The sequence below is a fragment of the Amycolatopsis sp. NPDC000009 genome (genome assembly GCF_055563465.1).
In genome coordinates this window covers 94,237-149,278 of the sequence record NZ_JBVHDI010000004.1, presented here as the reverse complement: position 1 = coordinate 149,278, position 55,042 = coordinate 94,237, and the positions used below count along the sequence as shown (strand labels likewise).

General features: G+C 68.6%; 56 protein-coding genes (1 of these 56 cut by a window edge). 33 read left to right on the top strand and 23 right to left on the bottom strand.

The features are described from left to right. On the bottom strand, positions 1-369 hold the 5' portion of the coding sequence (locus tag ACZ3HL_RS14155) for a SigE family RNA polymerase sigma factor (RefSeq protein WP_007032484.1). 207 nt of this gene lie to the left of the window's left edge; 369 of the gene's 576 nt are visible here — the first part of the coding sequence; its start codon is at positions 367-369; the stop codon falls past the left edge of the window. A 141-nt stretch (positions 370-510) separates the two neighbouring features. On the opposite strand from ACZ3HL_RS14155, the gene ACZ3HL_RS14150 reads away from it, so the two are divergent. After that, on the top strand, positions 511-795 hold the full coding sequence (locus tag ACZ3HL_RS14150) for a YciI family protein (RefSeq protein WP_126736292.1): 285 nt from the start codon (positions 511-513) through the stop codon (positions 793-795). Between the two features lie 4 nt (positions 796-799). Here the strand turns inward: ACZ3HL_RS14150 and ACZ3HL_RS14145 are convergent, their stop codons facing one another. The 6 genes from ACZ3HL_RS14145 to ACZ3HL_RS14120 form a co-directional block, all read right to left on the bottom strand. Continuing rightward, on the bottom strand, positions 800-1,801 hold the full coding sequence (locus ACZ3HL_RS14145; RefSeq protein ID WP_465531231.1) for a PDR/VanB family oxidoreductase: 1,002 nt from the start codon (positions 1,799-1,801) through the stop codon (positions 800-802). Then, positions 1,801-2,667, bottom strand: a complete 867-nt coding sequence (locus ACZ3HL_RS14140; protein ID WP_465531229.1) for a metal-dependent hydrolase — start codon at positions 2,665-2,667, stop codon at positions 1,801-1,803. The genes ACZ3HL_RS14145 and ACZ3HL_RS14140 overlap by 1 nt, the downstream gene beginning before the upstream one ends. Next, the gene (locus ACZ3HL_RS14135; protein WP_465421575.1) at positions 2,664-4,133 is read right to left on the bottom strand and encodes a flavin-containing monooxygenase; all 1,470 of its coding nucleotides are present in this window, start codon (positions 4,131-4,133) and stop codon (positions 2,664-2,666) included. Before ACZ3HL_RS14135 ends, ACZ3HL_RS14140 begins: the two co-directional genes overlap by 4 nt. 81 nt (positions 4,134-4,214) lie before the next feature. Beyond that, positions 4,215-4,688, bottom strand: a complete 474-nt coding sequence (locus ACZ3HL_RS14130) for a pyridoxamine 5'-phosphate oxidase family protein (RefSeq protein WP_465531227.1) — start codon at positions 4,686-4,688, stop codon at positions 4,215-4,217. A 3-nt stretch (positions 4,689-4,691) separates the two neighbouring features. Beyond that, positions 4,692-5,582: an SDR family oxidoreductase gene (locus ACZ3HL_RS14125; protein ID WP_037334573.1), complete on the bottom strand. Its 891-nt coding sequence runs from the start codon at positions 5,580-5,582 to the stop codon at positions 4,692-4,694. Between the two features lie 150 nt (positions 5,583-5,732). Continuing rightward, positions 5,733-6,644, bottom strand: coding sequence for an aldo/keto reductase (locus ACZ3HL_RS14120; RefSeq protein WP_465531225.1), 912 nt, complete (start codon positions 6,642-6,644; stop codon positions 5,733-5,735). 50 nt (positions 6,645-6,694) lie between these two features. Between ACZ3HL_RS14120 and ACZ3HL_RS14115 the strand changes: the two genes are divergently transcribed. Beyond that, positions 6,695-7,516, top strand: a complete 822-nt coding sequence (locus ACZ3HL_RS14115; RefSeq protein WP_465531223.1) for an LLM class F420-dependent oxidoreductase — start codon at positions 6,695-6,697, stop codon at positions 7,514-7,516. 83 nt (positions 7,517-7,599) lie between these two features. Beyond that, on the top strand, positions 7,600-8,628 hold the full coding sequence (fbaA, locus tag ACZ3HL_RS14110; RefSeq protein WP_219147184.1) for a class II fructose-bisphosphate aldolase: 1,029 nt from the start codon (positions 7,600-7,602) through the stop codon (positions 8,626-8,628). A 95-nt stretch (positions 8,629-8,723) separates the two neighbouring features. Here the strand turns inward: fbaA and ACZ3HL_RS14105 are convergent, their stop codons facing one another. Then, positions 8,724-9,941, bottom strand: coding sequence for a hypothetical protein (locus ACZ3HL_RS14105; protein WP_465531221.1), 1,218 nt, complete (start codon positions 9,939-9,941; stop codon positions 8,724-8,726). 363 nt (positions 9,942-10,304) lie between these two features. On the opposite strand from ACZ3HL_RS14105, the gene ACZ3HL_RS14100 reads away from it, so the two are divergent. Continuing rightward, entirely contained in the window at positions 10,305-10,712 is a 408-nt protein-coding gene (locus ACZ3HL_RS14100) for a DUF3151 domain-containing protein (protein WP_007032496.1), read from the top strand. 49 nt (positions 10,713-10,761) lie between these two features. Here ACZ3HL_RS14100 and ACZ3HL_RS14095 read toward each other — a convergent pair whose 3' ends face one another. Beyond that, positions 10,762-11,988: a lipase family protein gene (locus ACZ3HL_RS14095; RefSeq protein WP_465531219.1), complete on the bottom strand. Its 1,227-nt coding sequence runs from the start codon at positions 11,986-11,988 to the stop codon at positions 10,762-10,764. Between the two features lie 134 nt (positions 11,989-12,122). Between ACZ3HL_RS14095 and ACZ3HL_RS14090 the strand changes: the two genes are divergently transcribed. Next, on the top strand, positions 12,123-12,704 hold the full coding sequence (locus ACZ3HL_RS14090; RefSeq protein WP_192742638.1) for a TetR/AcrR family transcriptional regulator: 582 nt from the start codon (positions 12,123-12,125) through the stop codon (positions 12,702-12,704). Here ACZ3HL_RS14090 and ACZ3HL_RS14085 read toward each other — a convergent pair. The 3 genes from ACZ3HL_RS14085 to ACZ3HL_RS14075 all read right to left on the bottom strand — a co-directional run bounded on the left by ACZ3HL_RS14085 (position 12,701) and on the right by ACZ3HL_RS14075 (position 17,024). Continuing rightward, positions 12,701-14,011, bottom strand: coding sequence for a GGDEF domain-containing protein (locus tag ACZ3HL_RS14085; RefSeq protein ID WP_465421587.1), 1,311 nt, complete (start codon positions 14,009-14,011; stop codon positions 12,701-12,703). The two genes, ACZ3HL_RS14090 and ACZ3HL_RS14085, sit on opposite strands and share 4 nt — an antisense overlap. Before the next feature lie 202 nt (positions 14,012-14,213). Beyond that, positions 14,214-15,467, bottom strand: coding sequence for an MFS transporter (locus ACZ3HL_RS14080; RefSeq protein WP_465421589.1), 1,254 nt, complete (start codon positions 15,465-15,467; stop codon positions 14,214-14,216). Positions 15,468-15,902: 435 nt separating this feature from the next. Further along, positions 15,903-17,024, bottom strand: coding sequence for an LLM class flavin-dependent oxidoreductase (locus tag ACZ3HL_RS14075; protein ID WP_465531217.1), 1,122 nt, complete (start codon positions 17,022-17,024; stop codon positions 15,903-15,905). Positions 17,025-17,146: 122 nt separating this feature from the next. Between ACZ3HL_RS14075 and ACZ3HL_RS14070 the strand changes: the two genes are divergently transcribed. After that, on the top strand, positions 17,147-19,045 hold the full coding sequence (locus ACZ3HL_RS14070) for an FAD/NAD(P)-binding protein (RefSeq protein ID WP_465531215.1): 1,899 nt from the start codon (positions 17,147-17,149) through the stop codon (positions 19,043-19,045). A gap of 104 nt (positions 19,046-19,149) precedes the next feature. Here the strand turns inward: ACZ3HL_RS14070 and ACZ3HL_RS14065 are convergent, their stop codons facing one another. From ACZ3HL_RS14065 to ACZ3HL_RS14055, 3 genes are all read right to left on the bottom strand, one after another. Further along, a complete protein-coding gene (locus tag ACZ3HL_RS14065) occupies positions 19,150-20,256 on the bottom strand; it encodes a glycosyltransferase (RefSeq protein WP_465531213.1) in 1,107 nt (368 codons plus the stop codon). A gap of 214 nt (positions 20,257-20,470) precedes the next feature. Further along, complete coding sequence (locus ACZ3HL_RS14060; RefSeq protein ID WP_465421596.1) at positions 20,471-21,109, bottom strand: GmrSD restriction endonuclease domain-containing protein; 639 nt, start codon at positions 21,107-21,109, stop codon at positions 20,471-20,473. Between the two features lie 185 nt (positions 21,110-21,294). Further along, entirely contained in the window at positions 21,295-21,975 is a 681-nt protein-coding gene (locus ACZ3HL_RS14055; protein WP_465421598.1) for a hypothetical protein, read from the bottom strand. A 54-nt stretch (positions 21,976-22,029) separates the two neighbouring features. Here ACZ3HL_RS14055 and ACZ3HL_RS14050 point away from each other — a divergent pair, with 54 nt between their 5' ends. From ACZ3HL_RS14050 to ACZ3HL_RS14040, 3 genes are all read left to right on the top strand, one after another. Next, positions 22,030-23,316, top strand: a complete 1,287-nt coding sequence (locus tag ACZ3HL_RS14050; RefSeq protein ID WP_126736271.1) for an adenylosuccinate synthase — start codon at positions 22,030-22,032, stop codon at positions 23,314-23,316. A 127-nt stretch (positions 23,317-23,443) separates the two neighbouring features. Then, a complete protein-coding gene (locus ACZ3HL_RS14045) occupies positions 23,444-24,379 on the top strand; it encodes a TIGR03564 family F420-dependent LLM class oxidoreductase (RefSeq protein WP_465531211.1) in 936 nt (311 codons plus the stop codon). Between the two features lie 140 nt (positions 24,380-24,519). Beyond that, positions 24,520-25,740 (top strand): MFS transporter, encoded by a 1,221-nt coding sequence (locus ACZ3HL_RS14040; RefSeq protein WP_465531209.1) that lies wholly within the window; start codon positions 24,520-24,522, stop codon positions 25,738-25,740. Here ACZ3HL_RS14040 and ACZ3HL_RS14035 read toward each other — a convergent pair. Then, positions 25,724-27,262 carry an amino acid permease gene (locus tag ACZ3HL_RS14035; RefSeq protein WP_465421605.1) on the bottom strand — a complete coding sequence of 513 codons (1,539 nt, stop codon included), beginning with the start codon at positions 27,260-27,262 and terminating at the stop codon, positions 25,724-25,726. The two genes, ACZ3HL_RS14040 and ACZ3HL_RS14035, sit on opposite strands and share 17 nt — an antisense overlap. 364 nt (positions 27,263-27,626) lie before the next feature. After that, on the bottom strand, positions 27,627-28,745 hold the full coding sequence (locus tag ACZ3HL_RS14030; protein WP_465531207.1) for a glycerophosphodiester phosphodiesterase: 1,119 nt from the start codon (positions 28,743-28,745) through the stop codon (positions 27,627-27,629). Between the two features lie 319 nt (positions 28,746-29,064). Here ACZ3HL_RS14030 and purD point away from each other — a divergent pair, with 319 nt between their 5' ends. The 7 genes from purD to ACZ3HL_RS13995 all read left to right on the top strand — a co-directional run bounded on the left by purD (position 29,065) and on the right by ACZ3HL_RS13995 (position 35,508). Beyond that, positions 29,065-30,327: a phosphoribosylamine--glycine ligase gene (gene purD / locus ACZ3HL_RS14025; RefSeq protein WP_465531205.1), complete on the top strand. Its 1,263-nt coding sequence runs from the start codon at positions 29,065-29,067 to the stop codon at positions 30,325-30,327. 136 nt (positions 30,328-30,463) lie between these two features. Then, on the top strand, positions 30,464-30,850 hold the full coding sequence (locus ACZ3HL_RS14020; RefSeq protein WP_465421612.1) for a hypothetical protein: 387 nt from the start codon (positions 30,464-30,466) through the stop codon (positions 30,848-30,850). Next, positions 30,801-31,442 (top strand): DUF3558 domain-containing protein, encoded by a 642-nt coding sequence (locus tag ACZ3HL_RS14015; RefSeq protein ID WP_457959200.1) that lies wholly within the window; start codon positions 30,801-30,803, stop codon positions 31,440-31,442. Before ACZ3HL_RS14020 ends, ACZ3HL_RS14015 begins: the two co-directional genes overlap by 50 nt. Before the next feature lie 10 nt (positions 31,443-31,452). Further along, the gene (locus tag ACZ3HL_RS14010) at positions 31,453-33,111 is read left to right on the top strand and encodes a hypothetical protein (protein WP_465531203.1); all 1,659 of its coding nucleotides are present in this window, start codon (positions 31,453-31,455) and stop codon (positions 33,109-33,111) included. A gap of 4 nt (positions 33,112-33,115) precedes the next feature. Then, entirely contained in the window at positions 33,116-33,886 is a 771-nt protein-coding gene (locus ACZ3HL_RS14005) for an ESX secretion-associated protein EspG (protein WP_465531201.1), read from the top strand. Between the two features lie 147 nt (positions 33,887-34,033). Beyond that, complete coding sequence (locus ACZ3HL_RS14000; protein WP_185927309.1) at positions 34,034-34,345, top strand: hypothetical protein; 312 nt, start codon at positions 34,034-34,036, stop codon at positions 34,343-34,345. A 44-nt stretch (positions 34,346-34,389) separates the two neighbouring features. Further along, positions 34,390-35,508 (top strand): transglycosylase SLT domain-containing protein, encoded by a 1,119-nt coding sequence (locus ACZ3HL_RS13995; protein WP_465531199.1) that lies wholly within the window; start codon positions 34,390-34,392, stop codon positions 35,506-35,508. A gap of 229 nt (positions 35,509-35,737) precedes the next feature. Here the strand turns inward: ACZ3HL_RS13995 and ACZ3HL_RS13990 are convergent, their stop codons facing one another. Next, positions 35,738-36,700 (bottom strand): FAD-dependent monooxygenase, encoded by a 963-nt coding sequence (locus tag ACZ3HL_RS13990; RefSeq protein ID WP_465531197.1) that lies wholly within the window; start codon positions 36,698-36,700, stop codon positions 35,738-35,740. 26 nt (positions 36,701-36,726) lie between these two features. Beyond that, positions 36,727-36,921: an NAD(P)-binding protein gene (locus ACZ3HL_RS13985; protein WP_465531195.1), complete on the bottom strand. Its 195-nt coding sequence runs from the start codon at positions 36,919-36,921 to the stop codon at positions 36,727-36,729. Positions 36,922-37,081: 160 nt separating this feature from the next. Between ACZ3HL_RS13985 and ACZ3HL_RS13980 the strand changes: the two genes are divergently transcribed. The 3 genes from ACZ3HL_RS13980 to ACZ3HL_RS13970 all read left to right on the top strand — a co-directional run bounded on the left by ACZ3HL_RS13980 (position 37,082) and on the right by ACZ3HL_RS13970 (position 39,453). Beyond that, positions 37,082-37,984: a TetR/AcrR family transcriptional regulator C-terminal domain-containing protein gene (locus ACZ3HL_RS13980; protein WP_465410267.1), complete on the top strand. Its 903-nt coding sequence runs from the start codon at positions 37,082-37,084 to the stop codon at positions 37,982-37,984. A gap of 10 nt (positions 37,985-37,994) precedes the next feature. Continuing rightward, the gene (locus ACZ3HL_RS13975; protein WP_465531193.1) at positions 37,995-39,182 is read left to right on the top strand and encodes a pyridoxal phosphate-dependent aminotransferase; all 1,188 of its coding nucleotides are present in this window, start codon (positions 37,995-37,997) and stop codon (positions 39,180-39,182) included. A gap of 85 nt (positions 39,183-39,267) precedes the next feature. Further along, positions 39,268-39,453 (top strand): hypothetical protein, encoded by a 186-nt coding sequence (locus tag ACZ3HL_RS13970; RefSeq protein WP_007032516.1) that lies wholly within the window; start codon positions 39,268-39,270, stop codon positions 39,451-39,453. Here the strand turns inward: ACZ3HL_RS13970 and ACZ3HL_RS13965 are convergent. The 3 genes from ACZ3HL_RS13965 to ACZ3HL_RS13955 all read right to left on the bottom strand — a co-directional run bounded on the left by ACZ3HL_RS13965 (position 39,450) and on the right by ACZ3HL_RS13955 (position 41,982). Continuing rightward, on the bottom strand, positions 39,450-40,271 hold the full coding sequence (locus ACZ3HL_RS13965; protein WP_465531191.1) for an SAM-dependent methyltransferase: 822 nt from the start codon (positions 40,269-40,271) through the stop codon (positions 39,450-39,452). The genes ACZ3HL_RS13970 and ACZ3HL_RS13965 overlap by 4 nt on opposite strands. Before the next feature lie 89 nt (positions 40,272-40,360). Beyond that, entirely contained in the window at positions 40,361-40,951 is a 591-nt protein-coding gene (locus ACZ3HL_RS13960; RefSeq protein WP_465531189.1) for an HAD family hydrolase, read from the bottom strand. A gap of 2 nt (positions 40,952-40,953) precedes the next feature. Next, positions 40,954-41,982: a threonine aldolase family protein gene (locus tag ACZ3HL_RS13955; protein WP_465531187.1), complete on the bottom strand. Its 1,029-nt coding sequence runs from the start codon at positions 41,980-41,982 to the stop codon at positions 40,954-40,956. Between the two features lie 135 nt (positions 41,983-42,117). Here ACZ3HL_RS13955 and ACZ3HL_RS13950 point away from each other — a divergent pair, with 135 nt between their 5' ends. From ACZ3HL_RS13950 to ACZ3HL_RS13905, 10 genes are all read left to right on the top strand, one after another. After that, positions 42,118-42,636 carry a SigE family RNA polymerase sigma factor gene (locus ACZ3HL_RS13950; RefSeq protein ID WP_257483359.1) on the top strand — a complete coding sequence of 173 codons (519 nt, stop codon included), beginning with the start codon at positions 42,118-42,120 and terminating at the stop codon, positions 42,634-42,636. After that, a complete protein-coding gene (locus ACZ3HL_RS13945; protein ID WP_465531186.1) occupies positions 42,623-43,327 on the top strand; it encodes a hypothetical protein in 705 nt (234 codons plus the stop codon). The genes ACZ3HL_RS13950 and ACZ3HL_RS13945 overlap by 14 nt, the downstream gene beginning before the upstream one ends. A gap of 23 nt (positions 43,328-43,350) precedes the next feature. After that, positions 43,351-43,944 carry a TetR/AcrR family transcriptional regulator gene (locus tag ACZ3HL_RS13940; RefSeq protein WP_465410273.1) on the top strand — a complete coding sequence of 198 codons (594 nt, stop codon included), beginning with the start codon at positions 43,351-43,353 and terminating at the stop codon, positions 43,942-43,944. A gap of 90 nt (positions 43,945-44,034) precedes the next feature. Then, the gene (gene purB / locus ACZ3HL_RS13935; protein ID WP_465410274.1) at positions 44,035-45,465 is read left to right on the top strand and encodes an adenylosuccinate lyase; all 1,431 of its coding nucleotides are present in this window, start codon (positions 44,035-44,037) and stop codon (positions 45,463-45,465) included. Positions 45,466-45,685: 220 nt separating this feature from the next. After that, on the top strand, positions 45,686-46,513 hold the full coding sequence (locus ACZ3HL_RS13930; RefSeq protein WP_465410275.1) for a substrate-binding periplasmic protein: 828 nt from the start codon (positions 45,686-45,688) through the stop codon (positions 46,511-46,513). Positions 46,514-46,518: 5 nt separating this feature from the next. Next, on the top strand, positions 46,519-47,292 hold the full coding sequence (locus ACZ3HL_RS13925; RefSeq protein ID WP_465531184.1) for an ABC transporter substrate-binding protein: 774 nt from the start codon (positions 46,519-46,521) through the stop codon (positions 47,290-47,292). 8 nt (positions 47,293-47,300) lie between these two features. Further along, the gene (locus ACZ3HL_RS13920; RefSeq protein ID WP_465531182.1) at positions 47,301-48,083 is read left to right on the top strand and encodes an ABC transporter substrate-binding protein; all 783 of its coding nucleotides are present in this window, start codon (positions 47,301-47,303) and stop codon (positions 48,081-48,083) included. After that, positions 48,084-48,842 carry an amino acid ABC transporter permease gene (locus tag ACZ3HL_RS13915; protein WP_465531180.1) on the top strand — a complete coding sequence of 253 codons (759 nt, stop codon included), beginning with the start codon at positions 48,084-48,086 and terminating at the stop codon, positions 48,840-48,842. It abuts the gene before it with no gap. Further along, positions 48,839-49,579: an amino acid ABC transporter ATP-binding protein gene (locus tag ACZ3HL_RS13910; protein ID WP_465531178.1), complete on the top strand. Its 741-nt coding sequence runs from the start codon at positions 48,839-48,841 to the stop codon at positions 49,577-49,579. Before ACZ3HL_RS13915 ends, ACZ3HL_RS13910 begins: the two co-directional genes overlap by 4 nt. Positions 49,580-49,690: 111 nt before the next feature. Then, positions 49,691-50,578 (top strand): MOSC domain-containing protein, encoded by an 888-nt coding sequence (locus tag ACZ3HL_RS13905; protein WP_465531177.1) that lies wholly within the window; start codon positions 49,691-49,693, stop codon positions 50,576-50,578. Here ACZ3HL_RS13905 and ACZ3HL_RS13900 read toward each other — a convergent pair. Next, positions 50,461-51,267: an SAM hydrolase/SAM-dependent halogenase family protein gene (locus tag ACZ3HL_RS13900; protein WP_465531175.1), complete on the bottom strand. Its 807-nt coding sequence runs from the start codon at positions 51,265-51,267 to the stop codon at positions 50,461-50,463. The two genes, ACZ3HL_RS13905 and ACZ3HL_RS13900, sit on opposite strands and share 118 nt — an antisense overlap. A gap of 35 nt (positions 51,268-51,302) precedes the next feature. Here ACZ3HL_RS13900 and ACZ3HL_RS13895 point away from each other — a divergent pair, with 35 nt between their 5' ends. From ACZ3HL_RS13895 to ACZ3HL_RS13880, 4 genes are all read left to right on the top strand, one after another. Continuing rightward, positions 51,303-52,184 carry a phosphoribosylaminoimidazolesuccinocarboxamide synthase gene (locus tag ACZ3HL_RS13895; RefSeq protein ID WP_465410284.1) on the top strand — a complete coding sequence of 294 codons (882 nt, stop codon included), beginning with the start codon at positions 51,303-51,305 and terminating at the stop codon, positions 52,182-52,184. 58 nt (positions 52,185-52,242) lie between these two features. Beyond that, a complete protein-coding gene (locus ACZ3HL_RS13890) occupies positions 52,243-52,950 on the top strand; it encodes a DUF2334 domain-containing protein (RefSeq protein ID WP_465531173.1) in 708 nt (235 codons plus the stop codon). After that, complete coding sequence (locus ACZ3HL_RS13885) at positions 52,947-53,678, top strand: TetR/AcrR family transcriptional regulator (protein ID WP_465531171.1); 732 nt, start codon at positions 52,947-52,949, stop codon at positions 53,676-53,678. Before ACZ3HL_RS13890 ends, ACZ3HL_RS13885 begins: the two co-directional genes overlap by 4 nt. Before the next feature lie 70 nt (positions 53,679-53,748). Then, positions 53,749-54,924, top strand: a complete 1,176-nt coding sequence (locus tag ACZ3HL_RS13880) for a DUF418 domain-containing protein (protein ID WP_465531169.1) — start codon at positions 53,749-53,751, stop codon at positions 54,922-54,924. Positions 54,925-55,042 lie beyond the last annotated feature (118 nt).

Sequence of the window (55,042 nt, the reverse complement as noted above, 5' to 3'; positions counted from 1 at the left end):
GAGGCTTTCGGCCGAACGCGCGTTGACAGCGTGCGGTGCGACGTACTCGCGAGCGGTCTTGCGGCGGCGCAACACACTGCGTGATCCGTTGACCACGGCGGTGCGCAGGTATCCGACGGCCGCGGCGGCGTCGCGCAGGCGTCCCCAGTTGCGGTGCAGGCCGGTGAAGGCCTCCTGGACGACGTCCTCGGCGGTCGCGGGTTCGTCCACGAGCAGGATGGCCAGCCGGACGAGCCGCATCCGGTGCTGGCGATAGAGATCCTCAAGGGTCAACGGTGCCGCAGGCGGCGGTGGCGTGACCGGTCCGTCCATGGTGCGCAGATGGCCGAGGGTCGCCTCGACACTGCGTTCCGCATTGCCCTCGAGCATGTACCCCTACCTGTTCATTTACCCCTTTGAAGCACAACCTGTGCATGGCGCTCGATCAGCGTATCGGGTGGGGCGGGAGTCCTGCCTGATCGGATCCTGAGAAGCTGGGGGGCGTCCGTTGGAGCGACCTTGGAGATGTCGATGGCCTGGTTCCTGGTGGAGATCACCTACGTGCAGGAGAAGCTGGCGGATGTGCGCCCCCGGCACCGGGAATTCCTGTCCGCCCTCGCCGACCAGGGCGTCGTCGCGCTCGGCGGCCCGCTGGGCGACGGCTCCGGCGGCATCTCGATGTACCAGGCGGCGGACGAGGCGGCGCTGCTGGAGATCATCGACAAGGATCCGTACCACCTCGAAGGTGTCGTCGCGAAGCGGACCGTGCGCGAGTTCAAGCCGGTCATCGGCTCCTGGATCCCCAAGGAAGCCTGACGACTCAGAGATCGAGGGTGACCGGCTCGCGTTCGACGCAGACCCGGACGCGGTCGCCGGTCACCGTCGGCAGTTCGCAAGTCCCGCAGAACCCCTGACGGCACGAATACGCGATACCGGGCACGGTTTCGCGCAGGACGTCGAGCGTCGTCCGGTCGGCGGGGACGTCCAAGGTGACGCCGCTGCGGGCCAGTTCGACACGGAACGGCTTGCCGCCGACGATAGGCGGCGTCGAGAACCGTTCGAAGAACACCGGCCCCGAACCCCGCAGCGCGGCGTCGGTCCGGACGCCGACGATCATCGGAACCGGGCCGCAGCAATAGATCGGCGCGCCTTCCGGGGCCCCTTCGAGGAGTTCCGCGCCGGAGGCGGGGATTCCGTAGTCCGTGTCCGGACGAATCCAGACGCGGTCGGAGAATCCGGACAATTCCTCCAAGAACGGCATCGAACCCTCGTCGCGGCCGGTGTAGACCAGTCGCCAGTCCGCGCCCGCCGCGGCGGCCTGCCGCACCATCGGCAGGATCGGCGTGATCCCGATACCGCCCGCGACGAACAGGTACGCCGGGCTCACGACGAACGGGAACGCGTTGCGCGGGCCGCGCCCCGTGATCCGGGCGCCCTTCTTCAACGCGTGCACCGCCGTCGATCCCTCGCCGAGCAGGCGGACACCGACGCGGTAGGCCGAGCGGTCGTCCGGATCGCCGCACAAGGAGTACTGACGGACCAGTCCCGGCCGGGGCGAAAGGTCGATGTGCGCGCCGGGCCGCCATCGCGGCAGCGCTTCGCCGCGTTCGTGCACCAGCCGCAGGCCGGCGACGCCGTCGGCTTCGCGACGGACATCGTCGACGACCAGCGGGAGGTCACGGTCGACGTCGGCCACCGGCGGGCGACGGCGGCCGCTCACGCCGCTGAGCCTGCGATACAGCGCGACGACACCGGTCAGCGAAGCCATCGCGCGGTCGGTGCGCCCGCTGCCGTCGAGCCGCAGGGGCCGAGGCGCTGTCATCACCGGGGTTCGTCGGCGGCCAGCGCGGCCGGCGAACTCGCGAGGTACGCGACGGCCTGATCGGTGTCGCCGGTTTCGGTCGGGTGGTAGGACTTCCGGAAGTACGGCCGGATCTCGCGCCGCAGCTGCTTGCCTGAGGGCAGGAGCCCGAGCTTCGCCACGCGCAGATAGGTCCGGAAACTCGTCCTGCCCGGCCTCGTCGGATCGTTCTTCATGAGGAACCTGGTACCCCGCAGGAAAACCCAGGCCAGTACCGGCGTCACCACGAGCATGCTGCGCACGCGGCGGGTGTAGCGGCCGTCGAGGTGCATGAACAGATCGAAGGCGACAGAGCGGTGCTCGACCTCTTCGGCGCCGTGCCAGCGCAGGAGATCCAGCATCGTCGGGTCGGCGCCCGCCTTGTCGAGCGCTTCGGCGTCGAGGATCCACTGGCCGAGGAACGCGGTGTAGTGCTCGATGGCGGCGACGATGGCGAGCCGTTCGATCAGCCACTCCTCGCGCCGTTTGGCGGAAAGGTCGCGGTCGCCGAGCAGACGGCGGAACATCCACTCCATCTGCGCGATGTACGGCCGCACGTGGACGCCCGCCGCTTCGAGGTGTTCCGCGGCGCCGTCGTGCGCCTCGGCGTGCATGGCCTCCTGGCCGATGAAGCCGAGGACGTCCTCCTTGAGCCGCTCGTCGCGGATCAGCGGCACGGCCTGCTTGAACACCTCGACGAACCAGCGTTCGCCCTCCGGCAGCGCCAGATGCAGCACGTTGATCGTGTGCGTCGCCTGCGGCTCGCCCGGAATCCAGTGCATCGGCAACGACGCCCAGTCGAACTCGACGTCGCGCGCGTGCAGGACGATCTGCTCGTGGTCCGTCACGACGACCTCCCGCTGAGTTCGTAGTCGCTCGGGTCGACCTTGCGGGTTTCGAGCCAGTAGCGCCAGGTGAAGCCCGGCCAGATCGTCCGGTTGACACCCTTCGCGTCGAGATACCAGCTCTTGCAGCCGCCCTGCGTCCACACGCCCTTGACGAGTTTGTCCTGGATCTCGCGCTGGAACTTCTCCTGCACACCGGCGCGGACGTCGAGCGCGGCGGCGCCACGCGAGTCGGCGAGCTTGATCGCGTCGACGACGTACCGCGACTGCGACTCGATCATGAAGACGACGGAGTTGTGGCCCAGCGCGGTGTTCGGGCCGAGCAGGAAGAACAGGTTGGGGAAACCGGAAACGGTGATGCCCTTGTGCGTGTGCATCCCCTCGGCCGCCCATTCCTTGGCGAGGTCGCGGCCGTCGATCCCGGTGATGTCCAGGTATTCCAAGGCGTCCGTGACCTTGAAGCCGGTGCCGTAGATGATCGCGTCGACCTCGTGCTCGACGCCGTTCCCGTCGACGACGCCATGCGCCTTGACCTCGCGCACGCCTTCGGTGTTGACGTCCACATTGGACCGGTTGATCGCCGGGTAGTAGTCGTTGGAGATCAGCACCCGCTTGCAGCCCATGGTGTAGTCCGGGGTGACCTTCTTGCGCAGCTTCGGATCCTTGATCGCCTTGCCGATGTGGCGCTTCGCGATCACCTCGCCGGCCTTCATGATCGCGGGGTGGCCGTTGAAGCCGACGGCGCGCACTTCGAGGAACCAGTACAGCGCGTTGCGGTAAAGCCGTTGCACACCGGGGATCCGGCGGAACGCGGTCTTGGCCCAGCCCGGCATGGCGTGGTCGGGCTTCGGCATGATCCACGGCGGCGTGCGCTGGAACAGCGTCAGCTCGTCGACCTCGGGGGCGATCCGCGGGACGAACTGGACCGCGCTCGCGCCGGTGCCGACCACGGCGACCTTCTTGCCGCGCAGGTCGTACTCGTGGTTCCACTGAGCGGAATGCCAGGTCTGGCCCTTGAACTTCTCGATCCCGGGCAGCGCGGGCACCTGCGGGATGTGCAGGCCGCCGACGCCCGAGATCAGGAACTGGGCCTCGAACTCACCCGATTTGGTGTGCACGTGCCAGCGGCGCCCGGTCTCGTCCCAGGTCGCGCCGGTGAGCTCGACGCCGAAGCGGATCTTGCGGCGAAGCCGGTACTTGTCGGTGACGTCCTTGAGGTACTGGAAGATCTCGGGGGCCGGCGAGAACGACCGCGACCAGTCCGGGTTCTGCTCGTACGAGAACGAGTACATGTGGGACTGCACGTCGCAGGCGCAGCCGGGGTACGAGTTGTCGCGCCACGTACCGCCGACTTCGTCCGCCTTCTCCAGGATCACGTAGTCGGAGATCCCGGCTTTTTCGAGCTGGATGGCCTGGCCGAGCCCGGAGAACCCGGTGCCCACGATCACGACCTTGAATCGCTCGGTCATCTGGCAATCCTCCACTTCGAGGCGTTCGTGCCCAGATGACGTTACCTCAAGTAACAGTTACTTGCTAGTACTACCTACCCGTCAGTACGTGCCGCCGAGCTTCGTGTGGTCCCAGCTCACGATCTTGGTCGGGCGGAAGATCAGCCCAATCCGCTTCGGGGCCTGCTTGCCGATGAATCCCGACAGCTCGTCGGGCACCGGGTCCCCGGGCTTGGCGCCCGCGTACCGCTGCATGAGGTTGATACCCATCTGGGTGACCGCGGCCGTATCGGTGATGACCTCGACGTCGGCTTCGAGCGAGACCCCGCGCAGCTTCTCGTAGCTTTCGCCGTCCTCGATGAGCACGGTGGCGCGGGGGTCTCGCTCCAGGTTCTTCGCCTTCTGGGACGTGCCGTAGGTCCAGGTCGCGACGCCGGACTCGTGCGGGTAGTACCAGAGGGGCGCCAGATGCGGGCGGCCGCCTCTGCCGATCGTCGCGACGTTGATGACCTTCTGCTCGTCGAGGTAGGCGGCGAGTTCGTCAGGTGACATGCGGATCTGGTCGCGACGGGACATGCGTCAGCCCTTTCGTGTGGCGGCCCGGCCTGCCTGGCCGGTCACTGAAGATTCGTACGCGCCGCGCTCCTTGATGTCCATGAGCGCCGCGGCGTCGGCCTTCTTGATCCGGCCCTTCGCGCCGATCTCGATGATCGGCGGCAGGAACGCGCGGATCAGCTTCAGTCCGCCGACCCAGCGGGGCACGTGCACGGTGCGGGCGCGTTTGTTGACCCCGGCCTGGAGGTGGTCGAGCGCGACGGAAAGCGGGTACGTCTTGCCGAGCAGGCCGGGCATGCCGGCGCGGAGCTTGCCGAAGACGGGGTGCTGGTCGGCGCTCTCGACGAGGTCGGTGCGGATCCAGGTCGGGTGCGCGACGCCGACCTTCACGCCGAGGTGAGCGACTTCGGCGCGGAAGCTGTTGCAGAACGCCTCGACGCCCGCCTTCGCGGCGGCGTAGTTGGCCATGCCGGGCGCATGGGTGATCGCGGCCAGCGAGGAGATCGCGAGCAGGTAGCCCTTGCGGTCGATGACATGCGGAAGGGTGACGCGGAAGGTGCGCCAAACGCCGAGCAGGTCGACCTCGATGACCTTCTCGAAGGCGGCCGGATCCACCGACCGGACGAAACCGGAGGTCGCGATGCCGGCGTTCGCGATGACGATGTCGATCCCGCCGAAGTGCTCGACGACGCCCGCGGTGGCCCGTTCGAGGTCGTCCCAGCTGGTGACGTCGGCTTCCCAGGCGTGCGCGCTGGGGCCGATCTTGTCGGCGACGGCCTGCTGTTCCTTGGCTTCGATGCCGACCAATGCGACCTTCGCGCCCTGCGCGGCCAGGCGCTCGGCGAGCCCCGCGCCGATGCCCCTCGCGGCGCCGGTGATCAGGACGACCTTGCCGTTCACGCTGTTCTTGGCCACGTTGCCTCCTCGTCCGAGCCCTAAGGCTTTCGGACGGTACCCCAACCTACCCGGAGTAAGCTACCCGCAAGTAAGTCCGCGTTTCGTCCTCTGGATGCGGTAGTTCGTGGTGCCAACTACCGCATCCAGAGGACGAAACGCGGGGGGTGGTCAGCGCGAGGCGGCGCTGAGGGCGTCGATCTCCTCGGAGGTGAGCGAGAGGTCGGCGGCGGGCAGGAGGTCGTTCAGCTGCTCGACCGAGCGGGCGCTCGCGATGGGCGCGGTGACGGTCGGCTGCGCGAACAGCCAGGCGAGGGAAACGGCGGCGACCGGGACGCCGCGGGAGACCGCGACCTCGTCGAGCGCCGCGAGCACCCGCTCGCCCCGTACGTCCAAATAGGACGATGCGCGGGCGGCACGCGGGCTGTCGCCGAGCTTGTCCTTCGAGCGGTACTTCCCGGCGAGGAAACCCTTGGCCAGCGAGAAATACGGCAGGACGGTCAGGCCTTCGCGCTCGACCGTCGGAGCCAGGTCCTGTTCGTAGTCCCGCTCGACGAGGTTGTAGTGCGGTTGCAGCGCGACGAACTTCGCCAGCCCCTCGCGGTCCGAAATGGACAGTGCTTCGCTCAGTCGTTCGGCCGAGTAGTTCGATGCCGCGATGTACCGCACCTTGCCCGCGCGCACGAGCGCGTCGAAGGCCCGCAGCGTCTCCTCGATCGGGGTCTCCGGATCGTCGATGTGCGCGTAATAGAGGTCGATGTGATCGGTCCGGAGCCGCCGGAGCGAGTCTTCGGCCGCCGCCGCGATGTTCGCCGCCGACAGCCCCTTCCGCTCTTCCCACATACCGGTCTTGGTCGCGATGACGACGTCGTCGCGGTGGCCGCGTTTGCCCAGCCATTCGCCGATGATCGTCTCGGAACCGCCTGCCGAATAGAGGTCGGCCGTGTCGATGAAGTTGCCGCCCGCCGCCGTATAGGCGTCGAGGACGGCGAAGGACTGCTCCTGGTCCGCGGTCCAGCCGAAGACGTTGCCGCCGAGGTTGATCCCACGGACGTCGAGGTCGGTGTTCCCGAGTTTCGCCATACCCCGAACATAAGGGAAGACATCGCCCGTCCGCGGTGTTGCGTCGGTACATGGGAATCGAACTCGGCAGGATCGGCATCTGGCAGCACGAATCCGTCTTCACCCCGGACCTCGCCCGTGAGCTGGAGGAACTCGGCTACGGCGCGATCTGGCTCGGTGGCTCACCGGACGGCGACCTCGTGAAGGCGGAGGAGCTGCTCGACGCGACGAAGACGATCAAGGTGGCCACCGGCATCGTCAACATCTGGAAGGACGACGCGGCCACGGTCGCCGAGTCGTACAAGCGCATCGAGGCGAAGCACCCGGGCCGCTTCCTGCTCGGTATCGGCGCCGGGCACCGTGAGCACACCGCGGAGTTCAAGAAGCCGTACGCGGCGCTGGTCGAGTACCTCGACGCTCTCGACGCCGCCGGAGTGCCCGTCGAAGGCCGCGTGCTCGCCGCGCTCGGCCCGAAGGTGATCAAACTCGCAGGAGACCGCACAGCGGGAGCCCACCCGTACCTGATGACGCCCGAGCACACCCGCCAGGCGCGCGAGATCCTCGGCGAAGGACCGCTGCTCGCGCCCGAGCAGAAGGTCGTCCTCGAGGCCGATCCGGCGAAGGCCCGTGAGATCGGACGGCCGAGCGTCAAGTTCTACCTCGGCCTCGTCAACTACACGAACTCCCTGCGGAAACTCGGTTTCACCGACGAAGACCTGGCAGGCGAGGGCAGCGACAAGCTGATCGACGCGCTGGCCGTCCACGGCGACGCCGAGACGGTCGCCCGCGGCGTCACCGCGCATATCGAGGCCGGGGCGGACCACGTCAACGTCCAGGTACTGAACCAGGACCCTCTGCCGGTCTACCGGGCGCTCGCCGCGGTCCTCCTCTGACGCGACGGCTGTAGGCACCTCCCGGCCGACCTCGTACGATGCGGCCGAGAGGTGCACCAGCCTGCTTCGAGGAGGAGTAAACGATGCCCATCGCCACCCCCGAGGTCTACGCGGAGATGCTCGACCGGGCGAAGGCGAACGAATTCGCCTACCCGGCCATCAACGTGACCTCGTCGGAGACCCTGAACGCCGCCATCCGCGGGTTCGCCGAGGCGGAGAGCGACGGGATCATCCAGTTCTCCACCGGCGGCGCGGAGTTCGCGTCCGGCCAGAAGGTCAAGGACATGGTGACCGGTTCGGTCGCGCTCGCCGAGTTCGCCCAGGTCGTGGCCGCCAAGTATGACGTGAACGTCGCGCTGCACACCGACCACTGCCCGAAGGACAAGCTCGACGGCTTCGTCCGCCCGCTGATCGAGATCTCGGCGGAGCGCGTCAAGAACGGTCAGCACCCGCTGTTCCAGAGCCACATGTGGGACGGCTCCGCGATCGACCTCGACGAGAACCTCGAGATCGCGCAGGAGCTGCTCGCCAAGGCCGCGGCCGCGAACATCATCCTCGAGGTCGAGATCGGCGTCGTCGGCGGCGAGGAAGACGGCGTCGAAGCCGAGATCAACGAGAAGCTGTACACCGCCGAGGGCGATTTCCTGAAGACGATCGACGCGCTCGGCTCCGGCGAGAACGGCCGCTACCTGCTGGCCGCGACCTTCGGCAACGTGCACGGCGTCTACAAGCCCGGCAACGTGAAGCTGCGCCCGGACGTGCTCAAGGGCGGCCAGGAGGCGGCGGCGAAGAAGCTCGGCCTCGCGGCCGGTTCGAAGCCGTTCGAGCTCGTCTTCCACGGCGGTTCCGGCTCGCTGCCGGAGGAGATCCGCGAGGCGGTGTCGTACGGCGTCGTGAAGATGAACGTCGACACCGACACGCAGTACGCCTTCACCCGGCCCATCGCGGACCACTTCTTCAAGAACTACGACGGTGTCCTGAAGATCGACGGCGAGGTCGGCAACAAGAAGGTCTACGACCCGCGTAGCTACCTGAAGGCCGCTGAGGCCGGCATGGCCACGCGCGTCGTCGAGGCCGCTCAGTCGCTGGGCTCGGCCGGCAAGAAGCTTTGACCCGTACGCATTTAGTCCTCTGAATGCGGGAGGTACGTGAAGGCCCCCTTTCTTGCGTCCAGCGCAAGGAAGGGGGCCTTCACGTACTCGGAGCCTCAGGCGGCCGGCAGCGTCGTCTTCTCGCGGGGCTTCTCCAGCAGCGAGTTCATCGCTCGCGTCCCCGGTCCGGCGGCGGCCCACAGCACGCCGACCCCGGCCAGACAGACCACGGCCGTCCAGTAGGCGACCGGCGGCGCCGACTCCGTCTGCGCGTCGCCGAGGATCCACGGCCGGAACTGCGACTGCACCCACAGCATCCCGTAGCCGAACGCCGTCACCAGCAGCGCGCCCGCGCCCGCCGTCAGCAGCGGATGGCCCCGGCCGATGCGGAACGCCAGGTCGACGGCGAGGCCGACGGCGAGCAGGTAGAACGGCACGACCGAGACCGGGAAACCCATCCCGAGCAGCAGCGGCCACATCACCAGCCGGTACGCGAGGTAGGCGGCGGCGACCGTCGTCCCGGCCCAGCGGAAGCCGGTGGTGTGCCGCGCCAGCGCGAAGATCAGCGCCATCACGCCGATACCCCACAGCGGGTAGACCCAGTCGTCGATCGGCATCGTGAAGTACTCGACGGCCACCCGGTCGACCGGATGCCCGATCTGGTCGGCGGCGAAGTTCAGCAGCTCGGGCTCGGCCTCGGGTGCGCCGCGCTCCCAGGCGCGCAGGCCGAGGATGCCGTATTCCTGCTGACCGTTCGGGAAGAACGTGTTCTCCAGGAAGAACGCCCACAGTCCGATCAGGACACCGGTGCGCAGGCGGCCGGGCTTGGCGTACTTCAGCCAGCCCATGATCACGCCGGCCTGCATGATGCCCGTTCCGATGTAGAGCATCATGTGCGACGGGCTCCACGCGGTCAGGTCGAGACCGTTGACGCGGTGGTTGATGACGTCCAGCGGCGCCGCGATGAGGAACACCACGAGCCCGATCTGCATCAGCCGCAGTGAACGGCGGTCGGCGCCCATCCCGGTGTAGCTGTGGATCGCCACCAGCACCATGATGATCACCGTGCCGACGGTGTTGATCAGGTGCGGCGGGGCGAGGTCGTCACGCAACCACATGAAATGCCACGACATGTCCCACGACGAGCCCACCAGTTTGAAGGCGAACGCCGCCAGCCACATCGAGTAGCAGAAGTTCAGCACCCAGTCCGGCGTCGCCTGTCCCGGCGCGCCGCGGTGCCAATGGAGTTTGAAGAACAGCCTCGTCTTCGCGATGGGGCTGCGGGGGATGACACCCGGCGAAAGGTCCCCGGTCACTTCTGTCGCCTTTGTCATGCGGGCCATCTTCCCTGCTCCAGATCACGGGACGAGCATTTGGGGTCGAAAATCGGGGTTCACCCGTAGGGGTGGCGGATTTGCGGTCAGCGTGCGAAGCAGGGCAAGGTGTGCCGCCATGATGCCGAAACGACTCGTCGCGGCGGTCCTCGTCGCCGCTCTGGTGCTGGCCGGTGGGGGCATTCTCGGGAGCCTGTTCTTCTAGTCACAGCGCCGCTGATCGCGCGCTGACGAAAGCTCGCCGGAGGGGCGCCGTTCCGGTCATCGAGCTTTCGTGGCCTTCGGCAGGCAGAGGGCGCGCGATGTGAAGTCTCCGTCGGGCGCGAGGCGCCCTTGGCGAGACGGGTCGGCACAATGGCCCGTATGACGAACCTCCTCGGCCCCCAGCCGACGCACCTTCCCGAGCACACCGCCGCGCAGGCGGCGCTGGACGCCGGAACCGATCCGGCCGCCGTCGCCGCCGAGCACCCCGACTACAGCGAGGCGTGGGCCGCCCTCGCCGAGAAGGCGCTCGAAGCCGGCGAGACCGTCGCCGCGTACGCGTACGCCCGCACCGGTTACCACCGCGGCCTCGACCAGCTTCGCCGCGCGGGCTGGAAGGGACACGGGCCGGTGCCGTGGTCGCACCGCCCGAACCAGGGTTTCCTGCGTTCGCTCGCTGTCCTCGGCAAGGCCGCCGGCAAGATCGGCGAGACCGAGGAGTACGACCGGTGCCGGACGTTCCTGAGCGACTCGGACCCCGCCGCCGCGGAAGCCACCGGCCTCAAGTGACCTCGTGAGTGGTAAGGACGGTTAGAACCGTCCTTACCACTCACGAGCGCTAGAACAGGCCGCAGTTCCCGACGGCCGGCAGCCCCGCGAAGCGTCCCTCAAGCCAAGCGAAAGCCTCCGGGAAAGCCCGGATCGCCCCGCCGACGTGCGTCGGAACCAGCGAAGTCGAGAACTGCACCTTCGCGCCCTTCGCGCACCAGGAGCGCGCCATGGTCCGCCCCTGCGCGTAGGGGACGATGTCGTCTAGTGCGCTGTGGACGACCAGCGTCGGCGCGCCCGGCTTCCGTGCTCCGATGAGCTGCTCGCCGACTCGCGTCTTGAACGGCTCTTCGCCGAGGTACGCCGTCAGCGGCCTGCCGTCCTTCGTCAGGTCCTTCGACTGCGTGAAGGCGTGTCCGAAGATCGCGTCCACGGTGCATTCCTGCTTGACCTTCTCGAACGCCTCGGCGCCCTTCGCGTTCAGCAGGGACGGGATGTTCAGTTCCGGGTACGCCGCGTCCATGCTGACCAGCGTGAACCCGAGGAAGCCGAAGGCGTAGTGCCCGTCGATGTTCTGGCCGACCTCGGCGAGGTCGGCCGGGACGGCGCCCGCGTACGAGCCCTTCAGCTTGAGTTCGGGCGCGTACGACGGCTGGAGTTCGGCGGCCGACGCCGATGCCCCGCCGCCCTGCGAGTAGCCCGCGGTCGCGACCGGGCCGTTGTCCGGCAGGTTCGCTTCGGGCAGACGCTGCGCCGCGCGGATCGAGTCGAGGACGGCGTTGCCCTCGGCGACGCGGTTGACGTACGTGTGGACGCCCGGGGTGCCCAAGCCCTCGTAATCGGTGACGACGACGCCGTAGCCGCGAAGCAGCAGCCCGGCGATGAAGGGGCCTTCGTACTCCGTGCCCGCCGCGAGGGCTTTCGACGGCGCGCACTGGTCGCCGACACCCTGCGTCCCGGCCGCGTAGCCGATGACCGGCCGTTCGCCCGCGCCGGTCCACGCCTTCTTCGGGGTGAGGACGGTGCCGGTCACGGCGTTGGCCTTGCCGTGGGTGTCGGTGCTGCGGTACATGATCCGCCGCACGTCCGCGTCGGCCTTGATGAGTTTCACGGGATCGACGTAGAAGGTGGACGGTTCGTGCCGGATGATGTCGCCGGGAGCACCCGCGGGCAGGGGCGACGGGGGATCGTAGAAGGACGGGGCGGCCGTGGCCTGCGGTGCCCCGAAGGTCAGCAGGGCCGCGATGGTGACCGCTGAGACGGCGGCGGAAACACCGGGCCGGGATCCTGGACGCATGCTTGCTCCTCGTTGAGCACAAACATTTTCGACAGACGTGTCGAAAAAGAGAGTCAGTGAGGTGGCGCACAATGTCAAGCCCGGCGCCGCGAGGGAGACCCCGCAAACTCCCGATCGGCGAGCAACGCGCGCGGGTGCTGAGTTCGGCCGCCGGTGTCTTCGCGGTGCACGGCGCGCAGGCCGCGACGATCGAGCAGATCGCCCGGCGCGCGGGGGTGTCCCGCCAGGCCGTCTACGAGCAGTTCGGCGATCGCACGACGTTGTTCACGCAGGTGGTCGCGGACATCGAGGAACGGGCCTTCGAGGCGATCGGCGCGCCGGCCCTCGATCTCTCGCAGCCCGAGCTGCGGTCCTGGGCGCGCGCCAACTACGCCAACATGTTCGCCTTCGTCGCGGCGAACCCCGACGCCTTCCCGGTCCTGCGCGAGGCGGAGCGCATGGGCGACCCGGCCCTCACCCGCCTTCGGGAACGGCTCGCGGGCGTCTACACCGAGGCGAGCAGGCAACGCTGGGCCCGCCACGGGGTCGACTCCGGCCGCGCGGACAAGGCCCTGGTCACCTTGTTCTTCGCGATGACCGAGGCACTCGTCCAGGCGAGCTGGGACGGGGAGCCGCCCGACGCGGACGCGCTCATCGACCTGCTCACCGAATTCACCGTCGGCGGCGTCGTCCGGCTCCGGACGGCGGCCGCCGACGTGATGGAACGACTGCGCTAAGCCGCGACGGCCTCCAGGGTCACGTCGGCGACCGAAGCCAGGTCCGGTGACGAGACGACACGGTTACGGCCGTTGCGTTTGGCCGCGTAGACCGACGCGTCGGCGGACGCCATGACCTCCTCGATGGTCCGGCCGTCCAGCGGGTACGTCGCGACGCCGACCGACGCCGTCCGCTGCTCGATGACCACGGCGTTGCCCTCGTTGTCCTGGGTCTTGATGACCATTTCGCTGATCCGCTGCCGGATGCGCTCGGCGACCGCGACGGACTCGTGCTTCGACGACGAGGTCAGCAGCACGACGAACTCCTCGCCGCCGAACCGCCCGGCGAGGTCCTGCGTCCGCGTTTCGGCCTTGACCAGCGCCGCGACACCCTTGAGCACGTCGTCGCCCGCGAGGTGGCCGTACGTGTCGTTGATGCTCTTGAAGTGGTCGAGGTCGATCATCAGCGCGCCGAACTGGCCGTTCTCCCGCTCCGCGCGGGCGACCTCGCGGACGGCGCCCTGCTGCCAGGTCGTGGCGTTGAGCAGCTGGGTCTTCTGGTCGGTGGTCGCGAGCTCTTCCAGCTGCTTGATCAGCACCGAGCGCTGCAGCAGGTACAGCGGCAGGAAGACGAGCAGCACCAGCACCGGCTGATGCGGCAGGACGGCGAGCACGAGCGCGCCGATGCAGACCGTCGAAGCTTCGAGGATGTTGTCGTCCCAAGAGCCGAGGAGCGTCTGGACGGTCGCCTTCTTGGGCGCGGCGAAGTACAGGCCGGTGCCGGTGAAGACGGCGTTCATCAGGAAGAAGGCGATGCTCGCGGCGCAGATCGACGTCACCGACCCGGTGCCGGCGCCGACGAGCTGGACGGCCGCCCAGGCGGCGAACGCGGTCAGCGTCATCGATGTGGCGTTCGCCACAGTTCGATGGGGGTTTACCGTGTGAAGACCCGCCCAGCTGCGGTATCCGAGGTGAAGATAGATCACGGTCACGAGAAGCGCGGTCAGCTGCGGCGGAAGCAGGATCGCGCCCGGCAGGACCCAGACCGAGGTCATGTTGATATGCGGGGTGACGCTCATGCTGCGGCGCTGGCGCTCGATCCGGCGGGTCGCCTCGGTGTGCGCGATGGCGAGCCCCGCGAGCAGGAAACACAGCAGGACCTGCGAAGACGTGATGGCGATGGATGCGGCGAAGACCCCCGTCAGTGCCAGCATCGTCGCGACGGACAGCCCGGTGTAGGCGATCCAGTGTTCAGGCCTCTTCCACAGCTCCCACGCGGCTACCGTGAGAGCCGAACGATGTCCAGCACGTTCCTCCGATGTGATCATCTTTCCCCCTGACTCTTGCGTCATTCTCCGAAACCCCCTACTTACGGACAGCTTCTACCGACTTGCGGGCTGTCGACAAGCTCCCTAGGTGTGTACTTTTCTCTGAGAGGTCGAGGGAAAGGTGCCAGCGATGGCCGGTAGGGATCAGTGAACTGGGGCGCGCGCCAGACGTCCGCGCGATCGGGCCGGCGCGCGGAACACCTCAATGTTCTGCGCGTGCGGCGTCTTTTTCCTGCCACCGTTCCGGGTCGCGGCTGAGGGTCCGGAACCAGCTCAACGCGAGCGGGACGGTCAGGACCAATCCCGCAAGTCCGAAGACGCCGACGGTCGACTGAGGGCCGACCTGGTCGGCCAGGATGCCGCCGATCAGGGGACTCACGCCCATCGTCGTGGTCAGCCCGGTGTTCGACAGCCCCATGACCTGTGCCCGGCTCTCGTCCGGCACGGCCAGCGTCAGCGAAGCGGTCGCCTGCATCAGTGCCACCGTGCCGAAGGCGCCGCAGAGCACGAACAGCGCGATCGACGCCCACGGCCCCGGCTGCAGGAAGCACAGCAGCAGAGGGAGCGCCGTCAGCGCGGAAAGCGGCCCGATCAGTTTCGGTCTGACGTGGGCGGGCACCCAGCGCGAGTAGATGAACGCGCCGATCACGCTGCCGATCGGGTCGGCGGCCAGCAGCAGGCCGAGGATTTCGGGGCCGCCGCCGGACGAGGCGACGTACGGCGCCGCGATGCCCTCGTACACCGGCAGCAGGCCCATCAGCCAGGTGAACAGCAGCAGCGAACGCAGCCCTGAGCTGGCGAAGACGATCTTCCCGCCCGAGCCGATCGACGCGAAGAACGACTTGCGTTTCTCGCCGGTCGCCGCGGCCGGGCGCGACTTCAGCCCGAACCGGACGAACAGCGCCGAGATCACGAAGGTGACCGCGTCCAGCGCGAGCGCGATGTGGGGTTCCAGCGCGGTCAGCAGGAGACCACCGCCGGCGAATCCCGCCAGCTGCGCCGATTGGACGGTCATGCTGCGGATCGCCATGCCGACGACGAACCGGTCGCCTTCGAGGATCTGCGGCAGCAGGGCCAGCTGGGCCGCCTTGAACGGCGGATTCAGCAGCGAGACCGCGCCGACGAGGACACACAGGACCCAGAACGGCATCACCGGGACGGCGACCAGCGCGATCAGCAGCGCCCGTAACAGATCGACGACCACCATCACGGTCCGCCGCGGGAACCGGTCCGCGAACCCGGTGAGGAAGATGCCGCCGAGCAACGACGGGGCGTAGGTCAGCGCGTAGGTGAGACCGGTGAGGGTCGCGGAGCGGGTTTCGGTGAAGACGAGGACGGAGAGGGCGACCCTGGCGAGTTGATCACCGAAGATCGAGAACAGCTCGGCGAACCAGAGCGAACGGAACTCGGCTACACCGAACACCTCTCGGTAAGTGACCCGTCCGGCCGAAGCCATGCTGCCCCCAATAGGGTCCTTATTACGCGACAAACTCGTGACCGAGAGTAACGCGGTCACGAGCTCGTCACGAAGCGTCATTCGTTCACGTAAGTGTCTCCTGACTGTTGGTGATTGGCTAGGTTCTTTCGCCGGGTTTCTGGAGTTGGAGATCTTTTTCGTGGATGAACGACCGGTCGCGAAGATGTCCCGGTGGGCGGTCCCTTCACTCGGACCTGCGGATTTCGGTTGTTTTGGGGTTTTCGCCGGGAAAATCCGCGTCGGGGCGCGTCACCCGGCCCGGGGAGGCGACGCGCCGTGCGTCCTCAGGGGCGCCTGTGATCGCAAGGTGGGCGAAGGCATTCCGACTCCGCTCCGCGACCGGGAGGTCCATCAGGCTGCCTTGACGTGGTCGGCCGAATGGATGATCGATACGCCATTCGGTGGAGCAACCGTTCAGCCGTCGATCGCGAGCACTTCGCGGGCCGAAGCCGCGTCGCGTTTGGCGACCTCTTCGCGCACGATCGGGATGACGTGACGGCCGAAGTCGATCGTGTCGCCGAGCATGTCGTAACCGCGCGCGGAGAGGATGTCGACGCCGAGGTCGTAGTAGTCGAGCAGGGCCTGCGCGACGGTTTCGGGCGTGCCGACGAGGGCAGTGGAGTTGCCCGCGCCGCCGGTCACGGCCGCGGTCGGGGTCCACAGCGCCCGGTCGAACCGTTCCCCCTCGGCGGCGACCGCGAGAAGCCGCTGGGATCCGGTGTTCTCCGGGTTCGTGAGCGAATGCCGCCGGGTCACCCGCTTACCTCCGCTCGTCCGGGCCTTGATGGCGTCGACCGTGCGATAGGCCTTCTCCCAGGTGAGTTCCTCGGTCGGCGCGATGATCGGGCGGAAGGCGACCTGGATCCGCGGGACGTCGGTCCGCCCGGCGGCCTTCGCCGCGGCCTTGACGGACTCGATCTGCTCGGCCGTCCGCGCGAGCGGCTCGCCCCAAAGACAGAAGATGTCCGCCTCGGCCCCGCCCGCCGCGTACGCCGCCGGAGACGAGCCGCCGAACGAGACTCCCGGTCGCGGCTGCTGCACAGGGCGGACGTCGAGGACGAAGTCGGCGAAGCGGTAGTGCTCGCCTTCGTGGTCGAAGGGCTCTTCGGACGTCCAGGCCCGCTTTACGATCTGGATGTACTCGCGCGTGCGTGAGTAGCGCTCGTCCTTGGTGAGGTAGTCGCCTTCGCGCTGCTGTTCGTGGTCGCTGCCGCCGGTGATGAAGTGGACCGTGAGCCTCCCGTCCGAAAGCTGGTCCAGCGTGGCGAACGTCTTCGCCCCGAAGGTCGGGTACGAGACGTTCGGCCGGTGCGCCAGCAGGATCTGGAGCTTGTCGAGCTTCGACGCGACGTACGCGGCCGCCTGCGCCGGATCCGGCCCGCTGGAGCCGTATGCGAACAGCACCCGGTCCCAGCCGAAGTCCTCGTGTGCCCGCGCGAGGCGCAGCGTGTAGTCCTTGTCGAAGACGCCGCCCGATCGCGGATGGGTCTCCGAACCGTCGTTGGTGCCTCCGATACCCAGGAATTCGACCGGCATCGCGCGTTCCTCTCGTCCGTGTCCCCCGCTCGACGAGTACGCGCCGGTTCTCCGCCGTGGCAACGGGTTCCGCTCCTTGAGAACCCGAACACAGACCGGAATCCGGGCGTAGCTTCGGCTTCGTGAGTACCGCAGATCTTCCCTACGTGCTCGCGGTGGTCGGCGCCGGTCCACGTGGGGTGGGCGTGCTCGAACGACTCGGCGCCAACGCCGCCGAACTGCTCGGCGGACGGCGGCTGGTGGTGCATCTCGTCGATCCCTTTCCCGCGGGGCCGGGGCGGGTCTGGCGGTACGCACAATCACCGTTGCTGCGCATGAATTCCATGCCCGAGGACGTCACGGTGTTCACCGACGACACCGTGCGGATCGACGGCCCGGTCAGGCCGGGCCCGTCACTGATCGAATGGGCGCGGCTGGTCCGCGACGGCAGGCTCGGCGCCGGGGTCGACGACAGCCTGAGAGCCGAACTCGAGGCACTGCAACGCGATCACTTCCCGACCCGGCGGCTGCAGAGCGCGTACCTCGCCTGGTTCCACCGCGAGGTACGCGCCGGACTCCCCGCCGGGATCGAGGTCGTCGAGCACCGGACCCGCGCGGTGCGGCTCGAAGACGGCGAGCCGCAGTCACTCTGGCTGGAAGACCGGGCGGAACCCCTGGAGGCGGACGCGGTCCTGCTCACCGTCGGGCACCTCGATGCCGGACCGGACGAACGGGAAGCCGAACTCGCGGACTTCGCCGCGCGCCACGACCTCGCCTACTATCCGGCCGGCTACACCGCCGACGTCGACTATTCGGCGATCGGGCCGGGGGAAACCGTGCTGGTGCGGGGATTCGGCCTCGCGTTCGTCGATCTGATGCTGTTGCTGACCGAAGGTCGTGGTGGCCGGTTCGAAGCGCAGGCGTGCGGCGGGCTGAAGTATCACCCGTCCGGCGCCGAACCCGTGCTGTACATCGGGTCACGTCGCGGGGTGCCGTATCACGCGAAGATCGGCTATCGACTGCGCGGGAAACCCTTGCAGCTGCCCAAGTTCTTCGACGCCTACGCAATCGAAGAGCTTCGCGCCGCACCCGGCCGCATCGATTTCCGCCGCGACGTCTGGCCGTTGATCTCGAAGGAGGTCGCGTGGGCCTACTACAGCGAGCTGTTCACGGCTCACCCCGAGCGGGTGCGCATGGATTTCGCCGTCTTCGCCGACGCCTTCGCGGACGCCGCGCCCGGCGAGCTCGACGAGCTGGTGGCGCGTGCGGTTCCGGCGGCGGACGACCGGCTCGATCTGGAGTACCTGGACCGGCCGATGGCGGGCGCCTGGTTCGGCAGCGCCGAGGAGTACGGCAAGGAGCTTCGCGAGTACGTCGAAGCGGACTTGAGCCGACGGGCGGACCCCGAGTACAGCGCGGATCTCGGGGCGTTCACGGCACTGCTGTCCGTGATGGGGCAGCTTCCCGCGCTGGTGCAGACCGGGCGGCTCGACGCGGTGTCTCAACTCTCCGATTTGGACGGTTGGTTCCTCGGCTTCTTCTCCTGTTTCGCCAGCGGTCCGCCTCCGCGACGGCTCGAAGAACTGCTCGCGCTGCAGGAAGCGGGCCTCGTTTCCTTCCTGGGCGCGGAAACGCGTGTGTCGGCGGACGAGGAACGCCGGGTCTTCGTCGCTTCCGGCGCCAGCTTCCCCGGCGAGACCGAGGCGCGCACGCTCGTCGAGGCGCGGCTTCCCGAGCCGAGCATCACCAGGGCGTCCGATGTCCTTTTGCGACAGTTGCGCGACAGTGGCGCGCTCGGCGAGGAGGCCGTCGTCGACCCGGTGACCGGCGACAGGCTGCTCGCCGGCCGGATCCACACCCGCGTCTCCGACGGCCGGATGCTCGACGGCGAGGGTCGTCCGCATCCGCGCCGGTTCGCGCTCGGGCCGCATACGTCGGCGCGGTCGGCAGGGGCGTTCACCCGGCCGCGGACCAACGCGCTCCCGTTCCGGCAGAACGACATCGTGGCGCGGGAGATCTTGAAGCTGGTCGCGAAGTCGTGACTCGCGTGCTCAGAGGCGGAACTCACGTGATTGGAGGCGTAACTCGCGTGTGCGGCCTCCAAACACGCGAGTTACGCCTTCAATCACGCGAGTTACGTCTTCAATCACGCGTGAGCGGCGAACTCCGCCAGCCGCCCGACGACCTCCGACGGCGCGGGCAGGGCGGCGATCTCGTGACGGGCCTTCGCCGCCACCTCGCGCACGCGGGCGTCGTCGAGGAGGGTCTTGGCCCTCTCCTCGACGGCGTCCGCGGTGACCTCGTCCCCGGTCAGCGCCCGGCCGGCGTTCGCCGTCTCCAGCACCTCGGCGTTGACGAACTGGTCCGCGCCTTGGGGCAGCACCAGTTGCGGCAGGCCCGACGAGAGCGCGCCGAGCACGGTCCCGGTCCCGCCGTGGTGCACCACGAGGTCCGCGCGCGGAAGGATTTCGGCCTGCGGCACGAAACCGGTGACGTGGACGTTCGGCGGCAGGTCGCCGAACTCGTCTGGGTCACCCGGGCCGCGGGCGACCAGGACGTCCACCGGCAGCCGCGAGACGCCGTCGATCGCCGCGCGGAGTACACCGGTGGCGCCGAACGCGACGGTGCCCAGCGTCAGGTAGACGAGGGGCCGGTCGCGCCCGTCGAGCCACGACGGCACCTTGCCCGGCTCGTTCCACGGCACCGGGCGGAGCCGGAAGACCGTCGGCAGCGCGCTCACTTCCGGATCGCGGACGACATCCGGCCACACGTCGATCCCGGCGTCGCCCAGCATCAGGTTGGCGGGCGGGTCGCCGTCCCACAGCGGCGCGAACCGGTCCGCGGCGGCGGCCATCAGCTCGGCGGGCATCGACCGCCCGATCACTTGGGACACCACCGGGATCCCGGCCCGGCGGGCGGCGGTGGCCGCGCCGGGGTCGCTCATCTCGTAGACGACCAAATCCGGCCGGAGCGTGGGGAGCAGCGGCGTCAGGTCGGCGATCGTCGCCTGCGGCAGGATGTCGGTGAAGGCGGTCAGGATGGCCTCCGGCGCGTCCCCTTCGGCCTGGTCGACGGCGTCCTGGATCGACATCCCGACCTTGTGCGCGTCGAAACCGAGCCCTCGGACCTTGTCCACGAACGCTTCGCCGGTCCCGAAGGCCACCTCGTGCCCGGCGGCGCGGGCGGCGAGTGCGAGCGGCATCAGCGGGTACAGGTGGCCATAGGCTGGGCGGCACGTGAAGAGGATGCGCACCTTCCCGAACGTACTAGCTTTCCCAGACCCGCGAGGGCAGTTCTTTCCGCACGATCGGGACCACGTCGGAGGCGAAGAGCTCCAGGCCGTCGACCGAAACTGCCTGCACCTCGTGCCCGAACGACGCCGATCACGCCCTTGCGGTACGGAAAGTACGTGAAGGCCCCCTTCATGTACTTAGGCGCAAGGAAGGGGGCCTTCTGTACTTGGGGGCTCAGCAGCGGTTGAGCATGTCCGTCAGGGCGGTCTTCTCCGCGGACTTGATGCTCAGCTTGTACTTGTACTTCACCGTGGTCCACATCTTCGCGTAGGTGCACCAGTAGCCGACGGTCGGCGGCTTCCAGGCGTCCGGCGACTTGTCGCCCTTCTCCTGGTTGACGTTGTCGGTGACGGCGATCAGCTGCGGCGAGCTGAGGTCGTTCGCGAACGCCTGCCGCTGCGCGGTGGTCCACGACGAGGCCCCGGTGCGCCACGCGGCGGCCAGCGGGACGACGTGGTCGATGTCCACATCGGACGCGGCGCGCCAGGTGGCGCCGTCGTACGGGCTGAACCAGCTGCCGGAGACGGCGGCGCAACTGCTGTCCTGCTGCACGTTCGTCCCGTCCCGCTTCAGCACGACCTCACGGGTGTTGCAGTTGTTGCCCTGGTTCGACCAGTGCGGGAACTTGTCGCGGCTGTACCCGGTCGACGAACCGTCCGGTTTGACGGTCAGCGCGGCGAGCTGGGTCTTGGCGGTGTCGGCCGACGGGATGCCCGGGGGTGTCGCTTCGGCGACGCCGGCCACGCCCGCCGAGACGATCGCCGAGACGGCGAGGACGGTGAAGGAGCGACGAACAGCAAGCGCGGTTGGCATATTGCTGCCTCCGTGTCAGGTTTGGGGACCTGGTCACCTTGCGATACGGATATGACCCACGCAACACCATCGGATGACACTCTGCTGGCTATTCGTGAACGGAGGGTGTCACGAGCAGGTAGGACAGGGTGTCCACGGCCGAAAAATCTTCGGAAAGTCCAGCTGATGGTTCTGAGCCGAACGGGCTAGTCCAGCCCGCGGACCAGCCGGAGGTCCTCCGTGTGCCGGTACCAGGTCCACCGGCTCATCGCGCGGGGATGGGCGACGCCGTCGCTGCTCGGCCGGGTCGGGATGCAGCCGAGCTGGAACGCCCGCGCGTAGTGCGTCGAAGGCCGTTTGAACAGCGTCCCCTTGGTCACCCGGACCATGAGCCCCGGGCCGCTCGTGTCCGGTTCGACCTCGATCGAGCGCGCGGGCCCACGCAGGACGGTGTGTTCGTCGCAGTAGGCCACCCCGCGGATCATCCCCATCGACCCGCGCCCGACGAGCACTCCACCGGTGTCGTCGCGGATCAGCGGCACCGGGTCGACCTCGCCACGCAGGGCGAGCGAGAGCGCACGCAGCGGCTGTGTCGGCAGGCTCCAGATACGGGCGACGTCGGAGTCCGGCGAGGAAGGCACGAAGCCGAGCGACACGCCGGAGAGCTGTTCTTTTCGTAACAGCCGCAGCGCCACCGCCGCGAGGTCCGCGTCGGTGCCCGCGACCACCAGATGATCGTGTTCCCCCAGCAAGGGGTCGATATCCGCCTTGCCGGGGCGGCTCGGGACGTGCACCATTTCGACGTCGTCGATCTCCGGGAGTGTGGGCTCGCCCTCGGGACAGACCACCACTATTCCGCGCACCCGAAGGCCCTCCGTTACGCTCATGCACCGGCATTTACCAGCGCCAAACCACAAGTCGCCGAACACCTGGAGTGTCACATGCCGGCCATCGTGCTGATCGGGGCCCAATGGGGGGACGAGGGCAAGGGCAAGGCCACCGACCTGCTCGGCGACCGCGTCCAGTGGATCGTGCGTTACCAAGGCGGTAACAACGCGGGCCACACCGTAGTCCTTCCCGACGGGCAGAACTTCGCCCTCCACCTCATCCCGTCCGGGATCCTCACGCCGGGCGTCACCAACGTCATCGGCAACGGCGTCGTCATCGACCCCGGCGTGCTGCTCGACGAACTCGCCGGGCTGGAGGAACGCGACGTCGACACCAGCAAGCTGCTGATCTCCGCCGACGCGCATTTGATCATGCCGTACCACGTGGCGATCGATAAGGTCACCGAGCGTTACCTCGGCAGCCGCAAGATCGGCACCACCGGCCGCGGTATCGGCCCCTGCTACCAGGACAAGATCGCCCGCGTCGGCGTCCGCGTGCAGGACCTGCTCGACGAGAAGATCTTCCGGCAGAAGGTCGAATCGGCACTGGAGTTCAAGAACCAGGTGCTGGTCAAGGTCTACAACCGCAAGGCGCTGGACGCGGACCAGGTCGCCGACGAGGTGCTGGCCGCCGGCGAGAAGTTCGCGCACCGCATCGCCGACACTCGCCTTCAGCTCAACCAGGCCCTCGAACGCGGCGAGACCGTGCTGCTCGAAGGCTCGCAGGGCACCCTGCTCGACGTCGACCACGGCACCTACCCGTTCGTGACGTCGTCGAACCCGACGTCCGGCGGCGCGAGCGCGGGTTCGGGCATCGGCCCCGGCAAGATCGACACCGTGCTGGGCATCCTCAAGGCCTACACCACGCGCGTCGGCTCCGGCCCGTTCCCGACCGAGCTCGACGACGAGTCCGGCGAGTACCTGCGCAAACAGGGCGGCGAGTTCGGCGTCACCACCGGCCGCTCGCGGCGCACCGGCTGGTTCGACGCGGTCATCGCGCGTTACGCGGTGCGGGTCAACGGCATCACCGACTACTTCCTCACCAAGCTGGACGTGCTGTCCGGGCTGGAGAAGGTGCCGGTGTGCGTCGGATACGAGGTCGACGGGTTCCGGACGTACGACATGCCGATGACGCAGACCGACGTGCACCACGCGCTGCCGATCTACGAAGAGCTGCCGGGCTGGTTCGAGGACATCTCGGGCTGCCGCACCTTCGAGGAGCTGCCGGCGAACGCGCGGGCCTACGTCGAGCGGCTCGAAGAGCTTTCGGGCGCCCGGATCTCGGCGATCGGCGTCGGGCCGGGCCGTGAGCAGACGATCGTGCGGCACGAGTTCGTCTGACCTCGTGAGTGGCTAGGACGGTTCTAACCGTCCTGGCCACTCACGACGCAGGCGAGTGGGTTCGTGACCCAGGATCCCAACTGGTGAACGCCGAAATATCCGTCAGCCGGCGTCGTTGGCGTCGGACATGACCATCGGAGTGGCACTCCCGTCCGGGGACACCGCGGACGCCGTCAACATCGTCGACGAACTCATCACGCAGACCCGGCAGGCCGCCGACGCGGGCCTGACGTCCGTCTGGTTCGCCCAGCGGATGGAGCACGACGCGATCACCGTCGCCGCCCTCGCCGGCCGCGCGGTCCCGGGAATCACCGTCGGGACCGGGGTCGTCCCGATCTACCCGCGGCATCCGTTGCTGATCACCGGTCTCGCGCAGACGGCGCAGGCCGCCACCGGGGGCCGGTTCGTCCTCGGCCTCGGAACCGGCGCGAAGAACTGGCTCGAACCGGCGTACGGCATCGAGTACCCGTCGCCGATCAAGCACCTTCGCGAGTACCTCACGATCCTCCGGCAGGTGCTCGACGGCGGCGAAGTCGACTTCCACGGCGAGACGGTCCGGGCGCACGCCGAGGGCTTCGCGGCTTCGCTGTCCGTCGCGGGTTCTTCGGACATCCCGGTGATCATCGCGGCGATGGGACGGCAGGCGCTGCGCGTCACCGGCGAACTCGCCGACGGCACGATCCCCTTCCTCGCCGGGCCGAAGGCCCTTTCCGGGCTGATCGTCCCGGAGCTCACCAAGGCCGCCGCCGGCCGTCCGGCACCGCGGATCATCGCGATGGTCCCGGTCGTCGTGACCGACGATCCCGGCGCCGTCCGCGCCCAGGTCGACCGGCAGTACGCGTTCTTCCGGGACATCCCCTCCTATCGCGCGGTCTTCGACGCCCAGGGCGTGGATTCCGCCGGTGACCTGGTGATCGCCGGGGACGAGGAGACCGTCGCGGCCGAAATCCGGCGGTACTTCGATGCCGGGGCGACCGAGGTCGTCGCGGCGCAGAGCGGCATCCGGAACAGCGAAGAGCGGCTTCGCACCTGGAGCGTCCTCGGAGATCTCGCCAAGCGCTGACTCACGTGTCATGAATGGGGCGTTCAGGAGATTCATCGTCCTGAACGCCCCATTCATGACTTTCAGGGGTCCAGTGGCCTTGTTCACAGCGTTCGTATTGTGCATACTCGTGCGCATTGCGAACACAGCTGGAGGTCTCCATGTCCCCTGCCGCGGCCCGTTCGTGGGTGGTCCCACTCGCCTGGACGGCGGTCCTGCTCGACGGATTCGACCTGGTCGTCCTGGGCACGGTGCTGCCCGCGCTGCTCCGTGACCACGTCTGGGGCCTGACCCCCGGCACGGCGTCGGTGATCTCGACGTTCGGCCTGATCGGCATGATGATCGGCGCGATGGCGATCGGCACGATCACCGACCTCATCGGCCGCCGCAAGGCGCTGATCATCGCGGTCACGGCCTTCTCGGCGTTCACCGCGCTCTGTGCCCTCTCGCCGTCGGCGTTCGTCTTCGGTCTGCTGCGCTTCCTCGCCGGGCTGGGCCTCGGCGGCTGTCTGCCGACGGCGATCGCGCTGGTCACCGAGTACGCCCGCAAGGGGAAGGGCGGCAGCGCGACGACCACGGTGATGACCGGCTATCACGTCGGCGCGGTGCTCACGGCCCTGCTCGGCATCTGGCTGATCCAGCCGCTCGGCTGGCGCGCGATGTTCATCGCGGGTGCGCTGCCCGCCCTCGTGCTGGTGCCGCTGATGATCAAGTACCTGCCGGAATCCGAGTCCTTCGAGCGGGCACGGGAGACGCAGGAGAAGTCGGCGACACAGGTGGTCGGCGGGCTGTTCCGCGGCGGGCTCCTGCGCGCCACCATCGCGTTCTGGGTGACGTCGTTCATGGGGCTGCTGCTGGTCTACGGGCTCAACACCTGGCTGCCGGAGATCATGCGCCAGGCCGGGTATCCGCTGGGCGCGGCGCTCGGGCTGCTGCTGACGCTGAACCTCGGCGGCGTCGTCGGCCTTCTCGTCGCGGGCCGGGTGGCGGACAAGGCCGGCGTGCGGCCGGCGGTGATCTTCTGGTTCCTCGGGGCGGCGGTGTTCCTGGCCCTGCTGAGCGTGAAGCTGCCCGCGTTCGGCCTGTACGCGGCCGTGTTCCTCACCGGCGGTTTCGTGTTCAGCGCGCAGGTGCTCGTGTACGCCTACATCGGCAAGACGTACCCGGATGCCATGCGCGCCACCGGGATCGGCTGGGCGGCGGGCGTCGGCCGCGTCGGCGCGATCAGCGGCCCGATCCTCGGCGGTGCCCTGCTGACCGCCGGAATCGCCTACCCGTGGGGTTTCTACGCCTTCGCCGCGGTCGGGGCGTTGGGAGCGGCCGCGGTGACCGGGGTCCGCGCGGGCCGCTCCCGGGAGGACGCCGCTACCCCAGTTCCTTGAGTTCCCTTTCCACCGCGGCGAGTTCTTCCTCGGAACCCTGCACCTTCGGCCCGGTGAACCACTTGCGTGCCGAGGCGAACCACCACACCGCCGCACCACCGAGTACGACGAGGAAGGCGATGGGCGTGTAGTTGAAACTGTCGATGGTCACCGGTGATCCCTGCGGGAGCATGAACAGCACGAAGATGAAGCACACCCAGACGGTCGCGACGGTCCCGACGAGCTTCCCCCAGCGTCCGAGATTCCACGGCCCGGGTTCGAAGTCGTCGCCCTTGCGCACCCGCAGGAACACCGGGATCACGTAGGCCACGTACAGGCCGACGACGGCGATCGAGGTCACCGCCGCGTAGGCGGTCGCGCTCCAGAGGTACGGCAGGGCGAGCAGGAGCGCGCCGCCCGCGGCCAGCCACACCGCGTTGGTCGGCGTCTGGGTGCGCTTGTTGATGCGGTGCCAGAATTTCGAACCCGGGATCGCGCCGTCACGGGCGAAGGCGTAGATCATCCGGGAGTTCGCGGTCACCGACGCCATCCCGCAGAACAACTGTGCGCCGATGCAGATCAGCAGCAGGAACTTGCCGGTCGTCGCGCCGGTCGCGTCGATGAAGATCTGCGCGGGCGGCACGCCGGTTTCGGAGCCGACGGCGCCCTCGTAGTCCTGGATGGCGAAGGTGAGGCCGATCAGCAGGATCCAGCCGGCGACCAGGGAGACGAGGATCGAGTTGATGATCCCGCGCGGCCCGGCCTTCGCCGCGTTCTTGGTCTCCTCGGTCATATGGGCCGAGGCGTCGTAGCCGGTGAGCGTGTACTGCGCGAGCAGGAGACCCAGTAAGAAGACGTAGACAGGCGACGCCCAGCCCGTGTTGTTCACGAACTCGCCGAAGACGAACGACGCGTCCTGGTGCTTGGCGGGCACGATGATCAGCACCCCGACGATGACCAGCACTCCCGCCAGATGCCACCACACGCTGATGCTGTTCAGCAGCGCGACGATCTTGACGCCGAAGGTGTTCAGCAGCCCGTGGATCACCAGGATGATCGCCAGCAGCAGGATCGTGTTGCCCGGTGTCGCCTCGAAGCCGAACTGCAGGTCGAGGAAGGCGTTGAGGAACAGCGCCGCGCCGAAGTCGATCCCCGCGGTGACGGCGATCTGCCCGATGAGGTTGAACCAGCCGGTGAACCACGACCACGCCGCGCCGTTGCGCGGAGCGAGCTTCGCCGCCCAGTAGTAGAGGCCGCCCGCGGTCGGGTAGCTGGAGCAGACCTCGGCCATCCCCAGTCCGACCAGGATGACGAAGAGGCCGACCAGCGGCCAGCCCCAGATCATCGCGGCGGGCCCGCCGGTCTTCATGCCGAACCCGTAGAGGGTCAGGCAGCCGGAGAGGATCGAGATGATCGTGAAGGAGACGGCGAAGTTGGAGAAGGCCGACATCGTGCGCCGGAGTTCCTGCGCGTAGCCGAGTTGGTGGAGCCGGGCACTGTCTTCGTCGGCGGGTTCTGCGGCCTGCTTGTCAGAGACATCCATCGGGCACCCACTTAAAAGGTATGCGGACAGACCATTGAGATCCGCCGAAATTAGGCCCGCCGACCTGCGCATGTCAAGGTTCCGTCAAGAAACCCCTTCATGACACTCGCCGTGGGAGCGCGAAGACCGCGACGTGGGCAGGAGGCCTCGCTTTAGCTACTCGGTGTGGCAGGTGGGCGTAAGCGCTACTGAGTGTGAGATGTGTGTGGAAACAGAGACGTTCAACGTCCCTATTTCCACACACCCCCACGTCTCCCACCGTCGTGACCGGGCAGGCCACGCGGGCACTGTGTGGATTTCTGGTCACCCAACGCACCAAAATCCACACAGTCGGCGGCTGCTCCGCCCGCTACGTACCGCGAGCTCAGCGCCCCTCGAACGCCTTCACGGCCTCCAGCGCGGTGTCCGGGTGGTCCGCGAAGTACCCGTCGACACCCGCCTTGAGGAACGCTTCCTGCTCGGCGAACGCGTTGCCGTACTCGGCGGGGTTCGCCGACGAGCGCAGGCTCTGCGGGAGGAAGTTGTTCTCGTTGCGGAACGTGTACGGCCCGACCTTCAGGCCGGCCTGGTGCGCGTCGGCGACCAGCTTGGTCGGCTGTCCCAGCGCGCCGTTCACCACCGGGATGACCTGCGCCTTCTCCGGGCCCAGGTAGTCCGCGTACCTCGAGATCTCCTTCAGGCCCGCCGGCGTCACGAGGTCGGCGTACGTCCGCGGGTCACCCTTCGCGACGAAGTCGGCCGGAGCGCCGGTCGCCGAGGTCAGCTGCAGCAGCGGCACCCGCACCTGGCGCGAGAGCGCGATCAGGTTCGACACCTCGAACGACTGGATGATCACCGGCGCCTTCGGGTGGTTGAGCCCGTTGCGCTTGAGCAGCTCGACCAGCTTCGGCTCGGTCGGGTTCTTGATCGACGAGAAGTAGGTCGAGTGCTTGATCTCCGGGTACGTCCCCAGTTCGCGGCGCAGTTCGCGGCCCAGCCGGCGCGTCAGGTCGATCACCTCCTGGTAGGTGGCGATCCGGTAGCGGCCGTCGTAGATCTTGTTGTTCGGCCGCAGCTGCGGGATCCGCTCGGTCGCGCGCAGGGTCTTCAGCTCGGCGAGCGTGAAGTCCTCGGTGAACCAGCCGGTGAACGACGTGCCGTCGATGACCTTCGTCGTCTTCCGGTTCGCGAACTCGGGGTGCTTCGCGACGTCGGTGGTCCCGCCGATCTCGTTCTCGTGCCGGGCGACGAGCTGGCCGTCCTTGGTGGGCACGAGGTCGACGTCGACCCAGTCCACGCCCTGGCGGTAGGCGAGCTCATACGAGGCGAGCGTGTGCTCCGGGCGGTAGCCGGGGGCGCCGCGGTGTCCGACGATCACCGGACCATCGTGACCCTTCGCCTGCGCCGACACATCTCGGGTGCCCGGCTCGGCGGCGCCTGCCAGCCCTGTGACGCTGAGTACGGCGAGTCCGGACAGGGCGAGCACGCCCAGGCGCTTTCGCATGGTGGATGACCTCTTTCGCTTGAACTCGGGGTACCGCGCAACCCTTGACGCAGGAGGCGTCCGGACGGCGAAGACGGACCGGCGGAGCGCTGACCGCCGGGTGAACGCCGGATGGAACCACCCGCTCGAGGACGGCGACGTGTTCGGGGCAGTGTTGATCGGTGAACCCGCGACCGCGATCGCGTCGCCGGGGCGGGTTCGTGTTTTCCCAGGTCAGACGTAAGGGAGCCCCGCCGCCACGATAGCGGGGCCTCCGGCCGGGGCGGGTTTCACGTGGCTCCGCCGACAGGGGCTCACCGGCCCGGTTACCCTGTGCGTCGTGCGCGTACTGGTAATCGGGTCCGGCGCCCGTGAGCATGCACTTGTCCTCGCGGTCGCGGAAGACCCTTCCGTCACCGCACTGGCCTGTGCCCCGGGCAACGCCGGCACCGCCGCGGTGGCCGAGCAACTCGGCGTGGACGCGGCCGACCCCGAGTCCGTCTCCGCCCTCGCCAAGCAGTGGCAGGCGGATCTGGTGGTGGTCGGTCCCGAGGTCCCGCTGGTGGCCGGTGTCGCCGACGCGGTCCGGAAGGCGGGGATCGCCTGCTTCGGTCCGTCCGCGTCCGCGGCGAGGATCGAGGGCTCGAAGGCGTTCGCGAAGGACGTCATGGCGGTCGCGAAGGTGCCGACGGCGCACTGCGAGATCGTCGACAACCCGGCCCGTCTCGACGCCGCGCTCGGTCGTTTCGGCCCCACCTGGGTGGTCAAGGACGACGGCCTCGCCGCGGGCAAGGGCGTCGTGGTCACCACGGACGTCGACGTCGCGCGCAAGCACGCCCTGATGCTGCTCGACGGCGGGCACCCGGTGCTCCTGGAGTCCTTCCTCGACGGCCCGGAGGCCTCTCTCTTCTGCTTCGTCGACGGCCGCACGGTCGTCCCGCTGCTGCCCGCGCAGGACTTCAAGCGCGTCGGCGACGGCGACGCGGGCCCGAACACCGGCGGCATGGGGGCGTACGCCCCGTTGCCGTGGGCGCCGAAGGGCCTGGTCGACGACGTCGTCGCCCGCATCGTCCAGCCCGTGGTCGACGAGCTCGACAACCGCGGTGCCACCTTCTCGGGCCTGCTCTACGCCGGTCTCGCGCTGACTTCCGAGGGCCCGCAGGTCATCGAGTTCAACTGCCGGTTCGGCGACCCGGAGACCCAGGTCGTCCTGGCGCTGCTGCGCAGCCCGCTCGGCAAGGTCTTGCACGCGACGGCGACCGGCAAGCTCGCCGAACTGCCGCCGCTGGAGTGGGATTCCGGCGCGGCGGTCACCGTCGTGCTCGCCGCGGACGGCTATCCCGGCAAGCCGAGGACCGGCGACGTCATCACCGGTGGCGAGCTCGAAGGCGTGCTCCACGCCGGCACCCGCCGCCGTGACGACGGTGCCGTGGTCTCCTCCGGCGGCCGCGTGCTGTCGGTGGTCGGCACCGGCAAGAACCTGAAGGCCGCCCGCAAGGACGCCTACGCGACGGTCGAGAAGGTCCACCTGGCCGGTTCACACCACCGCACCGACATCGCCCTGCTCGCCGCCAAGGGAGAGATCGCCACCCCGGTTTCGTGAATTCCCGACGGAACCGTCCCGGTCCCGGGTGCGTCTAACCCGGTATTTCCTGCAAAGCTTAGGCAGCCGATACATCCGCGTTGGTAGCCTCGGGCAGGACGAACGGTCACCGTGCGCAGTGTCCAAGGGGTGGGGAATGGCAGCATCGGGCAAGGTCCAGGACCTCACATCGGCGGTCCCGACACCACCGTCGGTGGCCGACATCAGAGTCGACCCGTCGAAGCTGCTCGAAGTGGCGAAGATCGTCGAAGAGCAGGTCGACGCCTTGCAGGACAAGCTCATGACGCGGCTCGACCAGTTGCGCATCGACACACCGGCCAACGACACCGTGAGCGTCCACGCGACCAGCGTCTGGAACGAGCTCGTGGCCGACGGCGACCAGTCGTACGCCGCGCAGGTCCGGGCCTACGTGGCCGGTCTTCGCGGCCTGGTCAACCAGCTCCGGACGGCGGCCAAGGAGTACAAGACCAGTGATGCGGACAAGGCCGCCGCGTTCGGGGACCGTGGTGTACACCGGGCGTAGGCCTCGTGTGCTGGTGACCGGCGGGGTGCTCACCCTCGTGCTGGCCGGATGCGCCACGGACACGGGCGGGCAGGCGTTCCCCGACGAACCGGCGCTGGCCTCGGTCACGCAGGGCGCCAAAGCGTCGGCGCTGCCTGCCAGGCCGGCCGAACTGAGCCTGCAGGGCGTGGATCCGTGCGCGCTGCTCACCGATCCGCAGCTCGACCAGCTCAAGATCAACAGCAAACCGCGCGCGGCCGCGGAACCGATCGACGGCCCGACCTGTGTCCTCGACGCGGACGCCGCGCAGCCCTTCCACAGCTATTACGTCCGCACGATCACCGCGGACGTCGAAGAATGGTTCACCGGCAAGCGCCGCAAGAACAGCATGACGACGGAGCCGACGGCGGTCGGCGGGTTCCCCGCCATCAAGAACCACCGTGACGCCGGCACACCGGGCGACTGCGAAACGCTCGTCGGTGTCGCCCAGGGACAGACGCTGGCGGTGCGGGCGGTCACCGTCACCGCCGGCGCGTTCACCATGCCGCAGCTGTGCGAGATGTCCGCGCAGGCGGCCGATTCGGCTTTGCAGACCTTGAAAGCACGCAACTAGGGAGGGCGGCGTGAACGTTTCCGACCTCGCGGGCAGGCTCCGCGATCTTCGGTTCGACGGCTACACCGACACCGGGATCGCGACCGAGATCGAACGCTTCCGCAGTGGTGACGGCACCGGCAGCATCGGTATCGCCGTCGACGCGTTGAAATCCGTCGCGGGCGCGCTCGCCGACACCGACAAGACGCTGCGTGACGAGCTGGGCAAGCTCGGCGTGGAATGGCAGAGCGAGGCCGGTGGTGCCGCCGGGCAGGTGTTCACCGAACAGGCGGGCTTCTCCCAGGACGCGAACTCGAAGGTATCGCACTCCGCGGAGATGATCTTCGCGCAGGGGGAGGCCTTCAACCGGACGCTGCACAAGCTCCCGGATCCGGAAGTGGTCCGTAAGGGTGCCGGCGGCCTGACCATCGGTGACGTCGTCCTGAGCCTCATCGGGTTCGAGACCGACCACGCCAAGAGCGTCAGCGCCGCGAACAACGCGCGGGCGCAGGCGCAGGAGGCGTTGAACGACTACGCCAAGACGAGCGGCGAGAACCTGCTGTCGACCGACACACTGGCCGACCCGCAGGCGATGAACCTGACCCAGACCACGACGGCCGCCGGAGCGGGCGGCGGTTCCGCCCCGCTCGACCTGGCAGGCACGGCCACGGACCTGACCCCGGACGGCAGTGTGCGGCCCGCGTCGGCCGCCGTCGAATCGAAGTACGTGCCGCCGGTCGCGCAGCCCGTCAGCAACCCGAAGGCGCCGACCTACGACGCGCCGACTCCGGCCTACGGCGTCGCCATGGGCGGCGGGACGGCTCGAAAGACCGGCGCGTCGACGCCGAACGCCGGGGCCACGGCTCCCGCGGCCGCCGCGCCGACGGTGCCGTCCGGCACGTCGAAGCCCGCTCCCGCACCGGGTGCCGGCTGGGTGACGCCGAACCGCCCGTCTCCGCAGCCCGAGCAGGGCAGGCCGTCGTACCCGGTCACCGGCTCGCCGGCCTCGCCGCCCTTCGCTCCGCCGGGCGCGCCGAACATCCCGAACGTGCCGCCTGGTCAGTCCACCGGCAGCGCGCCGCCGAACAGCACCACCTCGGCGCAGCCGGTCGGCAAGTCGTTCGGCACCGGCCCCGGCGTCGAGAGCGCCGTCGGCAAGGGCCCCGGCTCCAGCTCGGGTCCCGGTGTCTTCGGCAACGTCGGCGGTGGCGCGGGCGGCGACCAGGCGCTCGGCAAGGGCCGCTCCGTCGGCTCCGGACCGCAGGCGCCGATGGCCCCCGGCAACGAATCCGGCCGCGGTTTCCCCGCCGTCCCGAAGATCGCCGGTCCGGCCGCGGGCGACCTGGGCGCCGGTGCCGCGGCGCTCGGCGCCGGTGTCGCCGGTGGTGCGCTGAGCGGCGACAAGGAACGCGACCGCCGCCCCCGGCAGGAAGGCGGCGGCGTGAAGCCCACCCGCCAGCTCCCGATCGGTGAGCTTCCCGAAGAGGAGGCCATGCGGCGCTCGGAGAAGATCGGCGCGAAGCAGCCGAAGCCCGAGTCGAAGTTCATGGAGCGCGCGGCCACCCAGGACGTCGAGGAGGACGCGGAGCACATCAGGCGTTACGGCGTCGACGACAAGGACCTGTTCACCGACGAGCGGCTGGTTTCGCCGGACGTGATCGGTGACCATGGCAACTCCGAAGCGCGCTGAACCTGTGCCGAACGACAACGGCAGCCTGGTGCTGTCCGCGCTCGAGTTCGAGATGCTCTGGGAAGCCGAACGGCTGCCCCGCCGTCATGCCGCACTCGACGTGCCGAGCCCCGGAACGACCCACACGGAGCGGGCGGCGCTGATCGAAGAAGCCTGGGAATCCCTGCGCGCGCGAGGTCTCGCGCGGGGACACCAGGCGTCGGGCGAGCTGGTCGACATGCTGAACCTGTTCGCGCACCCCCGGGTCGCGATCGACGTGTGGGTGTGGACCGACCGCGAGATCAAGGGCCAGGCGGTCAGCGTCGGCAACCAGGCGTTGCTCGGCGTGATCGACTCCGGCCAGGTGTGGCTGATCCCCGCCAGGGAGAGCTCCCTCGCCGAAGCCGCGGTCTCGGTCGCGGGTGATCTCGGTCCCGGCGTCGGCCAGTCGATCAGTCTCCCGCACGACGTCCTCGTCCAGGCCGACGCCGCCGCCCGAGGTGACGCGAAAGCTCTGGTCACCGCGCTGGAAGACCTGGACGTGCCCCTCTGGCAGGCCCAGGAGGTGGCGGGCATGCTGCTCGGCCAGGAGGCGCGCGGCCAGTTCGGCGTCGAACGCGCGGGCCGCGACGGCCGCCCCCGGCGTGCGGGCAGCGTGGTCGCGTTCTACGACACGGACGCGGGCCGGTATCTGTTCCAGGTCGGGCGGAACCGGGACGGGCGGGATTGGGCGACCATCACCCCGGCGGACAACCAGTTGCTGGCGACCCGGATCCGGGAAGTCGCCGATTTCTGATTCGCCCGATTATCGGCGGGGTGGAAGTTGGCGTGGATACGCACACGGTCTGCTGCCGAGGTCTTAAAGTATGCGCGGGAACCGTCTTGATCGGCCGCGCGTCTGATCGGGCGGACAAGAGTTTTTCCGTGAAGGGGATGACGAACCGTGCCTGTGTACGACCCGGATTCCATGGGGATCGCCGCCGGTCAGGTGGAGAAGCTCAAGGACGAGTTCGAGAAGACCAAAAAAGGCGTCACCGGGATGGATGACGAGAAGGAATCCCCCTTCGGCGGAGTGGACGAGCACGGCGACGCGCACGGTGCGGTCGGCAAGTTCAAACAGGGCGTCCACAACGAATTCGATTCGGCCGGTCAGCTGATGGAGGCCACCGCCTTCGTGCTGCGAAAGGCGGCGGGGCTGATCAAGGAGACCGAAGCGGTCCACGTGGACAACCTGAAGGTGCACGGGGAACTGTGACGACTCGCCAGGCCTGGGGGCCGAAGACCAAGGGGGCTTGAGCAGTGGCTTTGAACGGTGTCGGCGCCGGCACGCCGGACGGCTGGGACGGACTGACCCAGAAGGCCGAGCAGATCAGCAAGGTCAACCTCGCCGCCATTCAGAACGCGTCGAGGCAGTTCAAGACGGCGGCCGACAACGCGGGCGACCACAGCGCGGCGCTGTCCACGTCCACCGAGGCGTTGAACGGCGGCGTCTGGGCCGGGCCCGCCGCGGAGGCCTTCTTCGAGTACGTCAAGTCGATCACCAAGGCCGGAAAGAACGTCGAAGAGCAGCTCGGCAAGGTCGTCGACGACCTCGATCGCGTCCACACCGATCTCGGCAACATCAAGATGCAGGTGAAGGGCGTCTACGAAGACGCCGAAGCCGCGGTCAACAAAAGGAACACCCAGGCGGAGGCGGACAAGAACGCGGCGATCACGGCCGCCGCGCAGGCCGAGAAGGATCACAAGCCGGCGCCGAGTCCTTCCGCCGACGAGATCATCCAAAAGGCCAAGACCGACATCAACGGTATCGCCAAGGACGCCGACGGCCGGGTAAAGGGTCTGCTCGACCAGGCCAACCAGATGATCCAGAAGTCCCAAGAACTGATGAAGAAGGACATCCAGGGCGGTTACTCCACCGTCCCGATGCCCGGCAAGGACGGCTCCGTCCCGAAGCGCACCGGCGGTCTCCACGCCGGTGGTGGTGGCGGTGGAGGCGGCGGTGGCGGTGGTGGGGGCGGCGGCCTCGGCCCGAGCGGCGGCCCGCCGTCGACGACCCCGCCGGGCAACGTCCAGCAGTGGATCCAAGAGGCCATCAAGATCCTTCAGGCCAACGGGATCCCGGTGACCGAGGCGGATATCCAGAAGATCTGGACGATCATCGAGAAGGAGTCCGGCGGCAACCCCAACGCCATCAACAACTGGGACTCCAACGCGGCGAAGGGCACGCCGTCCAAGGGGCTGATGCAGTGCATCGACCCGACCTTCAACGCGCACAAGCTTCCCGGGCACGACGACATCTACAACCCGGTGGACAACATCATCGCGGGCGTCCGGTACACGTTCTCGCGGTACGGCGGCTTCGAAGGCCACCCGGGACTGAAGTCCATGGCCGGCGGCGGCGGTTACCAGGGCTACTAGCGGCCTCGTGAGTGGTAAGGACGGTTAGAACCGTCCTTACCACTCACGAGCCCAGGTCCGGCCCCGGCCGCCACGCGCGCGGCCGTACTGCGTCGCGTGTCGTCCGTCTAATCACGCGTGTCGTCCGTCCAGTCACGCGTGTCGGCCATTCCGTCCCGCGAGCCCCCGTCGTCGTGTCGCGAAAGTGGCTTTCGCGACAGGCCTTGGCGCACCCGACACTCCCGAGCGGTCAGTAATCCTTGAGCACGAAGGCGTTTGCCGCCTCCGTCAGCGGCCGCATGGCCGCCTTCATCACCCGGTCGCGGAACGGCAGGTAAGGCAGCAGCCGCATCGACTGGATCTGCTTCCACTGCCGGAACCGCGTCTGCTTCTTCTGGTTCAGCGAAGCCAGCGCCTGATTCCGGAGCACGAACGGCCGCATTTCCCTTTCGTACGAAGCGAAAGCGGTGCGGTGGTCACGAGAAGCGGCCAGGGAACCGGCGAGCACATAGGCTCCGACGAGCGCCAAACTGGTGCCCTGCCCCGAAAGTGGCGATGGGCCGTAGCCCGCATCGCCGACCAGCGCGACGCGTCCGTCGGTGAACCGGTCCATCCGGATCTGGGTCATGGAATCGAAGTACAGCTCGCTCGACTCCATTTCCCGAAGCAATCGCGGGATTTCCCAGCCCTGGCCCCGGAATCGGTCGGCGATCAGCTTCCGTTGCTGCTCGACGTCATGGCGGTCGAAGTCGAGTTCCGGCGACTGGAAGCCGAGCATCGCCCGCGCCTCGGTGTTCTTTCGCGCGCTGTACAGCCCGGCCAGCTTCCCCGGGGTCATGTGAAAGACCTGCCAGCGGTCCAGATCGAGGAAATTCGGCACGCTGAACACCGCGAGATAGGTGTCCAGGTAGCGCGAAAACTGTTTCTCCGCACCGAAAACCAGCGAACGCACGGCCGAGTGCTGGCCGTCCGCGCCGACGACGAGATCGAAGTCCCGCGCCTCACCGCGAGCGAACGTGACCCGGACGCCGTCGGTCTCCTGTGCGATCCCAGTGATCCAGTCCCCGTAGACATACTCGACGCCTTCCTGGGCAACCGAGGCCAGCGTGTCGGTGAGGTCGCCTCGCAGGATCTCGACGTCCTCGCTGTCGGTGAGCCCGCCGGTCAGCGTGTGGTCGGTGACCTTCACCAGGGTCTTCCCCTCGCCGTTCACGAACGACATCCCGCGCATGTCCGTGCTCAGTTCCCGGAGGCGCCCGAGCACCCCATCCGGTCGACGACGCCGAGCGCCGTGCCCCGGACGTCGACCGCGTGCCCGCCGACGCGGGGCGCGGGGGCCCGCTCGACGACCGTCGGCGCGAAACCGTGCCGCCGCAGCCAGTACGCCAGCGTCGTACCGGCGATTCCCGCCCCCGAAATCAGGACCTTCCGCATTTCCGCTCCTTGTGTACGGTGTCGTGAAGCACTGCGTACAACGTATGGAGCCAGTGGCGATTCTCCAGGAAAAGCCGCAGAAAATCCCTGCTGCACTAGTGCGCTACGGCTAGTGCGCCCGACAATCTGCGGTAAGGTGCACTATGGCAAGGAGTCGACCATGACCGATCCGCCCTACCGCCGGATCGCCGCCGAGATCCGCCACCGGATCACCTCCGGTGAGCTGCGCGAGGGCGACAAGGTCCCGTCGACGCGCCGGATCATCGCCGAGTGGGGGGTCGCGATGGCGACCGCGACGAAGGTGCTCGCCACGCTCAAACGGGACGGCCTGGTCGTCGCCAAACCCGGCGCGGGCACGGTCGTCGCGAGCCGCACCCGGAAGCCCGCGCCGGGAACCGAGGCGGAGCTGTCACGCGAGCGGGTGGTGAAGGCGGCGATCCGGATCGCCGACGCCGAGGGCATCCGCGCGCTCTCGATGCGCCGCGTCGCCTCCGGGCTCGGCGTCGCGACGATGGCGCTCTATCGCCATGTCACCGCGAAGGAGGAGCTGATCCTCGAGATGGCCGACCTCGCGCTCGGCGAGATCCGCTTTCCGCCCGAGCCGCCGCCTGGCTGGCGGGCCCAGCTGGAGCTGCTGGCGAGGGCGCAATGGGCTCTGTTCAGGCGGCATCCCTGGCTCGCACAGGCGCTCTCGATCACCCGCCCGCAGCCGCTGCCGAACCTGCTGGCCCACGCGGACTGGGCGACCCGTGCGCTCGACGGCCACGGTCTCCCCGCGTCGACGATCATGTACGCGCACATCACGATCTTCAACCACGTACGCGGAATCGCGCTCAGCTTCGAGGCCGAAGCCGACACCGAATCCGGGACGGCGGTCTCGGCCGACGCCTGGCTGGCGGAGCACGAGCCGATCCTCTGGGACCTGGTCTCCGGCGGTCGTTTCCCGAACTTCGCCGGTGTCGTCTCGCGTGCCCCGTTCGACTACGACCTCGACACGCTCTTCGAGTTCGGGCTCCAACGACTTCTCGACGGCTACGCGGTTCTCCTGGCGAAGGCGAGCTAGCCTCACCCGCATGTCTTTCCCAGGCCCCGCCGCACGTTCCGCCGTCCCGCCGTTCCACGTCATGGACGTCCTTTCGGCCGCCCAAGCGCGGCAACGCAGTCACGGGGACCTGGTCCCGCTGCTCGCGGGGCAGCCGTCCGCGCCGGCGCCGCGACCGGTGCTCGAGGCGGCGCAGCGGGCGCTGAAGGATCACAACCTCGGCTACACCGAGCAACTCGGCATCCCGGAACTGCGCGAGGCCGTCGCGGAGCACTACAACCGCACGTACCCGGTCGACGTGAGCCCGCAGGACGTCATCATGACGACCGGTTCCTCCGGCGGCTTCCTGCTCTCGTTCCTCAGCGCCTTCGAGGCGGGCGACCGCGTCGCGATGGCGCGTCCCGGCTACCCGGCCTACCGGAACCTGCTGAAGGTGCTCGGTTGCGAGGTCGTCGAGTTCGCCACCGGACCCGAGACGAACTTCCAGCCGACCGTCGCCCGGCTGGACGAGCTGGGGCCGATCAAGGGACTCATCGTGGCCAGCCCGAGCAATCCCACCGGCACCGTCCTGCCACCGGGTGAACTGGCGGCGATCAGCGGCTGGTGCGCGTCACACGGCGTGCAGCTGATCAGTGACGAGATCTACCACGGGATCTCCTACGGCGCCGGGCTCGATTGCGCCTGGCAGTACGGCGACGAGGCGCTCGTCCTCGGCTCGTTCTCCAAGTACTTCGCCATGACCGGCTGGCGGCTCGGCTGGATGCTCGCGCCCCAGCGGCTGCATCGTGCGATCGACGTCCTGACCGGCAACTTCACCATCTGCCCGCCCGCGGTCTCCCAGCACGCCGCGGTCGCCGCGTTCACCCCGGAGGCGTACGCGGAGGCCGACGGTCACGTCGAGCGCTACCGGGCCAACCGCGACGTACTCTTCGCCGGCCTCAAGGGCATCGGCATCGACAAGCTCGCGCCGGCCGAAGGCGCCTTCTACGCCTACGCGGACGTCTCCGCGTACACGAACGACAGCCTCAGCTGGTGTCAGCGGCTCCTCGCCGACACCGGTGTCGCGATCGCTCCCGGGATCGACTTCGATCCGGTCGACGGCGGAAGGTTCGTGCGGTTCTCCTTCGCGGGCTCGCGCGAGGACATCGACGAGGGCGTCCGCAGGCTCGGCGACTGGCTCGGTGCTCAGGGGGAACCCGGAATTCACCCTGAACGTTAGGCAGAACGAAGGCGCTCGCGAGCTTCGCCTGACAACCTGGACTCACCGGGCCCGCATGGGCACGGCGAGGCAATCGGAGGATGCCATGTTCTGGAAGATCGTCGGCGGGCTGATCCTGGCTTGGGTGGCCTTCATGGTGCTCGGATCCGTGCTCGGTTTTCTCGTGAAGGCCGTCTTTTGGATCGCCGTCATCGGCGGTGCGGTCTTCCTCGGCACGGCTGCGTACGGTGCCATCAAGGGCAAGGGCACCCCGAAGCAGCTCCGCCGCTAAGGCTTACGCGCCACCCCGCCGAGCGACGTGAAGTTCACGGGCGAAAGCGGGGTGAAGCGCGGGCCGTCCGGCCACCACAGGTGCGGATACGTCAGGCCCGGCTCCATGAGATCGAGTCCCTCGAAGAAGGACTCGATCTCTTCGCGCGTCCGGTACAGCGTGTCCAGCCCTGTGCCGTTGAAGCGCTTCTCGAGTGCCGTCGCGACGTCGGCCGCTTCGGTGCCGTCGGCGGGGTTGTGCTGGTGCAGCAGCACGACGAACGAGCCCGGCGCCAGCGCGTCGACGTAGGCGCGGACGATCTTCCGTGCCTCGTCGAGATCCTGGATGTGGTGGACGATCGCACACAGGATCAGCCCGGCCGGCCGGTCGAATTCCAGCCGGTGGGTGCGGGCGAGTTCCTCGACGACCTCGGCCGGTCCGGTCAGGTCGGCGGCCACCATATGCGCGAAGTCGTTCGCCGCGAGCAGCGCGCGGCCGTGCGCCTGCACCACCGGATCCCGGTCGACGTAGACGACCTGCGCCTCGGGGTTGTACCGCTGGGCGACCTGATGCGTGTTGTCCATGCTCGGGAAGCCGGAGCCGAGGTCGAGGAACTGGTCGATGCCTTCCTGGTCGGTCAGGTAACGCACGGTCCGCACCAGCCAGTGCCGGACCTCCTTGGCCATCGCCCGCGCGTCCGGCGAGATCTCCAGGATCTGGCGCAAGGCCACCCGGTCGGCCTCGTAGTTGTCCTGACCGCCCATGAGCGCGTCGAAGACCCGCGCGATGCTCGGCCGGTCGAAATCGACGGGCACGAACGGGCGTCGGTCCGCGGACATGGGCACCTACCGGGGGTTAATCGGTTTGGACGAGTTCAGCGTAGGTCATCCGCTTCACCGCGCGTAAGCGGATGAGCGACGAGGGTGAATTATTCCTCCGAAGAGCCGAAGCCGGATTTCGCCGTGGTCACGCCGACCCAGCGTTCCGCCCGCATCCCGACCGCCCTCGCACCGTCCACATTGGACTGACGGTCGTCGAAGAACAGGCAGTCGGCCGGTTCGGCGCCGAGTTCGGCGAGCAGGATCCGGTAGATCTTCGCGTCGGGCTTCATGCAGCCGAGGTCACCGGAAAAGAGCTTCACGCGGAACAGCTTCGCCCATTCCTGCTCGCGCACCCAGCGGCCGAACGTCGACGACGCGTTCGAGAGCAGTGCGAGCGCCGCGCCCGCTTCGTGCAGCCCTTCCAGCAGTTCGAGCACGTCGGGCTCGACATGCGTCCAGCCGGCGACGTCGATGGCGGTCAGTTCGTCGGAGAACGCCTTGTCGACCGGGACGTCCAGCGCGCGGCCGATGCTCTGCCAGTACTCGAGGTCCGTGCCGCCGGAGTCGTACCGGATCCGCTCGGCCCAGTAGTGCGGCTCGAAGTCGGCGACTTCGAGCCCGAAGGCCTTGGCCAGGGTCGGCAGCGCGTCGGTGTGCTCGCTGATGACGTCGCCGTAGTCGAAGACGATCCAGTTCATGCTCAGCCCCCGGTCTTGATGCGTTGAAGGGTTTCTTCGATGTCCGCCGCCGAAAGGTCCCGGTGCGCCACGAACCGGATCCGGCCCGAGCTCGGCAGCGTCAGGATCCCGAGCCCGGCCAGCCACGCCAGCCGTCCTTCGAGGTCGGGGGCGGTGACCTGCACGATGTTGGTTTCGGGAGCGTTGACCTCCCAGCCGTGCTCGGCGAACCCAGCCGCGAGCCGTGTCGCGTTCTCGTGCGTCTCGGCGAGGTCGCCGACGCGGTCCAGCGCGACCATGCAGGCCGCGGCCAGCACGCCGCCCTGCCGGATGCCGCCGCCGAGCATCTGGCGCATCCGCCGTGCCTTTTCGACGAACTCCTCGCTGCCGGCCACCACCGAGCCGACGGGCGCGCCGAGCCCCTTGGAGAAGCAGGCGGAAACGGTGTCGACGCCGACCGTGAGCGCCGCGGGCGGGATCCCCAGCGCGACCGACGCGTGCCAGATACGGGCGCCGTCGAGGTGCACGGTCAGCCCGGCCTCCTTCGCGACCGCGACCAGCTGGGCGTGCTCGTCGGGCGGGGTGACCGCGCCGCCGGCCGAGTTGTGCGTGTTCTCCAGGCACAACAGCGGGGTGCGCAGCGCGTAGTACGGCCCGCGCGGGACGCCGATCGCGGCCGAAAGCGTCTCCGGCGTCGGCCGCCCTGGCCCGGCGTCGTGCTCCAGCGGCTCCGGCATGCCGCCCGCGAGCCAGGCGGCGGACCCGAGTTCGTCGGTGATCACGTGCGAGCCGCGCGGCGCGAGGAACCGGTCCCCGCGCTGGAGATGGATGCTCAGCGCGATCAGGTTCGCCATGGTCCCGGTCGGCGTCCAGAGCGCGGCGGGCATGCCGAGGAGTTTCGCGGCGCGCTCTTCAAGCGCGGCGACGGTCGGATCGCCGTCGAGGACGTTGTCGCCGACCTCGGCCTTCGCCATGGCCTGGCGCATGACGTCGTCCGGCCGGGTCACGGTGTCGGAGCGGAAATCGATCTGCGGGAGAGAGCGCGAGGTCACGGTACGATCACATCACATCTACGGGCCCGGGGTGAATCTCCTCCCCGGCTGGTCCGCCGCGCCCGCTCATGCAACCGTGGACGCCCCCGGTTCCGTCCTACCCACCGACGAGGCAAGAGCGGAGACAAAACCCGCGTGAACCAGCGCGACGAACAAGAGTTCGCGGAGTACTTCGCCGCGAAGCGGGACGCCGTGCGCAGGACCGCGTACATGCTTTGCGGTGACTGGCATCGTGCGGACGACCTCGCGCAGACGGCGTTCGTCGCGCTGCACCGGAGGTGGAAGAAGATCAGGGAACGGGCGGCGACCGACGCCTACGTGCGGAAGACGCTGGTCAGGGCGGCCATCGACGAGTCGAGGCGGCCGTGGCGGCGGGAGTGGCAGACCGAGGAGCTGCCCGAACCGCCGCAGGACGGCTTCGACCTGGGCGAGCAGGTCGTCACCAGGGAAGACCTGCTGGCCGCGTTACGCGAAGTGCCCCCGAAGCAGCGGGCCGTGCTGGTGCTCAGGTTCTTCGAGGGGCTGGACGTCGGTGCGGCGGCGAAAGCGCTCGGGTGCAGCGAAGGGAACGTGAAGAGCCAGACCGCGCGCGGGCTGGCGAACCTCAGGCAGGTCATGGAGAAGGAGGAGGTGGCACGGGATGGACGAGAATGACCTGAAGGCGTTGTTCCGTGACGCCCCCGGCGACGCACCGTCGCCGACCTTCGACACCGCCGACGTCGTCCGCGCCTCCAAACGCGCCACCGCTCGACGCCGAAACGGTATCGCGGTGGCCTGTAGTGCGATGGTTTTGGTCTTGGCCGGAGTGGGCATGTTCGGCGTGCTCGGCGGAACCGAGCTCCAGATGGGGAGCGCGGCCAAATCCGAGAACGAAGCGGTCTCCGCCGGGCAACCCGACGCGGCGTCCGCACGTCCTCTTGACAGCGGGGACCCCTCGAACTTCTCGAACCCGCCGCCTCAGCAGGGGGGCGACGGGCCAGAGAGGACCGGCCAGATGACGGCCGAAGGCACCTACGGGTGCGACCAGGTGGACCGGGAGCTCGCCACCGCCCTCGCTGGCGAGCTCCCGGTCCCCGTGGATGTCGCCAAAGCGACGCCCGGCGACCTCTGTACGACGGGAGCCAGGTCCGCGGGGTTCCAGGTGCCGGGCGGCACGGTGTCCGCCGCGGTCTTCCCGGCCGGTTCGGCCGTCCCGTCGGTGCCCACTGGGGCGGCCGAAGCGCGCCGGACCACCGCCAAGGGATCGCTGGTGGCCGTGGTGAGCCTCGGCGATGGCTCGGGCAGGCCCGCCCTCCCCGAGGCCGACGTCGACAGGCTGGCCGGCGTCCTCGCCGCCCGTTACTGACCGAGCTGGCAAAATAGCCCGCCATGACCGCCGCAGCGACCACGCCGAAGGGTGAGCGACGCCGTGCCGAGCTCATCGAGGCCGCCGCGTCGCTGCTGGCCGAGGGCGGGTTCGACGCCGTGCGGCATCGTGCGGTCGCCGAACGCGCGGGGCTGCCGCTGGCGTCGACGACGTACTACTTCGACTCGCTCGAAGAGCTGGTCACAGCCGCGGTGGAGCATCACGCGAAGGTGGAGTTGGAGACCGGGCGGCGCCGCCTCGACGAGCTGGCGACCCGCAACCGCGGTGTCGAGGCCACCGTCGACCTGGTGCTGGACATGCTCCTCGGCCCGCTTCGCCCAGATCGCGAGGCAGACGCCGAAGCGGTCCTCCTGCGCTACGAACGCCTCGTCGGGACAGGCCGTCGTCCGTACCTTCGTCCCCTGATGCGGACGCTGTCCGCACAGCTGTACGAACTGCTCCACGAGATCCTCGCGCGCTCCGGCACACCTGTGGACGGCACCGAACTGGAGCGGTTGGTCGCCCTGGTCGACGGCGCCGTCGTCAACGCGCTGATCGAGGTCGACCCTGAGCCCCGCGCCGCCGCCGCCCGGATGCTCCAGGCGGCCCTCGCCTGACTCCCCGCATTTAGTCCTCTGGATGCGGTGGTTCGTGACGCCAACTACCGCATTCAGAGGACGAAACGCGGGGCGGGTTAGTCTGGCGGCGTGACGGACAAGCCCCGCATCCCCAACGTGCTCGCCGGCCGCTACGCCTCGCCTGAGCTGGTCGAACTGTGGTCCCCGGAACGCAAGGTCGTGCTGGAGCGTGAGCTCTGGCTCGCCGTGCTCCGCGCGCAGGCCGACCTCGGCGTCGAGGTGCCGGACGGGGTCGTCGCCGACTACGAACGCGTCCTGGAGCAGGTCGACCTCGACTCGATCGCCGCGCGCGAGCGGGTCACCAGGCACGACGTGAAGGCCCGCATCGAGGAGTTCAACGCGCTCGCCGGGCACGAGCACGTCCACAAGGGCATGACGTCGCGGGACCTCACCGAGAACGTCGAGCAGTTGCAGGTCCTGCGGTCCCTGGAGCTGGTGCGCGGCCGCGTCGGCGCGGTGCTGGGCAGGCTCGCCGCGATCGCGGTCGAGCACGCCGACACGGTGATGGCAGGCCGTTCGCACAACGTCGCCGCGCAGGCGACGACGCTGGGCAAGCGCTTCGCCACCGCCGCGGACGAACTGCTGGTCGCCTTCGACCGGCTCGAAAACCTCATCGGCCGCTACCCGCTGCGCGGGATCAAGGGCCCGGTCGGCACCGCGCAGGACATGCTCGACCTGCTCGGCGACGAGTCCACTTTGGACGAACTGGAGTCGCGGGTCGCGGCCCACCTCGGCTTCGAGAACGTGTTCACCAGCGTCGGCCAGGTGTACCCGCGCTCGCTCGACTTCGACGTGCTGTCCACCGTCGTCCAGCTCGCGGCCGCCCCGTCGAGCCTCGCGAAGACGATCCGCCTGATGGCGGGCCACGAGCTGGTCACCGAGGGCTTCAAGCCGGGGCAGGTCGGCTCGTCGGCCATGCCGCACAAGATGAACACCCGTTCGTGCGAGCGCGTCAACGGGCTCGCCGTGATCCTGCGCGGCTACCTGTCGATGATCGGCGAACTCGCCGGCGACCAGTGGAACGAAGGCGACGTGTCCGACTCCGTCGTCCGCCGGGTCGCGCTGCCCGACGCGTTCTTCGCGCTCGACGGCCTGCTGGAGACCTTCCTCACGGTGCTGGCCGAGTTCGGCGCCTTCCCGGCGGTCATCGGACGTGAGCTCGATCGCTATCTGCCGTTCCTCGCGACCACCAAGGTGCTCATGGCGTCGGTCCGCGCGGGCGTCGGGCGTGAAACCGCTCACGAGGCGATCAAGGAGAACGCCGTCGGTGTCGCGCTCGCGATGCGGGAGCAGGGGCTGGCGGAGAACGACCTCCTCGACCGGCTCGCCGCCGACGAGCGCATCCCGCTCGACCGCGGTGAGCTGGACAAACTCCTCGCCGACCGGATCTCGTTCACCGGTGTCGCGCCGCGTCAGGTGGCCGCGATCGCGTCGCGTGTCGAGGCCATTCTGGAGCGTTTCCCGGAGGCGGCGAACTACTCGCCGGCCCCCATTCTCTGACCGCGCGTGAAGGCCCCCTTCCCTCGGCTCAGCCGAGGGAAGGGGGCCTTCACGCGCGTTGTGAGCAGCCCCACCACGGGGCGTTCACAGAGTGAGACGAAGTTACTCGATCGGGCGAAATGCCTAATCTCGATCGCTGAACCCGGAGCGCCAGGCCGCCCATGAGGCGGCCTGGCGTGTTTGTATCGCGCCTTGCGCGCCGACACCCACGGAAGAAGCGATGAGATCCACGCTGTCGAAATTCGTCGCCGTCGTCACGGCCGGAGCGGCCACCCTCGCCCTCGCCGCCTGCGGCTCCGGTGACGCGAGCACGACCGGCCAGAAGCTGCGGGTCGGCACCTTGACCGACGCGCCGCCGTCCATCTACCTGGAAAACGGCACCTTCACCGGTTACGACAACGAACTGCTGCGCGACATCGCGAAGCGCGAGGGCTTCGAGGTCGAGTTCGTCGGCACCGAATTCGCCGGCCTGCTCGCCGCCGTCGCCACCAACAAGTTCGACATCGGCAGCTCCACGATCTCCACCACCGAGGCCCGCAAGAAGACCGTCGCGTTCAGCAACGGCTACAGCACCGGGTTCACCACGATCCTCACGAAGAAGGGCGCGTCCCTCAAGGACGTCGGCGCCTTCAACGGCAAGCGGCTCGGCGTCGTGCAGGCGTCGGTGCAGGACGACTTCGCGACCGGCAAGGTGCCCGGCGCCAACGTCGTCCGTTTCCCGGACTACAACGCCGGTTTCGCGCAGCTGAAGGGCGGCAGCCTCGACGGCTGGGTCGTGCCGAAGGACATCGGGCAGAAGTACATCGACCAGAACCCGGACGTGCCGCTGGAGTTCGGCTACACCGTCGAGACCAAGGACACGCCGTCCGCGTTCGCCGTCCGCAAGGACAACGAGGAACTGCTGAAGAAGCTCAACGACGGCCTCGCGAAGGCCGTGGCGGACGGCACCGTCGCCCGCCTGCACGCTCAGTTCTTCAAGACCGAGCCGCTGCCCAAGGAACTCGAACAGGGCGGCCCCGGCCTGCCCGTGCGGAACGCGGGGGTCTGAAAACCATGAAGAAAGCCTTCCTCGTCACGCTGGCCGCCGGCCTCGTCGCCGTGCTCGCCGCCTGCGGTGGTGGCGAATCCGCCACCGAGAAGACCCTGCGCGTCGGGACCTTGAGCGACGCTCCGCCGAACATCTACGTCGAGAACGGCAACTACACCGGCTTCGACAACGAGCTGCTGAAGGCCATCGCGGCCAAGCAGAACCTGAAGCTCGAGTTCGCCTCGACCGACTTCTCCTCGCTGCTGGGCCAGGTCGCGAACAACCAGTTCGACATCGGCAGTTCGGCCATCGCGCAGACCGACGAGCGCAAGAAGAACGTCGAATTCTCCAGCCCGTACAACTTCGAGGTCATGAGCATCCAGACCAAGGACGGCTCGCCGATCACCGAGGAGAAGGGCCTGTCCGGCAAGCGGGTCGCGGTCATCCAGGCGACCGTCGGCGACAAGTGGCTCACCTCGACGGTGCCCGACGCGCAGGCCGTGCGCTTCCCGGGGTACGCCCCGGCGCTGGCCGCGCTCAAGAGCGGCGCCGTCGACGCCTACATCCTCGACCAGGCGATCGCCGAGACGAACGTCAAGGAGAGCACCGACGCGAAGCTCAAGGTCGTCAAGTCCTTCACCACCGACGTGCCCCACGGCTTCGCGGTGAAGAAGGGCAACGCGGAGCTGCTCACCAAGATCAACGAGGGTCTCAAGCAGGTCATCGCCGACGGCACCTGGGTCAAGCTGCACGAGAAGTTCCTGCCGACGGCCCCGGTCCCGGCCCAGTTCAAGGCGTGAGGATCACGATGAAGAAGTCACTCGCCGCCGCTGTCGGTGCCGTCCTCGTGGCGGTGCTGGCGGCGTGCGGCGGTGGGGATGGCGCGAGCGGCGACACGCTGCGCGTCGGCACGCTCAGCGACTCGAAACCGAACGCCTATCAGGAAAACGGCGTGTTCACCGGGTTCGACAACGAGCTGCTGAAGGCCATCGCCGCGCACCAGAACCTGAAACTCGAATTCGTCTCCACGGAGTTCTCGACCCTGCTGAGCCAGGTCGCCAACGGCAAGTTCGACATCGGCAGTTCGGGGATTTCGCAGACCGACGAACGCCGCAAGACCGTGGACTTCTCGGCGCCGTACAACTACCAGTCACTCGGCATCGAGACCCGCGAGGGCGTCGCCATCACCGACGAGAACTCCTTGGCGGGCAAGCGGGTCGGGGTCGTGCAGGGCACGGTGTCGGACAGCTGGCTGGCGGCCAACGCGCCCACCGCGCAGGCCGTCAAGTTCCCGCAGGACGCCGCGGCGCTGGCCGCGCTGAAATCGGGCGCGATCGACGGCGCGATCTTCGACCAGGCGACCGCCGAGGACTACGCGGCGAAGAACCCGGACGCGAAGCTCAAGGTGGTCAAGGCGATCACCACGACCATTCCGCACGGCTTCGCGGTCAAGAAGGGCAACACCGAGCTGGCCGCCAAGATCAACGCCGGACTCAAGGCGGTCATCGCCGACGGCACCTGGGAAAAGGTGCACCAGCGCTTCGAGCCGAACGCGCCGGTGCCCGCGGAGTTCAAGGCCGGGCAGAAGTAAGTGGACGACTTCCTCAACACCTTCCTGAACTGGGAGTACATCTGGGAGGTCTTCCCCGACCTCCTCGGGACCGGCCTGCTGAACACGCTGATCCTGTCGGTGTTCTCGGCGCTGATCGGCACCGTGCTCGGCATGCTGCTGGCCATGATGGGCCTGTCCGGCAAGGCGTGGCTGCGCTGGCCCGCACGGGTGTACACCGACATCTTCCGTGGCCTGCCCGCGATCCTGACCATCCTGGTGATCGGGCAGGGCGGCGGAATCCTCATCCCGTCGCTGTCCCGGAACCCGTACCCGCTGGGCATTCTCGCGCTGAGCCTGATCGCCGCCGCGTACATCGGCGAGATCTTCCGCGCCGGTATCCAAAGTGTCGAAAAAGGACAGATGGAGGCCAGCCGCGCGCTGGGCATGAGCTACCCCAAGGCGATGGCACTCGTCGTCATCCCGCAGGGGGTGCGGCGCGTGCTGCCCGCGCTGGTGAACCAGTTCATCGCGCTGGTCAAGGACTCCAGCCTGGTGTACTTCCTCGGCTTCCTCGCCGAACAGCGCGACCTGTTCCGCATCGGGCAGGACCTCGCGGCGAACACCGGGAACCTGTCGCCGCTGGTCGCGGCGGGTGTGGTGTACCTGGTGATCACCGTGCCGCTGACGCATCTGGTCAACTACATCGACAAGAGGCTGCGCACCGGCAAGAAGATCCGGGTCGACGACGAGGACGGCGAGCCGGAACTCCTGAACACCGGAAAGGTGCCGATGCCATGACCGCCGCCGTACGTTCATCGAGCGTCGAACTCCGCGACATCCACGTCTCCTTCGGCACCCTCGAAGTGCTGAAGGGCGTGAACCTCAAGGTCGAGAAGGGTCGCACGACCTGCATCATCGGCCCGTCCGGCTCCGGCAAGTCGACGCTGCTGCGCTGTGTGAACCGCCTCCAGGAGCCGGACGCCGGCGACCTGCTGCTGGGCGGCGAGAGCGTCATCTCGTCCGACCCGGACGCGTTGCGCCAGCGGGTCGGGATGGTGTTCCAGCATTTCAACCTGTTCGGGCACCGCAGCGTGCTGGACAACATCACCCTGCCGCTGCGCAGCGTCCGCAAACTCGGCAAGGACGAGGCGGCGGAGATCGCGCACGCCCGCCTCGCCGAGGTCGGCCTCGCCGACAAGGCGCCGTACCGGCCGAGCGCGCTCTCGGGCGGGCAGCAGCAGCGGGTCGCGATCGCGCGGGCGCTCGCCATGGAGCCCGAGGTCATGCTGTTCGACGAGGCGACCAGCGCGCTGGACCCGGAGCTGGTCAAGGGTGTCCTCACGCTGATGGCGGGGCTGGCCGAGCGTGGCCTGACGCTGCTCGTGGTCACCCATGAGATGGGTTTCGCGCGCAGCGTCGCCGACGAGGTGGCGTTCATGGACGCCGGGAAGATCGTCGAACAGGGTGCTCCGGAAGCGATCTTCGACGCTCCGCGGAGCGAGCGGCTTCAGCGGTTCCTGTCGCAAGTGTTGTAGGGAACCGGCGAGCCAGGGCTGCGGTGGCGTGGTGGGGCGCGTCTCGTGAGTGGTAAGGACGGTTAGAACCGTCCTTACCACTCACGAGGCCTGACTCGCTAACCTGCGGATATGGCGAGAGTGGCGAAGCTGGTCTATTACCCGGTCAAAGGCTGCGCGGGGACGGCGGTCGAAACGGCCGACGTCACCCCGGCCGGCCTCAGGTTCGACCGTGCCTGGATGGTCGTCTCCCCGGAGGGCGAGTTCCGCAGCCAGCGCAAGCATCCGGTGATGGCCGCCATCCGGGCCGAAGTGGCCGACGACGGCGCCCGCCTGCGGCTCGCCGCTCCCGGCGTCGAGGATCTCCTGGTCGAGACGGTCACGGACGGGCCGCGGCACCCCGCCGCGACGTTCACCTGGCAGGGCAAGGGTGTCCACCAGGGTGACGAGGCCGCCGAATGGTTTTCCGCCGTCCTCGGTCTCCCGTCGGTGTTCGTCGGGCTCGCGCCGGAGCACGAACGCGTCACCAACGGCGAGATCCCGGGCACCGCGGCCTTCGCCGACGCGCACGCGATCCTGCTGACCTCAGAGTCCTCTTTGGACGGTCTGAACGAACGCATCGCGTCACGCGGTGCCGAGGCCGTGCCGATGGATCGCTTCCGGCCCAACATCGTCGTCTCGGGTTGGCCGGAGCCACATCGCGAGGACGACGTCCGCTCGCTCACCGCCGGTGGTCTCGAACTGGGGTACGCGAAGGTCTGTGTCCGCTGTACGGTGCCGATGGTCGATCAGGAGACCGGCAAGAAGGCCGGCCCCGAGCCGATCCGTTCACTCGCCGACTACCGCCGCGAGCCCGAGGGCGGCGTTTCGTTCGGGATCAAGATGGCGGTGACCGGTCCGGGTCAGGTGTCCGTCGGCGACGAGGTGATCGTGCACTCCTGGGCAGGCCCCAGCCGGAGCACCTCCGACGCCGAACCGCCGTTCACGGCGACCGCGAGCCGTCCCGCGGAATCGGTGTAGAGCACGTTCCGGCCCGGCGGAACCGTGCCGAAGGTGTCGCCGACCAGCGCTTTCACCAGGACGTGTTCGCTGCTGACGGAGACCGTGCCGGACAGCCCGGCCAGTTCGAGGTCGGCGGGGCTCGCGGCGAGCTGGACGTTGCCGAAGTGGTCGACCGTGAGCACTTCGGCCACCAGCTTGCCGGGGAACACCGCCACGAACGGGTCCGGCAGGCGCATGAGGTCGTCGACGCGCGGCCCGAACTCCTCGGGGGCGACGCCGAGTGCGAGATGCGCCGCCGCGGGGGCGAAGACGTCGCGTCCGTGGAACGTCGGCGAAGTCACCGGAAGGCGGTACTCCGGAGTCACGAGTTCGTACGCGGCTATCACCCCGCTGAGTGTTTCGGCGGCGGGAATGAGAAGTCCGTTGTCCGGGCCGACGAGCATTCCGCGTCCGGTGACCACCACGACACCGCGCCGCGCCGTGCCGACGCCGGGGTCCACGACGGCGAGGTGGACCGACTCCGGCAGATACGGCACGGTCTGGGCGAGTACCTCGGCGCCGGTCCTGACCTGCTGCGGAGGGATCTCGTGGCTCACGTCGATCACCCGTACGGACGGCGCGATCCGCGCGATCACACCGTGGCACGCGGCCACGAAACCGTCTCTCAGCCCGTAGTCGGTCGTGAACGAAACGCAGTGGATCGGCATGATCAGCCATCATCCTTGATCGCTAGGGTGCAGCCGTGACGACGCTCGAATACCCGAAGATCGCCGCCGGCAAGGTCCGTGAGCTCTACGCCGTCGATGACGAGCATCTGCTGCTCGTCACTTCGGATCGGATCTCCGCCTACGACGTCGTCTTCGACACGCCCATCCCGGACAAGGGGCGGGTGCTCACCGCGATGAGCGTGTTCTGGTTCTCCCTGCTCTCCGATGTCCTCCCCAACCACCTGGTCTCCTACGAAGACGAACGCATCCCCGCCGAGGTCCGCGGCCGCGCGCTGCTGGTGCGGCGGCTGGCGATGCTGCCGTTCGAAGCCGTCGCCCGCGGATATCTCACCGGTACCGGTCTCGCCGATTATCGCGCGCGCGGCACGGTTTGCGGGGTCGAACTTCCGCCGGGACTGACCGAGTCGTCCCGGCTCCCTGAACCGATTTTCACCCCCGCGACCAAGGCCGACCGCGGCTCGCACGACGAGAACATCGCCTTCGCCGACGTCGTCGGGCAGCTCGGCCGCGAGCGCGCCGAGGAGGTCCGCGAGGCGACGCTGGCGGTGTACCGCCGCGGCGCGGAGTTCGCCGCCGAACGCGGCATCCTGCTCGCGGACACGAAGCTCGAATTCGGCATCGACCGCGCGGGGAACCTCGTGCTCGCCGACGAGGTCCTGACCCCGGATTCCTCGCGCTACTGGCCCGCCGGTGGGTACGCGCCGGGCAGCCCGCAGCCGTCGTTCGACAAGCAGCCGCTGCGGGATTGGCTCACCAGCCCGGCGTCCGGCTGGCACCGCCGGGACAGACCGGAGTCGCCACCCCTGCCCGAGGACATCGTCGCCGCCACGCGGGCGAGGTACATCGAGTCCTACGAACGCATCACCGGCCGGTCGTTGCAGGATTGGCCCGCCTGACCTGCGGAGTTCACTCCGTCGTCAGTCCGGCGCAAGCCGCGGCTGGCTCACTGGTGGGGTGGATGCACGTTTGCTGGTTTCCCTGTCCGGCGTGACCACCCGGACGTTGCACCGCTGCGCCGATCTCGCGGCCGAACTCGACCGGCGCAGGGTCCCGTTGTCGGTGCTCTACGCCGCTCGCACCGGCGAGGGCCCCGTGACCGAGTGGGTCCGGACGCGCCGCACCCATGGCGACTCCGTCCTCCTGCACGGTTACGACCACCAGGTCCCGCCCACCCATCGCGCCGTCTACCTGGGCAAACGCGCCGAGTTCGCCGCTCTTCCCGCGCACGAGGCGCGGCTGCGGCTGATCGCGGCGAAGGCGGCGCTCGACGCCAACGGCATGGCCGTCGACGGCTTCGCGCCGCCGCGCTGGATCGCCTCGGAGGGCACTCTGCAGGCCCTGCGCGAGCACGGGTTCACGTTGTGCGCGGATCTGGTCTCGGTACGGGATCTGGTGTCCGGCCAGGTCCAGCGGGCCAGGGTGCAGGAGTTCGGCGGGCCCTCGCACCGTACGGAGACCGTCCGGTGTTTCGCGCTGGTGCTGGCCGCCGCCAGGGCCGCGCGCCGCGGCGGGCTCGTGCGGCTCGGCATCGACGCCGCGGACCTCGCCCGGCCGGGGCTGCGGCAGGCGTTCCTCGACGCCGTCGACGTCTCGCTGGAGAACCGCGCTTTCGGAACCACCTACGGCTCGCTCTCGCGAACGCGGGTTAAATTGTCGGGATGACCGACGAGGGTGGCGCACCGGCGACGCTGATGCGGCTCTGGCGCCGGTCGGAGCGCCCGGCGCGCGGCAGGCCGTCCGTCCTCGACATCGACAGCGTCGTGGCGGCCGCGGTGGACCTCGCCGATCGCGAAGGCGTCGCGAGCGTGACGCTGGCGAGCGTGGCGAAGGACCTGGGCGTCACGAAGATGTCGTTGTACCGCCACATCGGTTCGAAGGCGGAACTGCTGGAGCTGATGGCCGATTTCGCCATCGGCGATCCACCGCCGGTGGAGCCGACCGGTGCTTGGCGGGCCGAGCTGACCACGTTGGCCGAGGCCAACCGCGATGTCCTGATGAAGCACCCGTGGCTGGTCGAGCTGCCGCTTTCCGGCCCGCCCGCGGGTCCGCACGCGGTCGCCTGGATGGACGCGTTCCTGCGCACGCTGCGCGACACCGGTCTCGACTGGGGGACCAAGGGCGGGATCCTGGTGCTGATCGGTGGCTATGTCCGCCTCGCGTGCGCGCAGGCCATCCAGCTCGCCGAGGGCCGGAAGGGCAGCGGGCTGAGCCAGGCTCAGGCCGAGCAGGCCTACGGCAAGGGCCTCGCCGAGCTGATCGATCCCGGACGTTTTCCCGACGCCGTGGGCTTCCTGAGCTCGGGTCTCGGTGACTCCGGGCAGAACTCCGACTTCGACTTCGGTCTCGGCGTCGTTCTCGACGGCATCGCCGCTCTCGTCGAAGCGGGCTGACAAACCCCTCCTTCGCCTTTAGTATCCGTCGGACACTAATTAGTGTACGTTGGATACTAAAGGGGGCTTCATGACATCGACACCGACGAGCGAGCGGGTGCTCGCGCCGGATCTGGCGAGGGGTTTCGCGCTCCTGCTGGTCGCGCTGGCGCATACCGCGAGCATCTTCCTGGGGAACACGCCTGGCGTCGATCAGACGCCGGAAGGCCTGGAGCGGCCGTACTTCGTGGTGCTGTTCGTGCTCGTCCACGCGTGCGCGCTGCCGCTGTTCGGCATGATGCTCGGCTACGGGATGGTGCAGTTCGCCGACCGGCAGGAGAGGCTGGGCCGGCCATGGCCGGAAACGCGGGGCATCCTGCTCCGCCGTCACGCTTGGCTGCTGGTCTTCGGCGCCGTCGACGGGGTGCTGTTCTTCTCCGGCGACGTGCTCGGCGCGTACGGCGTGCTCGGCGTGGTGTTCGCCCTGCTGCTTTTGCGGCGCGGCAAGGGTTTCTACCGGATTCCGGTGCTGTACCTTGGGTTCGGCGTCTGCTATCTGGCCGTGCTGATGTACCTGGTGCTCACCGGGAAGTCCGGGAACGCGCCGGTCCCGTCCGTCGAGGACAGGTCGTCACTGGCGCCGACGTACGGCGACGCCGTACGCGAGCGGCTCACCGAATGGCCGATGAGTACGGCGATCCTGCTGTCGTCGATCCTCTTCGTCTGGGTGGGCGCCTGGGCCGCGAAGAAGCGCGTCCTGGAGGAGCCGAATCGGAAACTGCTCCTCTTCGGCGTGTTCGGCGGCTTCGGTGTCGCGATCGCGGGCGCGCTGCCGATGGGGCTCTTCGCCGGTGACTACGTCGGCTTCGACGAGGGAACCGCCGGGCTCGCCAAGCTGATGTACGAAGGAGCCGGCCTGTTCGGCGCGATCGGCTACATCAGCCTGTTCGGTCTCATCGGCATGGCGGTGGGCGAGAAGCGCCGCGGTGTCGTGGTCACCGCGATCTCCGCGCTCGGCCAGCGCACGCTGAGCGCGTATCTGTTCCAGTCGGTGGCGTGGCTGATCCTGGCGCCGCCGTTCATGCTGGGGTTGAGCGGCGACACGTTCGTCGCGGCCGCGTGCGGGCTCGGCGTGTGGCTGCTGACGGTCGTCGTCGCGTACCTGATGCACCGGCGGTCGTATCGGGGACCGGCGGAGATCCTGGTGCGGAAACTCGCGTACCGGAGCCCGAAGACTGTGTCGCGAAAGCCACTTTCGCGACGTTAGATGTCCCGAAAGTGGCTTTCGCGACACTGGCGGCCAACCGCTCCGGCGACCGGACGGCAAGAGGCGTTGCGAAAGCCACTTTCGCAACCTTCAACGTTGCGAAAGTGGCTTTCGCAAC

Excerpts from the sequence above, each read along its gene's own strand:
- ACZ3HL_RS13970 (WP_007032516.1), top strand. The coding sequence starts at position 39,268 with ATGTTCTGGAAGATCGTCGGCGGGCTGATCCTGGCTTGGGTGGCCTTC.
- ACZ3HL_RS14145 (WP_465531231.1), bottom strand. The coding sequence starts at position 1,801 with ATGACAGCGCCTCGGCCCCTGCGGCTCGACGGCAGCGGGCGCACCGAC.
- ACZ3HL_RS13930 (WP_465410275.1), top strand. The coding sequence starts at position 45,686 with ATGAGATCCACGCTGTCGAAATTCGTCGCCGTCGTCACGGCCGGAGCG.
- ACZ3HL_RS13985 (WP_465531195.1), bottom strand. The coding sequence starts at position 36,921 with ATGCGGAAGGTCCTGATTTCGGGGGCGGGAATCGCCGGTACGACGCTG.
- ACZ3HL_RS14135 (WP_465421575.1), bottom strand. The coding sequence starts at position 4,133 with ATGACCGAGCGATTCAAGGTCGTGATCGTGGGCACCGGGTTCTCCGGG.
- ACZ3HL_RS14075 (WP_465531217.1), bottom strand. The coding sequence starts at position 17,024 with ATGCCGGTCGAATTCCTGGGTATCGGAGGCACCAACGACGGTTCGGAG.
- ACZ3HL_RS14050 (WP_126736271.1), top strand. The coding sequence starts at position 22,030 with ATGCCGGCCATCGTGCTGATCGGGGCCCAATGGGGGGACGAGGGCAAG.
- ACZ3HL_RS14115 (WP_465531223.1), top strand. The coding sequence starts at position 6,695 with ATGGGAATCGAACTCGGCAGGATCGGCATCTGGCAGCACGAATCCGTC.
- ACZ3HL_RS14020 (WP_465421612.1), top strand. The coding sequence starts at position 30,464 with ATGGCAGCATCGGGCAAGGTCCAGGACCTCACATCGGCGGTCCCGACA.
- ACZ3HL_RS14015 (WP_457959200.1), top strand. The coding sequence starts at position 30,801 with ATGCGGACAAGGCCGCCGCGTTCGGGGACCGTGGTGTACACCGGGCGT.
- ACZ3HL_RS14055 (WP_465421598.1), bottom strand. The coding sequence starts at position 21,975 with ATGAGCGTAACGGAGGGCCTTCGGGTGCGCGGAATAGTGGTGGTCTGT.
- ACZ3HL_RS13910 (WP_465531178.1), top strand. The coding sequence starts at position 48,839 with ATGACCGCCGCCGTACGTTCATCGAGCGTCGAACTCCGCGACATCCAC.
- ACZ3HL_RS13925 (WP_465531184.1), top strand. The coding sequence starts at position 46,519 with ATGAAGAAAGCCTTCCTCGTCACGCTGGCCGCCGGCCTCGTCGCCGTG.
- ACZ3HL_RS13975 (WP_465531193.1), top strand. The coding sequence starts at position 37,995 with ATGTCTTTCCCAGGCCCCGCCGCACGTTCCGCCGTCCCGCCGTTCCAC.
- ACZ3HL_RS13920 (WP_465531182.1), top strand. The coding sequence starts at position 47,301 with ATGAAGAAGTCACTCGCCGCCGCTGTCGGTGCCGTCCTCGTGGCGGTG.
- ACZ3HL_RS14040 (WP_465531209.1), top strand. The coding sequence starts at position 24,520 with ATGTCCCCTGCCGCGGCCCGTTCGTGGGTGGTCCCACTCGCCTGGACG.
- ACZ3HL_RS13980 (WP_465410267.1), top strand. The coding sequence starts at position 37,082 with ATGACCGATCCGCCCTACCGCCGGATCGCCGCCGAGATCCGCCACCGG.
- ACZ3HL_RS13885 (WP_465531171.1), top strand. The coding sequence starts at position 52,947 with ATGACCGACGAGGGTGGCGCACCGGCGACGCTGATGCGGCTCTGGCGC.
- ACZ3HL_RS14095 (WP_465531219.1), bottom strand. The coding sequence starts at position 11,988 with ATGCGTCCAGGATCCCGGCCCGGTGTTTCCGCCGCCGTCTCAGCGGTC.
- ACZ3HL_RS13945 (WP_465531186.1), top strand. The coding sequence starts at position 42,623 with ATGGACGAGAATGACCTGAAGGCGTTGTTCCGTGACGCCCCCGGCGAC.
- ACZ3HL_RS13905 (WP_465531177.1), top strand. The coding sequence starts at position 49,691 with ATGGCGAGAGTGGCGAAGCTGGTCTATTACCCGGTCAAAGGCTGCGCG.
- ACZ3HL_RS14150 (WP_126736292.1), top strand. The coding sequence starts at position 511 with ATGGCCTGGTTCCTGGTGGAGATCACCTACGTGCAGGAGAAGCTGGCG.
- ACZ3HL_RS14080 (WP_465421589.1), bottom strand. The coding sequence starts at position 15,467 with ATGGCTTCGGCCGGACGGGTCACTTACCGAGAGGTGTTCGGTGTAGCC.
- ACZ3HL_RS13940 (WP_465410273.1), top strand. The coding sequence starts at position 43,351 with ATGACCGCCGCAGCGACCACGCCGAAGGGTGAGCGACGCCGTGCCGAG.
- ACZ3HL_RS14045 (WP_465531211.1), top strand. The coding sequence starts at position 23,444 with ATGACCATCGGAGTGGCACTCCCGTCCGGGGACACCGCGGACGCCGTC.
- ACZ3HL_RS14035 (WP_465421605.1), bottom strand. The coding sequence starts at position 27,262 with ATGGATGTCTCTGACAAGCAGGCCGCAGAACCCGCCGACGAAGACAGT.
- ACZ3HL_RS14105 (WP_465531221.1), bottom strand. The coding sequence starts at position 9,941 with ATGACAAAGGCGACAGAAGTGACCGGGGACCTTTCGCCGGGTGTCATC.
- ACZ3HL_RS14120 (WP_465531225.1), bottom strand. The coding sequence starts at position 6,644 with ATGGCGAAACTCGGGAACACCGACCTCGACGTCCGTGGGATCAACCTC.
- ACZ3HL_RS14060 (WP_465421596.1), bottom strand. The coding sequence starts at position 21,109 with ATGCCAACCGCGCTTGCTGTTCGTCGCTCCTTCACCGTCCTCGCCGTC.
- ACZ3HL_RS14100 (WP_007032496.1), top strand. The coding sequence starts at position 10,305 with ATGACGAACCTCCTCGGCCCCCAGCCGACGCACCTTCCCGAGCACACC.
- ACZ3HL_RS13900 (WP_465531175.1), bottom strand. The coding sequence starts at position 51,267 with ATGCCGATCCACTGCGTTTCGTTCACGACCGACTACGGGCTGAGAGAC.
- ACZ3HL_RS14130 (WP_465531227.1), bottom strand. The coding sequence starts at position 4,688 with ATGTCCCGTCGCGACCAGATCCGCATGTCACCTGACGAACTCGCCGCC.
- ACZ3HL_RS14085 (WP_465421587.1), bottom strand. The coding sequence starts at position 14,011 with ATGATCACATCGGAGGAACGTGCTGGACATCGTTCGGCTCTCACGGTA.
- ACZ3HL_RS13880 (WP_465531169.1), top strand. The coding sequence starts at position 53,749 with ATGACATCGACACCGACGAGCGAGCGGGTGCTCGCGCCGGATCTGGCG.
- ACZ3HL_RS13965 (WP_465531191.1), bottom strand. The coding sequence starts at position 40,271 with ATGTCCGCGGACCGACGCCCGTTCGTGCCCGTCGATTTCGACCGGCCG.
- ACZ3HL_RS14030 (WP_465531207.1), bottom strand. The coding sequence starts at position 28,745 with ATGCGAAAGCGCCTGGGCGTGCTCGCCCTGTCCGGACTCGCCGTACTC.
- ACZ3HL_RS13960 (WP_465531189.1), bottom strand. The coding sequence starts at position 40,951 with ATGAACTGGATCGTCTTCGACTACGGCGACGTCATCAGCGAGCACACC.
- fbaA (WP_219147184.1), top strand. The coding sequence starts at position 7,600 with ATGCCCATCGCCACCCCCGAGGTCTACGCGGAGATGCTCGACCGGGCG.